Source organism: Pseudomaricurvus alkylphenolicus (assembly GCF_011683955.1).
Lineage (GTDB): Bacteria > Pseudomonadota > Gammaproteobacteria > Pseudomonadales > Cellvibrionaceae > Pseudomaricurvus > Pseudomaricurvus alkylphenolicus.
On the sequence record NZ_JAAQPI010000032.1, the window covers coordinates 1 to 46852 of the forward strand.

The 46852-nt window shown below is 49.3% G+C and carries 39 protein-coding genes; 9 read left to right on the plus strand and 30 right to left on the minus strand.

Going from position 1 to position 46852, the window contains the following annotated elements; genetic code table 11:
* The 3 genes from HBA55_RS35635 to HBA55_RS35645 all read right to left on the minus strand — a co-directional run.
* On the minus strand, nucleotides 1–211 hold a 211-nt coding region (locus HBA55_RS35635; RefSeq protein ID WP_476704297.1), incomplete at its 3' end, for an ACT domain-containing protein.
* Nucleotides 212–642: 431 nt separating this feature from the next.
* A complete protein-coding gene (locus HBA55_RS35640) occupies nucleotides 643–1236 on the minus strand; it encodes an SRPBCC family protein (RefSeq protein WP_167000687.1) in 594 nt (197 codons plus the stop codon).
* A gap of 62 nt (nucleotides 1237–1298) precedes the next feature.
* Nucleotides 1299–1757, minus strand: coding sequence for a gamma-glutamyltransferase (locus tag HBA55_RS35645; protein ID WP_167000689.1), 459 nt, complete (start codon nucleotides 1755–1757; stop codon nucleotides 1299–1301).
* On the opposite strand from HBA55_RS35645, the gene HBA55_RS35650 reads away from it, so the two are divergent.
* Nucleotides 1693–2040 carry a hypothetical protein gene (locus HBA55_RS35650; protein WP_167000685.1) on the plus strand — a complete coding sequence of 116 codons (348 nt, stop codon included), beginning with the start codon at nucleotides 1693–1695 and terminating at the stop codon, nucleotides 2038–2040. The genes HBA55_RS35645 and HBA55_RS35650 overlap by 65 nt on opposite strands.
* A gap of 122 nt (nucleotides 2041–2162) precedes the next feature.
* On the opposite strand, the gene HBA55_RS35655 is transcribed toward HBA55_RS35650, so the two are convergent.
* Together HBA55_RS35655 and HBA55_RS35660 are read right to left on the minus strand one after the other, a co-directional pair.
* Nucleotides 2163–3485 carry a metal-dependent hydrolase family protein gene (locus HBA55_RS35655; RefSeq protein ID WP_167000691.1) on the minus strand — a complete coding sequence of 441 codons (1323 nt, stop codon included), beginning with the start codon at nucleotides 3483–3485 and terminating at the stop codon, nucleotides 2163–2165.
* 22 nt (nucleotides 3486–3507) lie between these two features.
* Nucleotides 3508–5238, minus strand: coding sequence for a gamma-glutamyltransferase (locus HBA55_RS35660; protein WP_167000693.1), 1731 nt, complete (start codon nucleotides 5236–5238; stop codon nucleotides 3508–3510).
* 248 nt (nucleotides 5239–5486) lie between these two features.
* On the opposite strand from HBA55_RS35660, the gene HBA55_RS35665 reads away from it, so the two are divergent.
* Nucleotides 5487–6158 carry an IS6 family transposase gene (locus HBA55_RS35665; RefSeq protein WP_167000695.1) on the plus strand — a complete coding sequence of 224 codons (672 nt, stop codon included), beginning with the start codon at nucleotides 5487–5489 and terminating at the stop codon, nucleotides 6156–6158.
* Nucleotides 6159–6215: 57 nt separating this feature from the next.
* Here the strand turns inward: HBA55_RS35665 and HBA55_RS35670 are convergent, their stop codons facing one another.
* From HBA55_RS35670 to HBA55_RS38125, 6 genes are all read right to left on the minus strand, one after another.
* Nucleotides 6216–8033, minus strand: coding sequence for a DUF885 domain-containing protein (locus HBA55_RS35670; RefSeq protein ID WP_167000697.1), 1818 nt, complete (start codon nucleotides 8031–8033; stop codon nucleotides 6216–6218).
* 23 nt (nucleotides 8034–8056) lie between these two features.
* Complete coding sequence (locus HBA55_RS35675; RefSeq protein ID WP_167000699.1) at nucleotides 8057–9823, minus strand: DUF885 domain-containing protein; 1767 nt, start codon at nucleotides 9821–9823, stop codon at nucleotides 8057–8059.
* A gap of 98 nt (nucleotides 9824–9921) precedes the next feature.
* On the minus strand, nucleotides 9922–10821 hold the full coding sequence (locus HBA55_RS35680) for an alpha/beta fold hydrolase (RefSeq protein WP_167000703.1): 900 nt from the start codon (nucleotides 10819–10821) through the stop codon (nucleotides 9922–9924).
* 462 nt (nucleotides 10822–11283) lie between these two features.
* On the minus strand, nucleotides 11284–13101 hold the full coding sequence (locus tag HBA55_RS35685) for a gamma-glutamyltransferase (protein ID WP_167000705.1): 1818 nt from the start codon (nucleotides 13099–13101) through the stop codon (nucleotides 11284–11286).
* Between the two features lie 102 nt (nucleotides 13102–13203).
* Nucleotides 13204–15639, minus strand: coding sequence for a TonB-dependent receptor domain-containing protein (locus tag HBA55_RS35690; protein ID WP_167000707.1), 2436 nt, complete (start codon nucleotides 15637–15639; stop codon nucleotides 13204–13206).
* Nucleotides 15640–15928: 289 nt separating this feature from the next.
* Complete coding sequence (locus HBA55_RS38125; RefSeq protein WP_167000709.1) at nucleotides 15929–16930, minus strand: helix-turn-helix domain-containing protein; 1002 nt, start codon at nucleotides 16928–16930, stop codon at nucleotides 15929–15931.
* A 480-nt stretch (nucleotides 16931–17410) separates the two neighbouring features.
* On the opposite strand from HBA55_RS38125, the gene HBA55_RS35700 reads away from it, so the two are divergent.
* Complete coding sequence (locus HBA55_RS35700; protein ID WP_167000711.1) at nucleotides 17411–18286, plus strand: substrate-binding periplasmic protein; 876 nt, start codon at nucleotides 17411–17413, stop codon at nucleotides 18284–18286.
* A 25-nt stretch (nucleotides 18287–18311) separates the two neighbouring features.
* Here HBA55_RS35700 and HBA55_RS35705 read toward each other — a convergent pair whose 3' ends face one another.
* The 5 genes from HBA55_RS35705 to HBA55_RS35725 form a co-directional block, all read right to left on the minus strand.
* Nucleotides 18312–18947, minus strand: coding sequence for a TetR/AcrR family transcriptional regulator (locus HBA55_RS35705; RefSeq protein WP_167000713.1), 636 nt, complete (start codon nucleotides 18945–18947; stop codon nucleotides 18312–18314).
* A gap of 277 nt (nucleotides 18948–19224) precedes the next feature.
* Entirely contained in the window at nucleotides 19225–20373 is a 1149-nt protein-coding gene (locus HBA55_RS35710) for an acyl-CoA dehydrogenase family protein (protein ID WP_240946460.1), read from the minus strand.
* 70 nt (nucleotides 20374–20443) lie between these two features.
* Complete coding sequence (locus HBA55_RS35715) at nucleotides 20444–21646, minus strand: acyl-CoA dehydrogenase family protein (protein WP_167000715.1); 1203 nt, start codon at nucleotides 21644–21646, stop codon at nucleotides 20444–20446.
* A gap of 107 nt (nucleotides 21647–21753) precedes the next feature.
* Nucleotides 21754–22734, minus strand: a complete 981-nt coding sequence (locus tag HBA55_RS35720; RefSeq protein ID WP_167000717.1) for an AraC family transcriptional regulator ligand-binding domain-containing protein — start codon at nucleotides 22732–22734, stop codon at nucleotides 21754–21756.
* Between the two features lie 61 nt (nucleotides 22735–22795).
* On the minus strand, nucleotides 22796–23140 hold the full coding sequence (locus HBA55_RS35725) for a DUF4405 domain-containing protein (RefSeq protein ID WP_167000719.1): 345 nt from the start codon (nucleotides 23138–23140) through the stop codon (nucleotides 22796–22798).
* A gap of 220 nt (nucleotides 23141–23360) precedes the next feature.
* On the opposite strand from HBA55_RS35725, the gene HBA55_RS35730 reads away from it, so the two are divergent.
* Nucleotides 23361–24209, plus strand: a complete 849-nt coding sequence (locus tag HBA55_RS35730) for a helix-turn-helix domain-containing protein (protein WP_167000721.1) — start codon at nucleotides 23361–23363, stop codon at nucleotides 24207–24209.
* Nucleotides 24210–24213: 4 nt separating this feature from the next.
* On the opposite strand, the gene HBA55_RS35735 is transcribed toward HBA55_RS35730, so the two are convergent.
* The 6 genes from HBA55_RS35735 to HBA55_RS35760 all read right to left on the minus strand — a co-directional run bounded on the left by HBA55_RS35735 (nucleotide 24214) and on the right by HBA55_RS35760 (nucleotide 30993).
* The gene (locus HBA55_RS35735; protein WP_167000723.1) at nucleotides 24214–24927 is read right to left on the minus strand and encodes an SDR family NAD(P)-dependent oxidoreductase; all 714 of its coding nucleotides are present in this window, start codon (nucleotides 24925–24927) and stop codon (nucleotides 24214–24216) included.
* Between the two features lie 15 nt (nucleotides 24928–24942).
* The gene (locus HBA55_RS35740) at nucleotides 24943–26058 is read right to left on the minus strand and encodes an acyl-CoA dehydrogenase family protein (protein WP_167000725.1); all 1116 of its coding nucleotides are present in this window, start codon (nucleotides 26056–26058) and stop codon (nucleotides 24943–24945) included.
* A 38-nt stretch (nucleotides 26059–26096) separates the two neighbouring features.
* Nucleotides 26097–27281 carry an acyl-CoA dehydrogenase family protein gene (locus HBA55_RS35745; RefSeq protein WP_167000727.1) on the minus strand — a complete coding sequence of 395 codons (1185 nt, stop codon included), beginning with the start codon at nucleotides 27279–27281 and terminating at the stop codon, nucleotides 26097–26099.
* A 50-nt stretch (nucleotides 27282–27331) separates the two neighbouring features.
* Nucleotides 27332–28129 carry an enoyl-CoA hydratase gene (locus HBA55_RS35750; RefSeq protein WP_240946462.1) on the minus strand — a complete coding sequence of 266 codons (798 nt, stop codon included), beginning with the start codon at nucleotides 28127–28129 and terminating at the stop codon, nucleotides 27332–27334.
* Nucleotides 28130–28287: 158 nt separating this feature from the next.
* Nucleotides 28288–28947 (minus strand): TetR/AcrR family transcriptional regulator, encoded by a 660-nt coding sequence (locus tag HBA55_RS35755; protein ID WP_167000729.1) that lies wholly within the window; start codon nucleotides 28945–28947, stop codon nucleotides 28288–28290.
* A 429-nt stretch (nucleotides 28948–29376) separates the two neighbouring features.
* Nucleotides 29377–30993 (minus strand): AMP-binding protein, encoded by a 1617-nt coding sequence (locus HBA55_RS35760; RefSeq protein ID WP_167000731.1) that lies wholly within the window; start codon nucleotides 30991–30993, stop codon nucleotides 29377–29379.
* Between the two features lie 314 nt (nucleotides 30994–31307).
* Here HBA55_RS35760 and HBA55_RS35765 point away from each other — a divergent pair, with 314 nt between their 5' ends.
* Together HBA55_RS35765 and HBA55_RS35770 are read left to right on the plus strand one after the other, a co-directional pair.
* The gene (locus HBA55_RS35765) at nucleotides 31308–33020 is read left to right on the plus strand and encodes an arylsulfatase (protein ID WP_167000733.1); all 1713 of its coding nucleotides are present in this window, start codon (nucleotides 31308–31310) and stop codon (nucleotides 33018–33020) included.
* A 114-nt stretch (nucleotides 33021–33134) separates the two neighbouring features.
* Entirely contained in the window at nucleotides 33135–34109 is a 975-nt protein-coding gene (locus HBA55_RS35770) for an NADPH:quinone oxidoreductase family protein (RefSeq protein ID WP_167000735.1), read from the plus strand.
* A 104-nt stretch (nucleotides 34110–34213) separates the two neighbouring features.
* Here the strand turns inward: HBA55_RS35770 and HBA55_RS35775 are convergent, their stop codons facing one another.
* Nucleotides 34214–35422, minus strand: a complete 1209-nt coding sequence (locus HBA55_RS35775; protein ID WP_167000737.1) for an acyl-CoA dehydrogenase family protein — start codon at nucleotides 35420–35422, stop codon at nucleotides 34214–34216.
* Between the two features lie 445 nt (nucleotides 35423–35867).
* On the opposite strand from HBA55_RS35775, the gene HBA55_RS35780 reads away from it, so the two are divergent.
* On the plus strand, nucleotides 35868–36833 hold the full coding sequence (locus tag HBA55_RS35780) for a DODA-type extradiol aromatic ring-opening family dioxygenase (protein WP_167000739.1): 966 nt from the start codon (nucleotides 35868–35870) through the stop codon (nucleotides 36831–36833).
* A gap of 86 nt (nucleotides 36834–36919) precedes the next feature.
* On the opposite strand, the gene HBA55_RS35785 is transcribed toward HBA55_RS35780, so the two are convergent.
* The gene (locus tag HBA55_RS35785) at nucleotides 36920–37345 is read right to left on the minus strand and encodes a nuclear transport factor 2 family protein (protein ID WP_167000741.1); all 426 of its coding nucleotides are present in this window, start codon (nucleotides 37343–37345) and stop codon (nucleotides 36920–36922) included.
* A gap of 252 nt (nucleotides 37346–37597) precedes the next feature.
* On the opposite strand from HBA55_RS35785, the gene HBA55_RS35790 reads away from it, so the two are divergent.
* Nucleotides 37598–38044, plus strand: coding sequence for a hypothetical protein (locus HBA55_RS35790; protein ID WP_167000743.1), 447 nt, complete (start codon nucleotides 37598–37600; stop codon nucleotides 38042–38044).
* A gap of 215 nt (nucleotides 38045–38259) precedes the next feature.
* Here the strand turns inward: HBA55_RS35790 and HBA55_RS35795 are convergent, their stop codons facing one another.
* The 5 genes from HBA55_RS35795 to HBA55_RS35815 form a co-directional block, all read right to left on the minus strand.
* Nucleotides 38260–38850, minus strand: coding sequence for an NUDIX hydrolase (locus tag HBA55_RS35795; protein WP_338109506.1), 591 nt, complete (start codon nucleotides 38848–38850; stop codon nucleotides 38260–38262).
* 249 nt (nucleotides 38851–39099) lie between these two features.
* Complete coding sequence (locus HBA55_RS35800) at nucleotides 39100–41472, minus strand: TonB-dependent receptor (RefSeq protein ID WP_167000747.1); 2373 nt, start codon at nucleotides 41470–41472, stop codon at nucleotides 39100–39102.
* 103 nt (nucleotides 41473–41575) lie between these two features.
* Nucleotides 41576–42058: a flavin reductase family protein gene (locus HBA55_RS35805; protein ID WP_167000749.1), complete on the minus strand. Its 483-nt coding sequence runs from the start codon at nucleotides 42056–42058 to the stop codon at nucleotides 41576–41578.
* Nucleotides 42059–42085: 27 nt separating this feature from the next.
* Complete coding sequence (locus HBA55_RS35810) at nucleotides 42086–43081, minus strand: fumarylacetoacetate hydrolase family protein (RefSeq protein WP_167000751.1); 996 nt, start codon at nucleotides 43079–43081, stop codon at nucleotides 42086–42088.
* Between the two features lie 40 nt (nucleotides 43082–43121).
* Nucleotides 43122–44327 (minus strand): acyl-CoA dehydrogenase family protein, encoded by a 1206-nt coding sequence (locus tag HBA55_RS35815; RefSeq protein WP_167000753.1) that lies wholly within the window; start codon nucleotides 44325–44327, stop codon nucleotides 43122–43124.
* 504 nt (nucleotides 44328–44831) lie between these two features.
* Here HBA55_RS35815 and HBA55_RS35820 point away from each other — a divergent pair.
* The gene (locus HBA55_RS35820) at nucleotides 44832–45962 is read left to right on the plus strand and encodes a zinc-binding dehydrogenase (protein WP_167000755.1); all 1131 of its coding nucleotides are present in this window, start codon (nucleotides 44832–44834) and stop codon (nucleotides 45960–45962) included.
* 110 nt (nucleotides 45963–46072) lie between these two features.
* On the opposite strand, the gene HBA55_RS35825 is transcribed toward HBA55_RS35820, so the two are convergent.
* Nucleotides 46073–46750: a hypothetical protein gene (locus HBA55_RS35825; protein WP_167000757.1), complete on the minus strand. Its 678-nt coding sequence runs from the start codon at nucleotides 46748–46750 to the stop codon at nucleotides 46073–46075.
* Nucleotides 46751–46852 lie beyond the last annotated feature (102 nt).

The following is a 46852-nucleotide window of genomic DNA, read 5'->3' on the forward strand; positions in this document are numbered from 1 at the left end:
ACTCAACAATGGTGACCTTCATGTCGCGGTCATCAAACACAGTGCGGGAGAAGAAGGTGTTGGTCTGCTGGTCACTGTAGTGGGAAATCTCGGTAATAAACGCCCCCAGATCCTGCATTAAACCGGAAAACTGGCCCAGGATGCCTAAACGCTCGGGGCACTTGAAAGTCAGGATATATTGGTCATGGACGGTTTTAGCGCTTGCAGTCATAAGAGATCTACCTTTTAAAGCCGAAATGTATTAGAAGCTCGTAACTTGATAAGTTTAAGTATGCTCCCATTAAGCCACGCGACTTATCTTTAAGTCAATAGGATTATGGATGAGAAGCCACAATTGCGCTGACAATAGGCACATTTTTTGAATTTGCGAGAGAAAGGCCTTACGTTGAAGAAGTCTCCTCCCGGCAGAGCTTGGGTCTCCCAATTGGACTGGTCAGCCCGTAACCTCATTACCCATATGGGAGTTACCGAGATTCTTTTGATCGGCCAACCCCTGAATAATCCCGGTGACCCCAAAATTCCGGTGCTGACACAACAGCTGATTGACGCGATCAATGCAGTCTTGCGTGAAGAAAAAGGGTTTAGAAGGATCAAAATATGACCCCTCTGTTCCCCCTTTTCTCTTTTTTTCTCTCTACAATCTCACTTCTTTTCCGAAGACTGCTTCAATTCCAGCATCACTTTGTCCAAATACTGCTGTGCGCCTTTTTGGGCAGTGCTTATGTAATTGGCAATTTGCTGCTGCGGGTTAGCCCCCTCGGGTGCTGGAATATACAACTGCGTATAGGCGTCGAGACTATATTTAACGCCAGACTCTGTAGGGGTCAGGTAATAGCTGGCGTTAACGGTCATCCCTTTAAATGGCGGTGCCAGGTAGGTTGCAAACAGCGAGAAGCGCTTGTTCTGCTCATCCATTTCGGTAATTTTTACGATACGCTCATCCAGCACTTTTCCATCTTTTTCAAGCACCATGTGGATACCACCAAGGACAGCTGTCGGATCGACCTTGAGAGGATGTACAACAAATCCTTCAGACAAAAACCTTTTACCGTAAGCAATATCGTTTTTTATTGCCTGCCAAATTTTTTCTACCGCTTGATCAATCTCTACATCAGCATGATTTACCATACTGATCTGCACCAGTTCAGCCTCTCCAGCTGTTGATTCTGCATTAACCCCCAAAGCAGTCAGACAAAGGACCAATGCAGCAAAACCTCTCGCAAAACCACCCACCATATTTTTATCCCCTCAGAACATACAGAAAGGCCGACATATCAGCCGCCTATGTTAAGTCAAAATTACAATGCAAATGCCTGGGCGCTGCGCCTTGGGTCACCACAAGCGTGAGCCAGACCACTTTCATCAAAATAGATGCCGTCGAAGGAGCCATTTGACCAATTCCACGGGTTTTGTAACTGGTACTTGGCATCGTGCTTATTCAGGTAATCGAGCACTGACTTGTCCATATGACCTTCAACGAAAAACGCGCCCGGCACTTTTGCCCCCCAGGCACTGCCAAATCGCGGTTGATGGACGGCCTCTTCAATGTTCATGTCGAAGTCCAGCAGGCTAGTGCTCACTTGTACAATATTTTCTACCAACCCGACGCTCGGCGAACCCGACATCAATACCGGCTTGCCATTTTTAGTAAACAGGTTTGGTCCAATTCGGGCTTTAATCCGCTCGCCGGGTTTGGGAATACCACTGTGGCATAACTGGCCGGCGGGCCCGCCCCTGGCCCTGCTGGCGGCAGCCACCCAGTTCGCCCTGAGCTTTTCGCTGGCCGTGACCTTCTCCGCCTACATCCAATGGTTATTTGATACTGGGTCTAGAGCGCTCTCGAAATTTCTCAATGTTGTTGTGGGAACCAACCTCACTGCCCTGGGGTTATTGGTTGGCGTTCACAAAATAATGGGCACGACGGCCATTCTGGTGACCATTACACCCAATATGGTGATGGCCTTGCTGGGCTCAGTGGCGTTCTATTTTCGGGCACAGAGAGCAACGCGGGGGCCCGAGAACAAAACCCAAGATGGTTAGATTTCCATTGCCAATAACGGCAAACCCGAGGAAATAAGCCGCCGTTTTTAGCGCGTTCTCTCGATTCGAGTTAACGGGATCAGATGCATAAGTTTCATCTGATCCCACTTTTTAGAGCAGAACTAGTTGGCACGAACCACTTTACCGCCTTTCATGACGAAACTGACCGACTCGATGTTTTTCATCTCGTCGATGGGGTTCTTGGCGGTGGCGACGATATCGGCCTGCTTACCCACCTCAAGACTTCCGATGGTGTCTTTCAGACCCAACATTTCGGCACTGTTGATGGTGCCCATCTGTAACACATACCAGTTGTCGGGAATACGTTTGGCCATGGCATCGAACTCGCGGATGGCCTGATCCATGGGGAAAATCGGGTCGGAGCCCAGCGCCATTTTCACACCGTACTTATAGGCCATGGCGACTGAGTCGGCATGTTTTTTTGCAACCATTTTTGCCTTTTCCAGGTTGTTGGCGGTAATGCCACCCTTTTGCCCCATCTCCAATATCCAGTCGAGTACATAGAGGGTTGGCACATAGTAGGTGCCCTTTTTAGCCATCAGCTTGGCTGTCGACTTTTCCATCAAAGTACCGTGTTCGATGGAGTCAAAACCCGCTTCTACTGCGGCTCGAATACCGGCATCGCCGTGGGCATGGGCGGTAATTTTTTTGTTGTGACGATGGGCCTCTTCGGCGAAAACACGGAATTCCTCTTCACTGTAGGCCGCGATATTGGGGTCGTCGTGCTGGGACATCACACCACCGGTGGCCATGATTTTGATCCAGTCGGCGCCGTATTTGAACTCGGTACGCAGGGTGCGGCGGATATCGTCGACGCCATCCACAATATTGATGGCAATCGGCAGGTGAGAGTCTGCGGCAAAAGAATTGGCATCGCCGTGCCCGCCCGTGGGTGACAGGGCGTGAGGAGCCACCAACATACGCGGACCATCGAACTCACCCCGATTGATGGCGTTTTTCAGGGAAATGGATGCGTAAGCTTTTTCCAGGTCACCGGGAATACGGATAGTGGTAAAACCTTGGTTCAACAAGCTCTGCAAATTGCGCAGCCCCATCAGGGTCTGATCCGCCGAAGAGTTCATAATGCCCTGAGCGTCAAGATTGGACTTGGTACTATCGATAAAAATATGCGTATGCATATCCATCAAACCCGGCATACAGACCTGATTCGACAGATCAATCTGCTCCGCATTCACTGGTGCCTTTACCTCTGCCCCCATGGCTTCAATAACACCGTTGCGCACAAGGATATTCTGGTTGCTCAGGGTCTTTTTCTTAACCACGTCCAGGAGCTTGCCACACTGGATATATTGTAATTGCTCACCGGTGGTGGCCGGTGCAGGCGCTGCGGCCAAGGCTGAAGTGGCGAGTAATGCCAGCGCTGAACCCAGCAGTTTTTTCTTCAATGTCGTCTTATTATCCATCTATATCATCGTTGTCAGAAAGTTACACCGCCATAGCCAGCGCCGAACGGCGCGGGTCGCCACAGGCAAAGGCGGTATCACCGTTAAAGGCAATGCCTTCAAAAGAGCCATGGGCCCAGTGACGGGGGTTTACTTCTTTCAAGTTCACACCCGGCTTGGCTTTTAGCTGTTGCAGCATTTTTTCGCCCATATCCGCTTCAATCAGGCGTCCGCCCGTGCCCCAGTTGCCGCCAAAGCGTGGCCGGTTAACGGACTCTTCAATGCTCATACCGCAGTCCAGCACATTGGTGATGTTCTGGATCAGGTTCTCGTACAGGGATACACTGGGTGAACCACAGGCCATCACCGGGCGGCCCTGCTTGAACAGCATCATCGGCACAATGCGGGCATTGATGCGCTCGCCGGGCTTGGGCACACCGGAGCTGTAATGAATACCGGAGCCACAAATACTGGTGCCATCGATAAACAGACTGTTGGACCAGGGTAGCGCCATACAGGAGTGCAACACAGTCGCCACATTGCCTTCGGCATCGGTTACGGTCAGGTGGTTACTGCCGGGAGGCGCCGCGGCGTAACCGGGCTCCAGTGAATTGATGCCCGCCAATTTGAGAACATCACCGGTACTCCGTGGTGGGTTCTTCAGTACTTTTTCATAACGCTGTGCCGACAGCTCCAAATCCAGCGCCTGCTGCCAGGGCACTTTTTTGCCCGTGTGATTGGCGATCAGGGTTTCTGCCCAGACTTCGTCCAGGGCCTTGAACATCAGATAGGCTGTTTCCGGTGACTCTGATGCTGGGCCCAATTTGCCGATATCCGCGTGAGACAAAATCTGCAACACCTCGGTGACATTGGTGGCACCAAAGTCTGGTGGCGGCGAGGCTACCACGTCGTAGTCGCGGTATTTGCCCTTCGCAGGCTCCTGCCACATCACTTCATAGCGGGCAAAGTCTTCGGGGGTGATGTCACCGCCAGCCTGTTGCACAATCCGCGAGAATTTCTCCGCAAAACCACCATGATAAAAGTAATCGTTACCCTCTTCGGCCAAACGACGCAGCAAGTCCGCGTAGCGTTTTTGGTAGAGTTTCTCACCCTGGCCAACAATGGCGTTGCCGGGCATAAAGATTTCCCGCCCCTGGGGGTTAATACCGATATGCTCCATTTCGGCAAAGATTTCACCCCACAGGAAGGGGTGCACCTCAAAACCCTGGTCAGCATAATAAATAGAAGGTGCCATCAAACGCTTACGCGAGAGCTTACCCCAGCGTTCCTGCACTGCCTGCCAGCCGCCCCAGAAACCGGGAATAGCCACTCCCTGGGCATTGCCCATCATTCCGAGTATATCTTTCACGGCAAAGTCTTTGTGCTGCAGGGGACGGTTGTTGGAACCGTTCATATAGTAGGTTTTACCGGTCGCCTTTTCGAAATAGAGCATGGAAAAGACACCGGTAATAGTGGTCATATGGGGCTCGACCACTGTTTGCATCAAGGCCGCGGCACAGGCACCGTCCACGGCATTACCACCATCTTTAATGGCATCAATGGCCGCCTTGGTGGCCAGGGGGTGGGTGGTGACCGCTACACCCTGGCTGCCGGAGACGCCGGTTTTGGTCCCCATAAAGTCTGCCTGGCTAATCAGCGCCCGGCGCTGGGCGTCATGTGCCGCCTGCCATTGCGACTCCGGGCCTGAAGTTTTGGCCATCAGTGGCGCAGCCGCACCCAGTGCGGCAGCGCCGAGAAAAGTACGTCTATGCATCGTCAAACTCGCTCTATACAAACTACGGGATTATTATGCTGCTTGTTTATCCTATCCTATCGATTGCGCGGCATCCGCATGTGGCCGATCGGCACTCTTTTGTGGCCGATTGGCACTTTTTAATCCATATAGCTTACCCCAAGAGCATAGTGGGGTCAGATGAAACTTTTAGCGCTTATTCTGGTTGCGTCGCACCTGATGTCCAGATTCGCGTACAATTCGCCGTTTAGACTCTGGATGGTGTCTTCGTGATCAGTTTCAAGGGCTATTGTTACCCGAAATCCGTTATTCTGCAGTGCGTCCGTTGGTACGTTGCCTATTGTTTAAGCTATCGTGATATCGAGGAAATAATGAAGGAGCGCGGAATTGACGTAGATCACAGCACTCTCAATCGCTGGGTTCTCAAGTTCTCTCCTCTACTCGAGAAAGAGTTCCAGAAAAGGAAACGCCGTCCCGGTGGCAGGGTCCGACTTGACGAAACCTACCTGCTAGTGAAAGGCCAATGGAAATATCTGTATCGAGCTGTGGATAAAGAAGGTAACACCATCGACTTTCTGCTTTCAGCTAAACGGGATAAGAAGGCCGCCAAGCGGTTTTTGAAAAAGATGATCAAACGAAATGGTAAGCCAAGCCTGATCAACATCGACAAAAGTGGCGCCAATCATGCTGCGATCAATCACTATAACATTGATAATAATACCCGAATCACGATTCGACAATGCAAGTACCTTAACAACGTGATTGAGCAGGATCATCGATTCGTAAAGAGGAAAATGAAACAGGTCATGGGCTTTGAAACATTTAGCAGTGCCGCCAGAACCATTGCTGGACTGGAGTTGTGGCGAATGCTCAAAAAGGGTCAAAAGAGATGGGGAGGCTCCCAATCTCCCTGCGCACTATTCTATGCTTTGGCAATGTAGGCCATAGGTGCCACTGAACCACTCCTTATTCTCAACGATAGATGCGACGCAACCCAATTATTGGCCCATGGACCACGCCACGTGTTTCTCCAGCACCGGCATTGGCAGTGCACCGCTACCCACTACTGCAGCGTGAAACTTTTTAATTTCGAATTTATCACCGTACTTGGCTTCCATATCACTACGAAGTCCTTTGATAAACTCAAAGCCAAGTTTGTAAGCCAGGGCCTGCGCCGGCATGTCTGTGGAGTAGCGCATCATCTCGGTGCTGGACTCGGTTTTGGTGGAGAAGGTGTTTGCCAGGGTAAACTCCAGCGCTTTCTCAGCCGACCAGCCGAAATAATTCATGCCGGTATCAACCACCAGACGATTGGAAATAAAACTGTCAAACAGCAGGTAACCATAACGGTCCATTGAATCCAGGAAGCCCATTTCCAGTGCCAGGCTTGCCGCATAATTGGCCCAGCCCTCGTTAAAGGCTGTAACCATGCTGCCGCTCTTGCGATAGGCAGAGAGGTTCTCATTTTCTGACTGCAGGGCCAAATGGAAATGATGACCGGGAATCAATTCGTGAAAGATCAACGGCGCTGTCCACACCATTGGGCGCTCTGAGAGATTCGAACCGTTAAAGCGATAAAGCCCCGTAGATTCGAGCTTGTTGGGCATCTGGTAGTAACCAAAGGTCATGCCCGCTTCGGCTGCCGGGTCCAAACGCTTGGAGCCATATGGCGCTTTGGGCATGAGCGAAAAATAATCGTCAATATGCGGTTCAATTTTGGTGATGTAACCGTCATAGCGCGCTTTTACTTCCTCTGGCGTTTTAGCGAAGAAACGCGGGTCTTTGCGCATCTGATCGTGAAATTCCTGGGCGCTACCTTTAAAGCCCAGTTCATCACGGATTGCCTGCATTTCTTTTTGTATCTTGGTGAGACTGTCGAGGCCGAGCTGGTGAATCTCTTCCGGGCTTAAGTCCAAAGTGGTCTCTCGCTTAATGGCATGGGCGTAGGCCTCTTTACCACCGGGGTATTGCCCCAGCCCCACCGACTCAGGTGCACGAGCCAGATAGTCATCACTCAGATACTCTAGTAGTGCATCTATGGCCGGATTCACCTGCTTGGCAAGTATGGCGTCACGACCAGAGAACAGTGCAGACTTCTGCTCCGCCGTCAGCGTGGCAACGCGGGCATCTGCCACGGCAGTTAAGGCCGGTAAATTTGTCTTCAGGCTTTGATAAACACTTCGTGCGCCGGGAATAGCAGGCTTAGGCAGTAATATTCCTCGCTCATCCTGGCCCTTTAACTTGGTCAATTGATCACCGGTAAAACGCCCTATATCAGCAATCAAAGCCAGATAGGTCTCTACATCACTCTGGCTATTCAGCGACGCACCGGCCAATGCCCCTGGCAACAATGTACTGACCACAAAACCGGATTGGTAAGGGGTTACCGAGAACTGATGCCAATAATGCTTGGGGTCAGCGACCAGCAACTGCATTTGCTGTTCAAAAATATCGGCCGTCAGCTGGTCTTCATGGTTTAGTGCCGTGCGATCTATTTCCGCCAAACGCGCCAGGTAATCACGAGCCCCTTGAGCCTGTTTTTCGCTAGCCGCTATCGACAACTCAGGCAATTGGGTAACTTGTTTTCCCGCGAGCATCAACACATAAGGATTGGCGGCTGCTGAGGCTGCGAGAAATTCCTGTGTCAAGGCTTCTAAGCTGGCACCAGCGCTTTGCTTATCGGCTACCGCTGGCGCCGCCACCTGTTCAGCAGCAGATTTTTCAACGGCCGATGTTTTTTGATTGGCTTTTTCAGTTTCGCTGCACGCTGCCAGGGCCACCGCCGCTGACAGTAATAATACTTTGGTTGTTTTCATCAGTGTTTTCCTACTTTTGATTATCAAGCTTTTTTCTGTTCAGCAATCCAGCTGTCAACAATACTTTCCAGCACTGTCAACGGCACGGCACCACTCTTCAACACCAGGGTGTGAAACTTGCGCAGTGAAAAATGTTTACCCAGGGCCTGTTCGGCTTTGCCGCGCAGTTCGCGAATTTTAAGCTCGCCGTTCTTGTAGGCCAGCGCCTGACCCGGGTAGGTGATGTAGCGATCCACCTCGGAGGTGATGTTGTGCAGACTTAAGGCCGAATTGTCCGCCATAAAATCGATGGCCTGTTGACGGCTCCAGCCTTTGGCGTGCATGCCGCTGTCTACCACCAGACGCAGGGCGCGCCACATCTCGTAACTCAGGCGACCAAAGCGGTCATAGGGGGTATCGTAAATGCCCATCTCTTCACCCAGGTATTCCGAGTAGAGTCCCCATCCTTCACCGTAAGCGTGGAAGTAATAGCTGCGACGGAATTTCGGCAGGCTGTCCAACTCGCCGGCAATAGAAATTTGCTGGTGATGGCCGGGTACGCCTTCATGCAGCGTCAGTGCGGCCAGGGTGTACAGCGGGCGACTCTTCAGGTTGTAGGTATTGAGGAAATAAACTCCTGCGCGGGTGCCGTCGGCCGCGCCTCCCTGGTAGTAACCGGCAGCGGTTTTCGGCGCAATGTGCGCAGGCACCGGCTGAATACCGTAGGGGTTGCGCGGCAGGTAGGAGAAATACTCCGGTAACTTGCCATCAATGCGCTTGGCCAGGGTGGCCGCTTTAGCCAGGAATTCCTCTTCGGTTTTAGGGTAGAACTGTGGGTCTGTGCGCAGATGCGCAAAAAACGCTTTCAGGTCACCTTCAAAGCCCACCTCTTTCATGATCGCTTCCATTTCCGCGCGGATGCGTTTTACCTCCGACAGGCCCAAGGTGTGCACAGCATCAGCATCGGTATCCATGGTGGTGTAGTAACGGACAAAATGATCGTAGAGCTCTCGCCCTTTGGGTATTGCCGACAAGCCAATGGTGTTACGGCAGGCGGGCTTATAGGTTTTCGTAAAGAAGGTGTTGTATCGCTGATAGGCCGGGTTTACCACGTCGCTGACCAACTGCTTGCCCTTGGCTTGCAGCTCGCTGATGACCTCGTCGCCGTAGCTGGCGGGAATGCGGTTGAATGGCGCGTAAAACAGGCTCTGCTCGGGTGTGGCCGCAATAAATCCAGAGATACTCGCCTCGTAGCCGTTCAGGGTTTCACAAGGCTGTACATAACCGACTTCGATGCCTTTTTGCATCAAGGCCATGTTCTGGTCAGCGTAGGTACCAAATGCCTCCAGGCGTTTCAGGTATGCGCGGTAATCATCTTCACTGTTAAACGTGGTCATACCACCGACTATTTGCGCAAAACTTGTCTGCCATCCCATCACCGTGTTGAAGGTGATAGAGCGCCAGTCATAATCCAGGGTTTTGCGCTCGTTATGGACCATCCACTCGAACACCTCGTAGTTAACGCGGTTGGCGTCGGAGAGTTCTTTAACAGGGATTTTTTTCAGCTCCGCGATAGCCAAATCAAGGTTAGCCGTACGCTCGGCAAAACCTTTTTCACTGAGGTCATCCAGGCGATCACTGTAGGAGGTATCACCCAAATAGCTAGCCATCATCGGCGAGCTCTTCAAGTGTTTATCCCAATAGCCATCCATCAAGGTTTCAAGCTGAATGTCTGCTTTGCCGGCAAGTACCGGTGCGCTAGTGACAACCAGTGCGGCGGCTATCATTTTTTTAAGGGTACGTATTTTCATCGCGTTATCTCTTAACGTTATTATTGCTCACTACATTCTTCTGACCAAATCCAGGACCGGTAAACAGCGCCTCACTAGCCGCTTTTGAATCCAACGGATCACTGTGCAGAAACAAGCGCTGGTGCACTCTCACTCACAAACTGCACCAGCAAGGGGTTGATCTGTAGTGGCTTTTCTCCCAATAAAAAGTGACTTACACCCTGCATCTGCACCAGAGAGGAATTGGGAGCAATGGCACTGATCTTTTGCTCGATACCGTCAGACCAAGCGGGGCTGGGGGCATATATCGCCAACAGAGGAATATCAATTTTGTCGTTGTAGGCCGTCTCTGGCGCCGTCATTTGTTCCATAAAACTCAGCACTACATGCCGGGGAGCACCTTTCATCGAAACACTCACTCGCTCGCGCAAAGCATCGGGGGTGTGTTCGTTGGTCATGGTGTCAACAAAGGTGCCCCACAGACTATCGTAGAGGGGTGAGTCCATCAGCCAATGTAAAGCCCCCATGATCCAGGAGGGCTCGTCGTAATAGACAATACCGTCAACGGCAACCATACCCTGCATCTTTTCCGGCCAGGCGCGGTAGAACTCCCTGAGTGTCGGCACCCCCATACTGTGCCCCATAAACACGGCTTTTTCGGTGTTGGTTGCCTCCATCACCGCATTCACCGACTGGGCAAAGAGTTTCATGGTGTAGTCGATTTCAGGCTTATCGCTCAGGCCATGGCCGGCGAGGTCCAACAAGATAACCTTGCCGACTGACGCCAGCGCTTCTACCTGTTGATCCCAAAAGGTCATATCACAGGCACCACCGTGAACCAGCACAGTGGTTCGGTCTCCGCTGCCGAGGGTTTTGTAGTGCAGCTGAATGTTTCCTGCCGGGGTTTGCAGATTGGTGTACTGGCTTTGGGCCTGGGTTAATAAATCACTGGCCAGGGACGGCAGTGGCAGCAGGGCCAGGACAATGAACAGTAACGCAGTGAGTTTTACGTTTTTCATAGCGACCTTTTCAGAAATTTTTTTTTAGAACAGTTGTTATAAAAGAACCTTGCAGCCTTCAGATTTTGGTAATTAATAACCCCATCTTTCTGCCAGCAATGTGCACCCTTTCTCCACCCGTAATTGGGGCTAGCCTATGGTAACTCCAAAATTTCGCCCCCAATTGGCCTATTGACACTATTACGTGCTCGATGGTGACTTTTTATTTCCCTTAGCTAGCTATCGAACGGTTGGGCTGGCCCTACTCCTTCTCAGCAGCGCCCCAATTTAAGCAGAATGATTTAATTTAGACAGATTAACCACTTCTATTCACTGCCTCAAGTTAAAAAGCGTTAAATCTCCGACAGGCATAAACTAAACCCCTGGCGAACAAAAGCCGATGAAACCCGGGTTTCATCGGCTTTTGAGGATACAGCTAAACCACCTTATAACATTAGGCGACTATCGTGATCGGTTGCTGACTCAATAAGCAACTGCCTGGCCGTTGGTATAGGGGTGAGAAGCGGCACGCAGTTCACCGGTTTTCGGGTCGCGGGCAATCCCGACCCACAAGCCCTGGGCCATACGGCGCTCGGCAGGGGTAATCTGCTTGACCGGCAAGCCGGTTTTATCCAGCAACGCTTGATCAAACTCACCTTCCATTACCCGTGCAGTATTTTTAGGAATACCCGTTGCCGGGTCGAGGCGCATTTCCGGCATGAAGAACGACGGCGCGTCCAGGGCTTCTTTCGGCGACATACCAAAGTCCATGACGTTAATCAGTGACTGGGCAGTTTGCTGATGCAAGCCCATGGACATGGAGCTGAACGCCATGACCGGCTCGCCATCTTTCAACAACAGACCGTGCTCAACGGGGTCTGGCAGGCGCGAACCCGGCTCAACCGAGGCAATGATAGCCTTCTGGTTAATTGCCGGATCACCGATGGAAATACCGTCCACCATAATGCCCGTCGCACCCCACACCACTGAGTTGATGGAGTGAACAACAGCGGTCATATTGCCCCATTGGTCGATAGCCACCACGGTATCGGAATGCTTGGGGGAGGCGTCATCCCACATGGCCAGCTTGGCGCCGGCTTCCATGCGCTGCCAGAATTGCTCGCCGTGCTTGGCGGTAATACGAGACTCGGGGGAAAAGTCCATCCCGGGGTACATTTGATCCAACACCTGTGGCGTTCCCGCTTGAATATGGGGGACCATCATATTGGCGGTCAACTCAGCCATACGACGGAAGGACTCGGCATTCTTGGACCAGTGCCCCAGCTCACGAATGTTGGCCGCTTCTGCCAGGTGCAGGGCTTCAATCATACTGGCACCGCCGTATGAAGGCAGGCCGTTGGCGTTAATCGTATAGCCGTTGTGCTCGGCGATCAGCGGCTTGCCCCACATCACCTGGTAATTGGCCAGGTCTTCCAGGGTCATATGGCCACCGTCTTTTTGTACAGCGGTCACGAGCTTCTGGGCCCATGGCCCAGTATACATATAGTCAGCGCCTTGCTTGGCGACCTCACGCAGGGTTTTAGCCAGAGCCGGTTGTTTGAAGGTATCCCCCTCTTGCAGCCAGCTGCCGTCCGCCTTGGTGAAAACCGCCTTGGTTTCCGGCAGGCGCGATAAGGATTTTTTCCGGGGTTTCAGGTATTTATTCAGTGCAGGACTCCAGGTGATGCCCTCTTCCGCGAGTTCGATACTGGGGTCGAACAAACGCTCAAACGGCAACTTACCGTAGCGCTCGTTCGTGGCTTCAACACCTTTCATGAATCCACCCACCAGCGCTGTTCGACCGCTGGGCACACCGTCAAAGAGTGCGTCACCACTGAAACCTATACTGCCCGGAATCGACATGGCATCGGTTTCACCTTTGACCGTATTCCAGTTGGCATTCATATAAGACACTTCGCCCGTTGCCGCGTCATAATGCACCACGGACATAATGCCGAAGTAACTGATGACCGCACCGGCGCCCAGAGCCACCTGGGTCAGTGCTGTTGTCATAGCGGCATCGGCGGAAGTGCCACCCTGTTTCAAGGCCTCCAGCCCCGCGCGCTGGGCCAAACCATGAAAACTGCCGGCCACGGCGCCCTGGTAGCCCACCGCTTCGGGGTTACCCGGGAAGGTGTCCCACTCAACCTGCTTAAACTTGGCCAGATCTTCGGCGGGCCACTGGCTGGGAGCCAGGGAAATCGCCTGGGTGTCAGGAGTTTGCGTTTCCGAAGTCAGACTACAGCCGCCCAGCGCCAGACTGGAAATTACAGAGAGACTGATCATTTTTTTACTCAGCATTAGATTTACCTATTGTTAAGTACAAATCACGGGAAAATGCTCCCCCTTTTTAAATAAAAAAAGCTCCCTTGCTATAAAGAAAGGGAGCGAAGGGAGAGACGTTTAAAGCTCGTAACGCAGGTTAATACCCACCGTGCGTGGACGGTTGATGTAGGACAGATTGGTGGTGCCACCCACCCCGACCATCAGATTCGACTGTTCGGCGATTTCATTGGTCAAGTTGGACACATAGGCTGTGACGGCCCACTGTCCGGCTTGCAGACCGACACGCAGGTTGGCCAGACCATAGCCATCCAACTCGGCGTCACGATCGTTGATGGCTTCCATAAACCGGTTATCGGTATACTGATAGCCCAGGTGGGCAACCAGCGCCATATCCCTGTCCGCTAATGGGTAGTAAACGTCGGCGGCCAACGAATAAGCGTATTTGGGCACGTTGGGCAATTCGTTGCCCTCGGCGACGATATTCTCCGGGCGCCCCAACAGTTCGCGAATAAAAGCTGCATCGGGTGTCTCCCAATTTTGGGCGTCGTCAAACTCGGCCACGGTGTAGTTAGCAGCACCACTCAACGTTAACCAATCGTTGACCCGATAGAGGGCATCGACCTCAAAACCATGGGTGGTCGCGTCGCCGGCGTTCTGGAACAAGGCACCAGCACTGGTGCTTACCAAGGTTTGAATATCACTGTAGTCATTGACATAAACCGACCCGTTGAGCACCAAATCACCGCCCAACAATACACTCTTGATGCCCAGCTCATAGGCCCACACTTCATCCTGGCCATAGCCGATTTGATCGGTACTGACTTCCGGCGCCTGGGCTACCACAAAGGAGGAGTTCAGGCCGCCGTTGCGAATGCCCTTGGTGGCCGAGGCATAGGCCAATATATCTTCGTCCAGCTGATATTCCACCGCGAACTTGGGCAGGATCTCGCCGTCGACTTCATTGGTGACTTCCTTAATGTCGGCAAGGCCAAAGAAACCGAAGTAGGTGCCACCATCGAGCACCATTGTAGCTACGCAGGGATTAATACCAAACACCGGTGCGGCTGGGAAGTTGCCCAGGGCATCGGCAACACAGAGGGCGATCGCGGGATCGCCAAGTAGTTTGGGATCAGCAACCGGGCTGACTTGCTCCTCATCCAGCCAGCGAGCACCGGCGATCATGGTCAGCTTGTCATTAATCTCGTAATTCGCCTCCAGGAACACCGCCTTTTGCTCGCGGTTTGCTGGCGACGCTTTCTCGGAACCAAAGAAAAGATCATCACCGGTCAGGGAAATCGCGGCAATTTCCTGAGATCTGGCCACTGCCGTCTGACTGTACTCTGCATCTTTATAGAACAGTCCACCGGTAAAGTTCAGCGGGCCGTCAAAATTCGTGAGGATGCGAATTTCTTGGGTAAAGTTATCTTCCTCAGTAAAGTTCTCTGTCACCACGGTGCCGTTGATACCGTACAGCGCTGGCAGAGAGCTCTCTGACTGAGCAAAGTCGTAGCCGAGATTTTGACGTTCGCGTTGATAGAGTCCGGTCACACTGGTGACCGAGAACTTACCGAAGTCGTAGCTGACATTAAGGCTGTAAAGTTCATACTCATCGGTACCAAAACTGTCGGTAGGCAGTGCGGAAATAGTGTAATCATCACCGGTATCATCTACCAGCCAGTCACCGCCAATTTCGTCATCCGCAAAGTGAGCGGCAAAACGAATGCTCAACTCTTCCGATGGTTGGGCCAGCACCACCAGACGGCCACCTTCACTTTTATAGCTATTAACGTCGTCGCTGCCGGTCAGGGCATTGTCGATAAAACCTTCATCGTCGCGCTGGAAACCAGTCAGTTTAATACCCAGTACATCCGGAATAATGGTCAGGTCCAGTACGCCATTAACGGTGTGGTTATTGCCACCGCCATCAACACTGGACACATCTGCACTGAATTTGCCACCAATACCCTCTTGCAATGAGGGGTCAGCACTGAAATAACGCACGGTTCCGCCCACCGAACCTTCACCAAAATAAGTGGGCTGCGGCCCTTTCAACACCTCCACGCGATTAAAATCAAACAGATTGAAGTCGCGCTGGCTTGAGTTAGGGCTGGAGACGGGAATATCATCCACAAATTGGGTGATCAGCGTTTGAGTGCCGAGAATATCCAGGGTAGAGCCACTGACCAGCTTGGAAATACCTCGAATAGACATTTCGTTGCGATTGGGTCCGCGGTCGCTAAAGTCCAACCCCGGCGTGCGGCGGGCGATGTCCTCAAAATCGATCATACCGGCCCGTTCCATGGCATCTCCGCCAAAAGCGCTGATGCTCTGGCCGATGTCCTGAGCACTTTCTTCTTTAAAACGGGCTGTTACGATGATTTCCTCTAGCAGGAAGTTATCTTCACTGTCATTGGCCATGGCTGGAGTCATGGCGGCACCGGACAACACAACGGCGCCGGCGGTGGCTCGAACAGCTGTGCGGATATGGGCTGCCAGTGGCTGTCGGCAGAGACGACCACCGGTACAGGAAAAGGCGTTTACGTCTTGACTCACAATAGATTCTCCTCAAGGGATTATTATAGTTGTTACCCAGGCTCTGAACGAAAGTACATACCCGGGAAACGGGATCGAGGCCTGTCAAACGGACTACAACTGACCCTTCGAGCTATGGTAAGGCGCCTTTACAGGCCGCGGGTGGGCAACTGGCACTCAAAGGTGGGCATTCGGAACTTTCTAAGTCAAACGGATCAAAAGCAAGAAAAGGAGGCGGTATTAATAACGCAATCGCCTAAAGATACAGACTACTATTTCTGTTATTGATATGTGTTAGCACCGGCAGGCCCTAGTATTCCTTCGGGGTAACACCAAAATGGCGCTTGAACACCTTGCTGAAGCTGCCCCGGTCCAGATAGCCCACCCGTTCAGCCACCTGGGCCACCGGCATTCCCTGGCGAAGCAGGCTACCGGCCTGGGACATGCGCTGCAACAGCAGGTACTCATTCACAGTGGCGCCATAGAGCGCTTTGAAGCCCTCGGTGAGTTTACGGCGGTTTAACCCCGCCCAGCGACTCAGCTCTTCCAGGGTCAAGGCACTGGCATACTCGGACTCCAGGCGCTGTTTCACGGCATTTAGCTGGGTGATTTCCTGCTCCCGAAAGCGCAAGTCGGGGGATTGATTGCCACTGGCCAGCGCCTGCAGCGCGACAAATAACAATTCCTTGGCCTTGGCCTGGGCCAATAGCACACAGAAGGGGTCTTCTGTCGGCAGATCCAGCAGTTCCCTGGCAACCCGGTAAATAGCCGCATTGACGTCAATGGCCACCACGTGGGAGGCCGCCTTCTGCGCCTCCCCCGCCGCCAATAACGGGCTCAGGGCCTCACAGGTTTGGCTGCCAAGCAAGTTTAACAGCCACTCGGTCTTGAACGTCAGCGACAGGCTAGCCAGCTGCGCTTGTCCTGAGACATTCATGGAATACTTGAGCCCCCGGCCGAAGTTCAGGAACGAACAATCGGCATTGCCACTATGGCGATCGTAGTCGGTGAAGGACTCCACCAGATCGCCCTGCAGACGAACCCGGAAAATACACCAGTCGCAAGCATCGTACTCCAGGTGGGTGGCCTGAGCCTTGGGGTTACCGCCCCCCCTGTTCACCGCCAGGTAGCAGTCTTTTTCCAGCAGGTACCAGTCGGTGGTGAACGCTCCCTTGTACTCCATTCGCAGGATGCGGGAAGCCTGCTCGGTCTGCGCCAGCGCCCACAAGGGATCGAAGGACTGGCCTAAATCTATGGTCTCACCTTGCAGAATTGCCCCGGGCAATCCTGAAGTTTCAAGATCGTAGGACACACAGGTTATGCTACCTTCCCGGTGGAATTCCAGTCCTGGAAGTAAGTTGTCTTTATTAGGTTGACCCGGCGGGTTCGTAGGACCTGAACCTGACATTTTAAAACGCTCTGCAATATATACCCCGCATTAACTATACCCGAACCAGAAGATGCCATCCACACGACTAACCACGACATGTATTTAGGACTATCAGTGGTGATGCACTTCAGATTTGAATCCGCGTCATCAATAAGTGAGACGGGAGTAACTAAACCATACGCAAGAGTATGATCGCAACCCGGTGCCAGTGTATCCTTTTGCGTTATGGCATCGTCCAGACGTCTTTCCAGTCCGAACGAAGCCGGATGCTCTCTCCGACAATTACCGTGACTTTTGTCGGCTTTAGACACTCAGTCACTGCAATACAATAGGCGTAAACGAGAAGAGCACGAACTTTTTGATGTGACGATTTTCAATAGCGGACTACCGGAGGCTCACGCCATGGCCGAAAGCTGTATTGAAGAGATCTTTGTTGAAAGAGCAAGGTGTGCATCGAAACCGACTACTGCGTGGCCGGTGCAGTGGTGCCTGGTCCTGGCAATCATTCTGAGCTTTGCGCAGTTGACTGCTGCGAGTCCAGAACAACGGTGTACCCGCCTGAAAATAAGCGCCGCCAGCTGGCCGCCGGTATTTCAACCCGCCACGGACAATCGCCCCGCCTCCGGCGTCGGTTGGAAGCTGCTGCAACAGATCCAGCGCTCGCTGGCAGTGGACGTTGAGCTGCTCAGGGCTGAACCCTTCGCCCGAGAGCTTCATCTTCTGCGATCGGGACAGAGAGACGCGCTGATCAGCCTCTACCCGATAGGCAGCCGCCGCTCGGCCTTTGACTATACCCTCCCCTATTTCACCGAGCCACTCTATGTCTATACCCGCGAGCACGATCAACTGAGAATTGCAACGCTAAGCGATCTGGATGGACTCACCGGCTCGCGCATACGCGGCTCCAGCCTGGGCCAGCGGCTGGATGATTACTTCGCTCGTCATCAATCCCTGATTCCAATCAACCACAACCGCCAGTACGTTACCTTGCTGCTGGCCGGGCGTACGGATTTTTTCATCAACTCGCCGACAACCTCCATGGAGTTGATCGCCGAACAGCAGGCAACGCACCTGATCCGGCGCAGTCGTAACGCCATCGCTTGGGCAGAGGTCGCCATGGCCTTCTCTTTGCGCTCCCCGTGTCGTCGCCTGATACCGGACATCAATCGTTTGATCAGCCGTCATTTTCAGCCTTTGGAGTCTTCCTCCGTAGTACAGATCTCATGGATGCCCATAGGGATAGGAATCCAAGAGAAATCCACAGCGTCAGTCGAGTGACGATTCCAGACCGTCGTCAGCATATCTACACCACTGGCGCTTGCAAACCCGCCGCATTGTAGTCCAGGTACGTCTCGCCGAGCCTGTCCAGGCCGCAGCTGACATCCCCCATATAGGAATTTTCGAGGTTTTTGTAGTCGGCCATCCCCTGAATAATGCTGGTAACGCAGAAGTTCCAGCGCTGCTTGAGTTGCCTTGGCGGTACATGGGGCAAAGCGGTCATCAGGAGTTTGGAAAAGCGCTTCATGGCCCGATCGGCAAAGCGATGCAGGATATCCCGAATTTCCGCCCCGCCTTCCATTTCCATACGGGCGATAAAACGCACCGCGTGATAGCCCCACTCCTCCTCTTTCAACAATTTGAGATAGGGAGCGAGAAAGGCATCGACAATTTCGCGAACACTGGGGTTCTTCTGGGCCTCAATGGCCAGAAACGACTCCTCGCGAGCCAGTTCAAACCATTCCTGGAAAAACGCCACTACCGCTTCCACCAGGCCAATCTTGCTGCCAAAGTGGTAATGCAGGGCGGAGTTGTTCTTTGCTCCGGCCGCACGATTGATCATGCGCAGGGAGACGGCGTCGATGCCCTGCTCGGCGAAGAGTTTAAGGGCAGCGAGGATCAGGCGCTGTTTGCTGAGCTCCGAGGGGCTGAGGGCCGCCATAGTTCCGATCCTGTCAAGTCAGACAATTAAATCACTCGATTCATTCAAGTGACTTAATATGAACAATAACCAGAAACTGATCAAGAAGCAAGAAGGGGCAAGGAAAAGCCTGCGCAGGTGCTCCCTCCAACCACCTTAGTAATCGGCCTAATATTGAGTTATGTTTTCTACGCGGAGGGCTGGAAGGCCGGTGGTAATTGGCCGGGATGCGACAGAACCTTTCTCTCCCCCTACAGACTTAAACCCAACTCAAGTCGATTTCCCAGCAGCTCTAGCTTTAATTTAACAACAACGGCGCCAGGCGTTTGCGGTGGTGGGCAGAATCACCAAACTGCTGCTGACTCCACTGCGCACGTCGGATATACAACTGCGCATCACATTCATAGGTAAAACCCATGCCGCCGTGAAACTGCACTGCACGGTCGCCCGCCATCAACAAGGCATCATTGGCGGATGCCTTGGCCATGCGGCAGGCGATTTCCAGATCGCGTTCAATTTCCCCTTTGCCTTCTTCAAACAGCGTTGCTGCGTGATAAACCTGAGAACGTGCGCCTTCCAGCTTAATAAGAATATCAACACTGGGGTGTTTTAATGCCTGGAAAGAACCAATCGGCTTGCCAAATTGCTTGCGCGTGTTGAGATAATCAACAACAAGATTTAAACAGGAAGACGTGGTACCCACAGCTTCCGCGGCCGTCAGCAACGCGCCAATCAATTTAATATCGGCAAGTATTGCCTCGACATTATCCGCCGCAAGAACGGCATCGGCCGAAACAGTAACACCGGTAAAATCAACTTTAGCTGAGCGCTTGGTTTCATCAATTAAGGCATGGGCTTTTATCGCACCCTCAGATAACTGATTACGCTCTACTAGCACAAAGCGGGCACTGCCCTGATATTGGGTGAGGATGATAAACAGCTCCGCAGTCGCGGCATCATCGACAAACCACTTTTCACCCGTTAATACCAAATCATCAGAAAGCTGGTGAGTGGTATTGTCTGCACCCCAATCTTCGTTATCCAATAACGCAAGGGTCGCTATCTGGCCCTCTACCATTTTCGGCAACCAGCGCTGCTGTTGCTCGGGGCTCGCCGCGCGCAACAGTAGCTGGGCTGCCAAGGTACAGCTGATAAACGGTGTAGCCGAAAGATTACGGCCCATGCTTTCTACAATGGGAACTACCGCTTCGATGCCCAATTCTGAACCACCAAAAGCCTCGGCTATGGCAATTCCGGTCCAGCCCAACTCTACCAGCTGTTGCCAAACATTGTCTTCATAACCCTGAGCGGATTCCAATAGCTTTCTCACCTGCTCAATAGACGATGTATCCTGACAAAAGCTACGGGCGCTTTCCAAAATCATCTTTTGTTCTTCACTAAAGCGCATGCTATAGGATTTATTTTCTTCGTATCTTACAAAACCCATATTAATTCTCCTGACTCTTGTCTCTGCTGACTTGTCTCTGCTGACTTTTCGCTACTACTCTTTTCTATAGCTACTTGGGCAAGCCGAGCGCATGCTCTGCGATGATGTTTGTTTGAACCTGGCTGGTACCGCCGCCAATGGTGGCCGAGAAGTTATTAAAGTAGCCGTGCTGCCAAATAGCACCATCCAAGGCATCATTATCGTGAATATAAAGACCACCCTTCGCGCCCTGTAAACTCACCGCGTACTGACGCATACGTCGGCAAAGTTCAGTGGCTTCCAGTTTTCCAGACAACATCAGTGACAAGGGGTAATCCGTACAAAGGTCCGGTAGCTTTCCGCGAGTATTATTCAACTGCAGATTTTTTTCCTCCAGGATAAACTGCACCAGTTGATCCTGAACAACAGGGTCTTCCAATAACGGCTTACCATCGCGCTGAATCGAGCGGCAGGTTTCGATAAGGTCGTCGCTGGAGATAGAGGTAAGACAATAGCTGGTCGCCTGACCTCCCTCAACACTACGCTCATACTCCAAGGTTCGCATGGCCAGTTTCCAGCCCTCGCCTTCCTCACCCATTAAGCATTCTGCCGGGATACGGGCATCATCAAAGAAGGTTTGCGCAAAACCGTACTCACCGGTGATTTTCTGAATCGGTGAGGTGGTAATGCCAGGCGCCTGCATGGGGGAGAGAAAGAATGACAAGCCAGCGTATTTGCTCTTGGCCTCAGGATTGGTACGGGCCAACAGAATCATATATTTACCGTAGGGACCGTGAGTCGTCCAGATCTTGCTGCCGTTAATCACATACTCATCGCCATCGCGTACAGCACGGGTTTGTGCGTTACCGAGATCGGAGCCGTGATCCGGCTCTGAGAAACCCTGACACCAGATATCCTCGGCGGTAAGAATGCCTTTAATGTATTTCTGTTTCTCGGCCTCGGTGCCCATTTCCAAAATCAGAGGACCTGCCCAACCTAAACCAATGGTGTTAAAAATAATCGGCGCTTTATGATTTGCCAGCTCTTCATCAACGATATCTTGATAAACCTTAGGCATGCCGCGGCCGCCGTACTCTTGTGGCCAGGACATACCCAAATAACCGGCTTCGTAGACTTTACGCTGCCAGGCCACTAAGAATGCCAGCTGCTCATCAGTACCCACTTCCATAAAGGTTAATGGCAACAGGAAACCGGGGTCTTCAGGAATATTATCTTCTAGCCAGGCACTAACTTCTTGTCGAAACGCCGCTAAGGTATCTGGATCGGTATTCATCTTTAGCCTCTATTGATTATCTTTGAGTGCATAAGATGATAGTCAGTCGTCGATGAGTGCGCTTCTGAATTGGTGCCACGGACTTTTCATTTGGCGCCAGAATAGACTTAGGAGACAAAATCTCTAGGAGAACAGCCATGCCAACCCTTAAAGGCCGTAGAGAAAGAAGAGATATTGGCGTAGCCGAGCATGAAGGCGATTTCAGTCACTGGTATTTGTTTATCGGTCAATAGACGCACGGCCATTGCCGAACGCAATTCCTGCACGACATTGGCAAACACCTCATTGCGCTCGGATAACCGACGTTGCAAAGTCCGACGTGATATCGCCAGCTCGTTAGCAATGGTGTCAATGGTCATCTTACCGGATGGCAGTGCTCTGACAATGGAGCGCCTCAGTCGTCGCATAAAACCATCGCTACTGCCCTTCTCAATAATACTCAGCAGATTGTTTTCAGCGACTGGGGACTTTTCATCCCACACTTTGATAATCGGCCACACCAGTGCCTCCGCAGGATAAAACAGACCACAGAAAGGCTGGTCAAACACCAATTGCCCCCCAAACACCTGTCGATGGACTGTCGTATCTTCAGGCTCTGGATAGTTAAAATAAACCGTGGGAACGGGTACCGGGCGATAACATACCGAATTAAGCAGACACTGGCTTGCACTTAACATCATATCGGCGATATACCGGCCACTTACCGCCATCGACACTGTGGGGCGCCACTCGGTGCAAAGCATATCCCCATCCCTGACCACCACAGTTTCTCCAATGCCAGCCGTGGTTAATGGCGCGCTGGGTATCATATGCAGCCACTGACGAAAATGACTGCAAATAGCAGAGAGATACTTTAACAGGCTTGCCTGGTTAAGAAAGTTGGCTCGACCGGCCCACAAACCAATATCCTCGCTGCCCGCTAACTTGGCTACCTGCTTTGTCAGATGATAAAGCGAATCAACCGGCATAAATGCATCTGGCTTTTCCAGCCAAATGGGATCTATATCTGCGCTGGCGATAAGCTGGTCACGGTCAACCCCCAGATCATCTGAGAGCTGTAAAAACAGCTGTGCAATTTCTGTAGACACAGTTTCCTCCGATACGGTTATTTCAGGGGCTATTATTCCGGAATCAGTGCTCCTTAAAGCTCTACAACCCCTTCTCCTCGGCCTCTCTCGCAAGCTCATCTAAAGGCTTGGCAATAGTCTCCGGAATAGCGTTATTCAAAGCCACTCCGTAGAGCAAAATGAGCACACACACTAAAAATGTACCCGCAGTAGCTACAGGCTTTGACCTGATGTATTGCAATAGCGCCCGATAGTTATAACTAAGGTGGCCCACAACGGAAACAATCATAAGCAAACCAAAGAGCTTATGAACAGGGTGCATCTGCATGGTAAATGAGGGCTTCTCTATGACAAACATCATCAAGCCAGATGTTGACATGGCTACAAATGAAACAAACAACGAAACTGCAAATATCTTTCTAGTCATATTCGACCCCTGGGGATTCCTGTCACTCAAGCGAGTCATGTTAAAACTATAGATCAGTTGATGGAGATAAAATACAATTGCTTGACCAACCAATCAATAACTTGATATAGTCTAACACATGCTCAAGTAACTCCGTAAGGAGCAGGAGGACTTGAAGACGTAAATAGGACTGGCGATAATCACCGCTTATCTTTAACAGCAGCCTAAGCGAATTTGGTGTATGCCCAGCTCCTCCGATCAAAACCCAAAAGACGATCTTCCCTTTGCGCGACTGCTAAGATTCTGGCGCGACACTTATCAACTCAGCCAGGAACAGCTAGCTGAAGCTCTGGGCTCATCAACACGGCATATCAACCGCCTTGAGAACGGCCATGTGCATCCCAGCAAGGATATCGTAGGTAAAATCGCCAAACAGTTTTCGCTTCGAGAGCGGGATAGTAACTATCTGTTACTGTCTGCGGGTTACCGCCCGGCTTCCAGCAAGTTGGATTTTAATTCGCCGACATTAAAGTGGTTACGTAAAGCAGTGACCCTATCTTTGAAGGCTCTGAATCCTTACCCAAGCATTCTGCTCGATGGCGCTTTCAATATTGTTATGGTCAATAAGGCCTGGGTAGGCTTGTTTCAATCGACAGTAGAACCCGCCGAGTTACAAAACATTAAAAACTATATTGATTTTTTCTATGCCCATATAGTCACGAGCATTGATGATGAAGAGTGCTCAGATGCGCAATCACTGATGGCTATGTGGTTGCAACAAGAAGTTATTCTCGATAACGATGATGAAAACAGGCAACGGCTCAATAACCTGTTATCACAGCCACAAATCCCGAAAAATTGGAAGCAACGCGCAGCAGCTCTCGACCCTATGAGCAGTTTCCGCATCAAGCTTAACGTCAATGGCAATGACGTACACTTTTATCACGTTGTTCAAACGATTGGCGCTATTGGTCCGGCCGCCTATGTTTCCGAACCGCGCCTAAGCATTCACACCTATTACCCTGTCGACGACCAAGATGTGTCGAGTTTAACCGCGGGTGATTTGCAACACCCGCTGCTACACGATTAACGGGTTATCGCAGTAACACACCGCCATCCACAGGAATACTGACGCCCGTAATATAGGCTGCCAGCGGTGACGCTAAAAACACGGCTACCCCACCGATATCTTGCGGTTGCCCCCAACGATTCATGGGCACGTTCGACAAGAGCTTTTTCTCAACCCGGGGATCCTCCTGAAATGAACCGGTCATTCGGGTTTGTATATAGCCCGGAGAAATAGCATTAACCCTTACGCCTTTTCGTGCCCATTGATCAGCCAGGGCACGAGTTAATCCCAGAAGGCCGGCTTTACTGGCTGTATACGCCGGTGTGTCCCGCAGGGATAAATAGGCAGACAAGGAAGCGATATTAATAACAGAGCCGCCCCTCGCAATCAGTGTTTCAGCATAAAGCTGACACAACTCCATTACCCCATTCAAGTTCATTTCAATGGTCTTGCGAAAGACCTCGCCCTCATACTCATTGGACTGCACAATACCCGCATTGTTAACCAGCACATCTATTTCGGCGATATTCCGATATAAACCATGCTGGCCTTCAAGAGTTGATAAATCCGCTTGGTGATAAGTAAATTGACCTAAGTCGCCATCGTAATCACTGGCTGTTGGTCGCGTACCGGTGATATGCACTGAAGCACCCGCCGCCAGAAAGCTGCGAGCAATCCCCAAACCAATCCCTTGGGATGCTCCCGTCACCAGTGCCACTTTGCCTGTTAGATCAATCATAGTTATTCCCTCTCTTTAAAACCCGCGCAACGTTGCAAAACGATCACGGTGATAGGCAGATGATCCATACAAGTATTCCGTCACTCGTGCTCGCTTAATAAAGAGCCCTGCATCATGTTCATCCGTCATACCAATTCCCCCATGAAGCTGAATGGTTTCATTGGTAATATGCTGTAAAGTGTCACCCATCAGAGCTTTTGCTTGCGAAGCAAGCACTGCCACTTCAGGGCTATCTTCATCCACTGCCTGTAACGCCTTTTCAACAACACTGCGCGCCAGCTCAATTTCGATATACATCTTTGCCGCACGATGCTGAAGTGCCTGGTAGCTGCCAATAATTTGACCGAATTGCTCGCGAATCTTTAAGTACTCCAGCGTCATCTCAAATGCGGCTGTGGCTGTACCTAACATTTCGGCGGCCAAACCAATGCAAGCCCGATCTAGCACTTTATCCAGTAACGCACAGCTTTCATCGCCTAACTCCAGAAGTGCATCGGCTGGCACTGAGATATTGTCAAACGCTATATTGGCGTGATCACGGCTATCAATCAGCTGCAAAGGTTTGATTTCAATATTTTCTGCGCTGACAAGAAACAACCCCAATCGATTGCTATCTTCTGTACGCGCGCTAATAAGTAAAGCGTCAGCACTACCCGCCTCAGCGACGTGAATTTTCTCGCCACTCAGCAACCAACCATCAGCATGTTGCTTAGCGACGGCACTCACAGCTTGAGGATTGTGGTGATGATTTTCTTCCAGCGCCAAGGCGACTTTTAATTCGCCCAACGCGATCGCCCGTAGCTTCGCTTGACTGTAATCCGTTTGCTGGCAGAGTGTTAATGCAGAAACAGCAATCAATCCTGTCGATAAGAGTGGTGAGGCACACAGATGATGACCGGCTTGTTCAATAATTAAACCCAGTTCAGTTATGCCTAATCCGCTTCCTCCCAAGTCTTCAGGTACCATAATACCAGGCCAGCCTAAGGCGGCCATTTCTTGCCAGGATTCATGACCGCTGACACAACTTTGCTTATCTCGCTGGGCACGAAAATGTGTAATCGACGCATTATCCACCAACCATTCCCGAGCACTGTCTTGGAATATTTGACGACTTTCTTTATCCAGATTCATTAACTTTCTCCAACTTTCTCCGCTACTGCCTCACAATGCTATCGAGGGTCCGGTAAACCTAAAATCCGCTTGGCGATAATGTTCAGGTTTATTTCTGAGGTTCCACCTTCAATGGAATTCGCTTTTCCTCGCAACCACCCCTTAACTTCTGTGATTTCCTCTTGAGTAAAATCGTCACCCTCCCAAGCCAAACCTGCCGCCCCCATGGCCTCAATCGCTAACTCTCCGCGTTTATGATTGATATCTGCCATAGCGACCTTCATCACGGAGGTAGGTGCTCCTAAACCAGAACCATCAACATCTCGCTCCATACGTTCAATCAAAAGCCCTAAGGCTTCATTCTGCATGGTCTGTAGAGCTATGCGTGAACGTAAATCCGGATCGATCTTGCCTGTTTCGCTATCCGCATATTGCAGGGCCAAATCGTGTAGCTGTATATCGAAAGATTTGTTAAGGAACTTGCCGACGCTTTGGCGCTCGTACTGAAGTAGTCGCTTGGCAATACTCCAACCCGCATTCACTTCTCCTACCAGGTTTTCAGCCGGCACTTTTACATCATCAAAAAATGTCTGGCAGAAAAGCGAAGTACCGGAGATTAATTTGATGGGTTGCCGCTCTACCCCATCACTTTCAAGATCAAATAACAGGAAGGAAATTCCCTGATGCTTGGGTGCATCAAAATCGGTTCGCACAAGACAAAAAATCCAATCCGACTGATCCGCTTCTGATGTCCATATTTTGCTACCATTGACAACAAAATGATCTTCTTTGATCTCCGCCTTGGTTCTCAAACCGGCCAGATCACTTCCAGCGCCGGGTTCCGAATATCCCTGACACCAGCGAATCTTTCCCTTAGCTATATCCGGTAGAAAGCGCCGTTTTTGTTCTTCGGTTCCAAGTTCCAATAAAACAGGTCCCAGCATCCATACACCAAAACTCATTAAAGGAATCCGCGCATTGATACGTTCCAGTTCCTGTTCAAGCACTTGGGCCTGCTCAATACCCAGCCCTGCGCCACCATACTCTTGTGGCCACATGGGTACCGTCCAGCCCTTATCGATCATACGGTCCAGCCACAATTTGGTGTCTGGATTGACAAACTTGGCATTACGCCCACCCCAGGGGGTCTCTTCATCAGGCATCGGTGTGCGCATAGAAGCCGGACAATTCCGCTCCAGCCATGCTCTAACCTCTACACGAAACGAATTCAGCTCAGTCGTCATTGATAGAACCTCTTTACTTCAATTTTTTTGAAAATTAACGGGCAGCGTCGCTACTTGCTGGCACGACGCTGGAGATTGGCCAGGCGCTCTTCCATAACGGAAAGATCACACGCCGTGTTATAGGCAAGAGACCGCTCACTTTCCATCTGCAGGCCTTCACCCAAAGACATTTCCCAACCTTCATTCATCATGGCCTTGATTCGATATAAGGCATCCGGATTGGCTGTAGATATCTGCCGAGCCATATCCAATGCCGCATCCAGCAATTGATCATCAGCAAATACCTTGTTGACCAAGCCCCATTCACAGGCCTGTTGAGCGCTAAAGTAATTACCCGACCAACTCAGTTCACGAGCGCGATTAATACCTATGAGACGTGGTAATTTTTGCGACAAGCCCCAGCCAGGTAGCAGGCCAACACGTGCGTGGGTATCGGCAAACTTCACCGATTCAGCGGCATAAAGAAAATCACAGTAGAGCGCCAATTCAAACCCACCGGTAACAGCGAAACCATTGATAGCGCCAATAATAGGCTTGGGGCATTGGGAAACTGCCCGGGGAATAGTGCCGTTAACCCCCAGGGTATCGCTACTCATCATGGAAGCGTCGGTGGTAAGCTCTTTAAGATCAACTCCGACACTGAATGCCTTGCCCTTACCGGTAACAACCGCCACTGAAACAGCCTCGGTTTCCGCGACATAAGCCAAGGCTTCTACCAGCCCCGAAATAAGCTGACTAGTGAGTGCGTTTAACTGCTCCGGACGATTCAGGGTAATCAGGGCGACACCAGCCTCCACCCCAAGAGTGACCTGATCTGTGGATAACTTAACGGGATTAAAACTCATCATCTTCCTCTCATTACCATTTCACACATTAACTGTGCTCCAGTGTATTAAGAGAAGGGTCAATAAGGTATGACCTGTTAGGTCATAAGATGATAGAGAGGGACAAGAATTAAGACTTAGGGGCTCCTATAGTTAGAGGAGCCCTAAGGCAGCAGGCAGGATTAGCTATTTTCTAGCGCTTCAATTTCAACTTTAATACCCGCAACAACGCTCTTTGCAGCTGTAGCGCACATCTCCTTGAGACCAGATTTTGTCGCCTCAACAGCGGATCTTATAAATATTCCATCAGCAATGGCCATTAAGAGCCGAGCGTACCTTCTTGCAATCGCTCGAACATGCTTTTCCGGCAATTGCGTAAACATAGCTACCAAGTCTTTTTCTATTTCCTGGGTCCAACCGGATCGTAAAGACCTCAAAGCATCACGAACTTCCGCATTCTCAGTCTTATCCTCTACCACAGCCACATGTATCAGCTTTACAAAGGTCGGGCTTTCCTTCAATACATATAGAGACTTAGCCATCCTCTCTTCCACCTCATCAAGATCATGAGGCTCCGTACCATATAAACTGTCACGATCTTCTCCTATCTGTTTCCACTGCTCGCTACTATTAATCAGTACAGCTGAAAAGATTGCATCTTTAGAATCAAATATCCAATAAATAGATCCGGACAATACGCCAGCTTTCTTTGCAATTTTAGAGATAGAGGTTGCGGCATACCCATTCTGGGCAAACAGCTCTTCTGCTGCAGAGAGGATCTTATCTCGAGTAACCCTGTCATTTTTCTTGGATTTAGTATCTGATTTTGCCGCGCTACCCATATCTTCCTCTGTTAGCGACCACGCTATCTATGGCCTAAATACTGTTTAAATTTTCATCAGTTAAAGCTTGCTAATAACGTTACTAACTTCAGGTAACTGTTTAACTGCAAGCATCAATATTAACCCAGTATATCAAACCTTCCCCCTTCTCGGGAAACCGACTTTCAAGATAGCTCAAAGCCTATTTATCGTGACATCAGGCGTGTTAAATCAACAAGCAACAGAAACATCATAACCCATTGATTTATAAAGATATTACCCGGAGGCCGGCACCGTGAACCGTTATGTTCGTCGGCGGGTCAGAGATGTGCCGCTGTTTGGCTATGACTCACCACAACAACCTGATTGATCAAGCAAGCACCTATACAATAGTTGCTTGCTTGATCCGCGAGACGCCATATACCAAGGGCGCCAGCTACATGTCGGGGTTCACTGGCTATCACTGGTGATTGGCGGCAATCGATCACGCAAGACGTTCTTGGCAATCTTTTCCAGCGTGGAGCGCGGTAGCTCATCGACCACGTGCACACTCCGTACAACCTTGAAGTCCGGCAGGTTTTCGCGACAGTGCGCTATCAGCGTCTCCTCGAGTTGTGCGTGGGTCAGTCCTGCAGCGCCAGGACCGGGAATAATGAAAACCACCGGAACTTCGTCCAGCATATAGTGTTCCTGTCCCACCACGGCACATTCATCGACAACTCCCGACAGCATAATCACACTCTCGATTTCCGAGGCCGCAACATTCTCTACGCCGACTTTCAGCATGTCCTTGTCGCGATCAGAAAAGTACAGCCAGCCGTCTTTGTCAGACCGGACCAGGTCGCCTGTATCAAACCAGCCGTGCTCGTCGAAAGCGGACTCGTTGGCGTCTGGATTGCGGTAGTACTCCTTGAACAGGCTGACGCCCCTGACACCGCGGATGAAGAGATGCCCGGTCTCACCCAGCTCACAGAGAGATCCATCGGCGCGGCGCAGCTGAATATCGTAGTCCGGCGCCGCGCGACCTATGGTCATTTCGGGGCCGAGGTGATCCATATCCACCGTAATGCCGTGGGTGACCGTTTCAGTCATGCCCCACAAACCCAGTGTCTTTACACCGAATACTTCTTCTATCTGACCTATCCGTGCACCCAGATTCCAGAAACGCATTTTGTGTTCGGGCACCGGTTGATCCATGATCGCCTTGATGGCGAAGGGGATCATGGAAGCCCAGGTTACCTGGTGATTGGTGGCAACCTGCCAGAAACGCGATGCCGAAAACTTGGGCTGTACGACTATCGTTCCCCCCGACCAATGGGTAGACAGCATGGAGTAAGACTGGGCATTGGTGTGAAACAGCGGCAAGAACGCCATGGCAATGTCGTCACTCCTCAGCCGATAGTGCTGGGCGCCGGTCTTACCGCCCCAGATGCCATTGGCGTGTGTCCACAACACGGCCTTCGGTCTGGATGTGGTGCCGGAAGTGAACTGCACGCCGAGATTGAGACTGGCATCCACCGGGCGCAGTGAGATGGGTTCTTCTGCAAACAGATCGGCAAACGCCACCGCATCGAGCTCGGACTGCAAGTCAACACTGTCCTCACAGCGGACGCCAGCGTCGTTGTCAGCAAGACCAAGGAAGCGAATCTGCGGGCAGGACTCACGAATCATTCGCGCATATTTTGGCTGGGTCAACGCGCAGACAGCCTCGGTGACCTCAGCGAAGTAGCTCATATCCCGGGCGACAGAGCGCGTGTTGGTGGATACGGCTACCGCACCCAGGATCGCGCAGGCATACCAAAACAGGATGAACTCGGGTGAGTTGTCCATGTGCAAGAGGACGAATTCTCCCTCTTTTACTCCCCTGCTCTGTAGCCCCGCAGCCAGTCGTCGGGCTGCATCGAATAGCTCGGCATAGGTGAAGCTTTGTGTATCGCCTTCGAACGGGCACCAGACCACACAGGTTTTATCCGGCGTCTTTTCTACCCACTGTTGCAACATCCAGGGGATGTCCATGCCTGCCGCTGCCTCGCGGTAGCTGTGATCGATCTGGTCTTTGAGTTTCATAAGATATAACCCTTGTCTTCTTTGCCTGATAGTCTTGCCAGCAAAAAATGCCGGTCGCTCTATACGAAGCCATCCAGTACCACTCGCGCTATCGAAGCAGCCTTCGTGTTTCTGTATTGGCGAAAAAAAAGGCGCTGACGTCAGAGGTCAGCCAGCGCCTGAAATCGGTCGTAGGGATCCAACAATACCAGAGCTTGATTGAGTAACCAAGTAATTATACAATAACTATCGTCAAACCGCATATTAGCAATGAAGCTACGCACTCAGGGATCAGGGATCAGGGACTTTTGCCGTAGTAAACTAGATTAGCAACTATGAAGAAGGTACAAGCAATAATCGTTGCCTTAACCCTAGTAACAGTAGGGTGCGGGCAAAGAACAGAGAATGGACAACCCCCAGCGACACCTTACCCAAATTCAGCCAGTAACCCCCTTTCCAGCTCTCCAAATATTCTGTTGATTGTCGCAGACGACCTTGGCTATACCGACCTGGGAAGCTACGGAAGTGAAATCAGTACTCCCAATCTTGATCGTATCGCCCAGGAGGGGACAAAATTCTCACAGTTTCATGTTGCTGCAGCATGCTCCCCAACTCGAGCAATGCTACTGACAGGTGTTGATAATCACATTGTTGGATTAGGGGCGTTCAACCCTGAAACTATCGGAAAGAATCAGAGGGGCATTGCAGGCTACGAAGCCCATTTGAACTTTCGTGCAGCTTCCATGGCCGAGATATTTATCGAAAACGGCTACCACACATACATCACGGGAAAGTGGCATCTAGGATATGAAGCTAACAGCACTCCCGTAGTGCACGGGTTCCAGCGCTCATTCGTACAGCTAGACGGAGGAGCAGGTCACTTTAATGAATTACCGGCAATACCGCTTAGGCGCCAGGCCAGCTTCAGGGAAGACGGGGTTCCTGTTAATCTGCCAGATGGATTCTATTCCAGTGATTTTTATGTCCACCAGATGATTAACTATATCAATGAGGATAGATCTACTGGAAAACCTTTCCTGGCCTACCTTGCATTTACAGCCCCCCACTGGCCACTTCAGGCCAAAGCTGAAACCATAAGAAAGTATCAGGACAAATACCTGGACGGATTTGAAAGACTTGCCCAACAACGGCAAAAGAAGCTTGTCGAACTAGACATCCTTGAGAATAGCGTCACTCCTGTTCCATATAACCAGGATATATTCCGCCGCTGGTCCACACTGAGTCATCAAGAAAAGGCATATGAAGCCAAAAGAATGGCAATTTATGCAACCATGATCGATGACCTGGACTCTGCAACAGGAGTATTAATTCAGTATTTAAAAGACATTGGAGAGTTCGATAACACCCTTATAGTATTTCTATCCGATAATGGCGCTGAAGGCCACCAAGCCCAAGAGACTGAATCTCTAATTGAGCTAGCTACCGTTTTGGGCATCCCTTGTTGCGACAACAGCCACGAAAACATCGGGAATGCAGATTCATTTATAGGCCTGGGCCCTGAGTGGGCTCAAGCAAGTGTAGGGCCTCATCGAATATACAAGGGGTACCCAACCCAAGGAGGCATTATAGCGCCAGCCTTTATTCGCCCCCCTACGCAAGAGGGGCCTGAATGGTATAAGGGTTTTACATCCGTTAAGGATATCCTGCCAACGATGCTTGAATTTGCCGGCATAGATAACCACAACAACACCTTCAAAGGCAGAAGCGTTTTTCCAATAGAAGGTAAATCCATCATGCCGCTGCTTCAGGGCAAAGCAGACACAGTACACGCAAACAACATCAATATGGGTTGGCACCTATTTACGAAGCATGCGGTTAGAGCAGGTGATTGGAAACTATTACGTTTACCCAAGCCCTACGGGGACAATGAGTGGGAGCTTTACCACCTGCCTTCCGATCCGGCAGAAACGAAGAACCTAGCTAAACAGGAACCGGAACGGCTGAAAACACTCATTCAGCACTGGGAGAAGTATCAACAACAATCCAACGTAATCATCCCTGAATTACCATGGTATGTTAGATATTAGAGCTGCTACTACCCCTGAGGGAAGCAGCTCTAATAAGTTAAACAAACATAAAGATAAGCTAGCGCTCTGCCATATACCCATAAGACATGAATAGTGAGAGTTTAAGGAATTACGATGAAAGCGATTGTTTGTGAAAAATTTGCCCCGGTAGAAGAACTTCAATACAAAGAAGTTGCCACTCCAGAAATTCAGCCCGGCCATGTCATTATTGATATTGAAGCCATTGGTGTTAACTACCCGGATGGTTTGTTAGTACAAGGTCTGTATCAAATGAAGCCACCCTTCCCCTTCACGCCAGGTATGGAAATTGCCGGCACCATCAGTGAAGTCGGTGAAGGCGTGACGCACCTGAAAGTAGGCCAGCGAGTGATGGGCATGAACACACTTAATGGCTACGCCGAGAAAATGCTTCTTCCTGCTCAATCAGCCATACCTTATCCGGAAAGTATTCCTGCAGAAGAAGCAGCAGGATTAATCACCGCTCACGCCACCGCCCACCACGCCTTAAAACAGCGCGCTAACATTCAGCCTAGTGAAACCCTGCTGGTAACCGGCGCAGCCGGTGGTACCGGATTGGCTGCGGTTCAAATTGGTAAAGCCATGGGCGCTAAAGTGATCGCACTTTGCTCTACCCAGGAAAAACTGGATATTGCCAAAGCCAACGGCGCCGACATCTTGATCAACTACACCGAAGTTGATTTAAAAGCCACCATTAAAGAAGTTACTGAAGGAAAAGGCGTTGATGTAGTTTACGATGTGGTTGGCGGAGAAACCTTTGACATCTGTTCACGCTCCATGGCCTGGAATGGTCGCTTACTGGTCATCGGTTTTGCCTCAGGTACTATTCCTAGCCTGCCTGTCAACCTGACACTGGTTAAAGGCTATTCCCTGGTCGGTGTGTTCTGGGCAACCTTCAGCATGAAACAACCTGAAACCTTTATGGCCAACATGCAAGAACTGTTGACCTGGTACACCGAAGGTAGAGTTAAGGTACATGTCGATGAAGTCTTCCCACTGAAAGAAACTGTCAACGCGCTAAACAAAGTAATGAATCGTCAGGTAATCGGCAAAGTTGTCCTTAAGCCGTAACGACAAAAATATTGCACTGTATAACCATGGTATGTTAGATATTAAAGCTGCTACCCTTAAGGGAAGCAGCTCTAATATTTTAGACTAACACCCGTCTGAAGTAATTAGAACAATCCCATATCGGGCTCTAGAGCCATCAGATGTCGGCCAAACGTCTGCTTGGCAACATCCATATCTGAATACGCATGGCTAGCAGCCATATTTACATCACGCCACAGCTTTTGCATAAGGTTGTCATCAAACCAGGCACTACCTCCGCTAGCGGCGTAAAGGCGATTAACTGCTTCAACCGCTTGATTCGTAACATAAGTTTGACTCACTCTCCAGCTCGTACTGGTGGATTCATCTGGGAGTTTACGTTCATTACAGTGATTTGCGATTTCTTGCCAGTCTTGTTTCAGCCGGGTTTCTGCAGCCCGGACCTGCAGCACGGATTCGGCGAGTCGCATATAGGCCGGTGCATTGTCGGACATATTGGCGCCAGTGTAAGCACGTACGCGTTTTGATGTCTTCTCCTTGTATAGGTTGATAAAAGATTTAGCCATACCAAGAGAAGCTATTGAAAAACCTAACCCGAAGTAATTAAAGAAGTGAGCATAGAAGATATTTCCAGGATGTGAGCCAAAGCCTTTGGATTGACCTGCATTCAAAGCGACAGTAGTGTCGATACGGTGCTCAGGAACAAAGACCTCCTTCAATCTGAGTGTTTTACTACCCGTGCCTTTTAAGCCTGCAGTATGCCAGTCGTCTATGATCTCGTAGTCTGCCTTTGGCACGACTGCCATATGTGGTACTAGCATATTATTTAATTCAGGTACCTTGCGCTTAAAGCCGAGCATCGCCCAGTCCGCATGATCGCATCCACTAGACCAACCCCATGTCCCATCGAGTATAACGCCTCCCTCTTTTTCCTTACACTCCAGAATGGGAGCGACGGCGGAAGAAATGAGAGCATTTTCATCCTGCCCCCAAACGTCCTGTTGGACTTCTTCACTCATCAAGGCGAGCCCGTGGGCGTGTTGAGCATATAGACCTGCAATCCAGGCTGTAGAGGAGCAATTTTCCGCAATTTCCATGAGTATGGGAGCGTATTCAGGAACTTCAAGTTCTAATCCCTTGAACGCCTTAGGCTGCAGTGCACGCGTAAATCCTGTTGATTTAAGCAAAGCAATATTCTCAGGATCAACACAGCGGTTTTTTTCGGTTTTTTCAACATTCTTAAGAAACGTGGGTAAAACCTCTTGAATATTTCGCTTGAGCAATTCGCCAGCAGTTTGGTTTTCTAGGTCAAAAGAACAGGTCTTGTCAGGCATTTTGGATCTCCGATTGCACTTACTTTGTTTTTGACGGCCTTAGTTAGCTGCGTACGACCCAAACATTATTCTAACTTGGTCAACCAATCAACAAGGAGATTGGTGCCGACTTGATCTGATTCAGGAGGGGTTTACTTTGAAAATCGCTACTCAGGCGACAACGAACTTTCCGTATGCTTTGGACAAACTGACCGAACAGCAAGGGCTTTCAAGCAAGTAACCACTAACACAAAAATCATCAACCACATCGTGATTTAGCGAAATTGGCAACAAGTGCATCCGTAATTGAATACAGCTTGTTTGATCGAGATCAAATAATCTATTTGGTCGACCAATCAAGGATCAACCAGTTGATCAAGATCAAGTGTGTTAATTGATCGACCATCAAAGGAGTTGATACAGTAAAGAAAACACAGACAGCTCCGAACGGAGCAGGAGAACTTAGATGCAGTACATGATGGTTAGCGCCTCTCATTCCCCCATGTTGGACATGACTCCAGCAGACAGGGAGCGAACAAAGAACGTCAAGCTGGCGCTTGAGTCAACACGCAAGCGAATCGAAGATTTTGATCCTCAACTGGTCGTCCTATTTGGCGTAGACCACTACGGTGGGCACCAGATGGCGTGCATGCCAAGCTTTACTATTGGCGTAGAAGCCACGTCGCTTGCAGATGTTGGAGGCACACCTGGCCCGCTGAATGTTCCCCGTGATGTTGCAGTTTCTGCGGTGGAAGCCGTTAGAGATTCAGGCGTAGATGTTGCAGTTTCATACGCTATGGAAGTTGATCACGGGTTTTCTCAAGTTGCGATGACGACTCTGGGATCTCTCACCCGATACCCAATCTTGCCTGTATTCGTTTCCTGCATACAACCTCCCTTTGTACCCTACAAGCGAGCGAGGGCTCTTGGCGAAGCCATAGGGAAATTCACAAGTGATTTGGACGCTTACCAAAGAGTTCTGTTTTTAGGTTCCGGTGGGCTTACTCATGATCCAGCGTACCTCTACCCACCTATTGATGTCGTAAGCGATGAGTGGAAACCCTACATCCTGCACGGAAAGTCTCAATCGGAAGTACCACAGCAGAAATGGATCGACTACGAAATTGAAGCGCATGAACATGGACTTCCAATGCTATTGGACGAAAGCATTACAGAAAGTGACTTGGGCCTCGTTGACCATTGGGATAAAAAATTTCTTGAAACCTATTGCAGCGGTGACATGTCGGCATTTGACAGCTGGGATCCTAAAGAGGTCATGGCGGAAGCTGGCATTGGTGCAGTCGAAACTCTTAGTTGGGTCGCCGCGAGATCGGCAATCTGCAGCGTATCCGATTGCGTTCCTCGTGAATCTTTTTACCAACTAACCAGGGAGGTGGGGGTTGGTTTCGGAATAGTGGAAGCCAGAAGTTAGTGTGGTGAATCGACAGAGGTTACCTTTAGCGGGGTAAGAAACGCATGAGGTAACCAATGTTCATTCTACCAAGAAAAGTAATAAATTTACTGGTTTTCTTCCCAGTTAGGAACTTCACCAAAAACTTGATTGATAATTCTCGACTTATACTTCCAAACACCATCAACTTTTACATACTCATCATTGTAATCCATGATGATAAGAGGATTAGCAGGATGCGGCCCCTCTCCGTCAGCTGCAAATAATGTCAAATGGCATGTTCCAACTATTCTGCTTTCACTCTCTTCGTGAATAGCAACGGGAGAAAAAATGTGACGTGATAAACGATGCCCTCTGGCAGTGCGCATATCATAAAACGCTTTTATTTCTTCACGTCCCTTAGCGCCTCTATCTTCAAATCCGTAGTAACCGTCCTCGGTAAACAGTTCAGGAACGCCAACACCATTACGGTGATCAATCAGCCAAGAGAACTTAGCATTCAACTTGAGAATTTCTTCGTAATTACTAGCCATTACATTATGCTCCTCGTCATCTTCAAGCCAAAACATTAACTTGAAAAGGTATGTTTATAGAGATCAACGCACTCTCCGATCAATAATAAACTTACTTGACCGACCATTCAAGAGGTGTAGAATAGGGACATGCTCCCTTTAGCGGATTGATGGTTTAATAGGGGTATGCAATAAGGGTAAAACTATCTCTCAAAGCGAATAGCTACAGATATCGATCTTAGCTACAGCTGACTGTTAATAAGAGGCCATTAGATGGATAATATAAATGACACTTTTTTCACTGTGCGAGTACTTTTAAGTATTGCCCTATTTGGCTGCACTATTATACCAATGCTTGCTGATTTTAATAAAACTCATGCTACCAACCCGCTGTGGACAGGGCACGCCCGTTACCACGTAGTTTGGCAGTGTATTTCTTACGGCTGGCTAGGTATATTTGCCCTCTATCTACTCTGGTTTTATGAGTCTGAGTCTGTCTTACCCCTGTATATCACCGCAATCATCTGCGCATCAATCTATGGCGGATTCTTCATGGCATTAATGTTTAAAAGCCTTTACGGAGGCAAAACTTACGATGAGAATGGCTACCTCCCCATAGCATTTAACATTGGTGGTAAAACCTTATATATAAATCAAAACATTACTGCATTTTCTGTAATGGTTGCTGTTTTATCCGTTGCTGTATATATGCTTTTCTAAGCAAGAAGGTCATGGGAGTTATCGATATTCTTTTAAGATGATTCCCATTGCTCATGCCTAAACGTCGAATTGGTGCAACTGGCACCAGCTCTCTCTCCGCACCAACCGCTTGGGAGAAGGGGTTTCTACCCCTCCTCACTTTTATTCGATTTTCAGCCAAGCATCTCCCCAGGAACAACACCCCCCCCTCTGGTGCCTTTTGGGGAAGGTACGGGCTAAACTATCTTTTTAACCGTGTGCTTTCCATCATCATAGTGAGATGAGTATACTGAATAATTTTTGCTACGATGCTCAAAGGGGAAGTTATCCATTGCGTCTGCAACCTGGGGAAAAGCCGCTTTTTCGATAGGAATAGGGTCATCAAGGTCGAAGAACTTAACCTCCATCGCTTCTTGTGTTGTGTGGCATTCAGGCGAAGTTAACTCCCCCCGATAGACCAAATACACTTCGTTAATAGCCGGTAGAGAACCCACTATGTACAGCTTTAAAGACTGCACGTCTATTCTCGCCCCAGTTTCCTCATAAAGTTCTCTTGCCGCAGCTTCTTCAGGGGTTTCTCCACACTCCATAAAGCCTGCAGGAACAGACCAGAGCCCTTTAGCTGGCTCTATTCCTCTTTTTATCAGCAAGAGCTTGTCCTGCCAGGTTGCTATACAGGCCACCAGTATCTTAGGGTTCTGATAAGCAATATAACCACAACGCTTACACACATACCGTTCATGTGTATCCCCATCAGGGCACTCTACATCCATAGGGCTTGCGCATTGGAAACAGTATTTGGTTGAAGCAATGGGCATAGTACTCATAGTAGTTCCATGGATGACATCTGATTAAAGGCTGTACGAGAATGAAATTTATAGCCGATATTATCTAAGTGTAGACGGGAAGAGATCGATTCTCTAGAAGGGATAGCAACTAACTGTAACTCTGCAGAGACATAGTTGTTTAGACATCCTTGTCATAAACATAGCTAAAGTTATGAACCCGCCAAACTCATAATTAGCAGTATGGGCCTAGAGGGTCATAACTTAATAAACGTAGATTACCCTCTCGATTTAGAAGCGGTAATCCGCGTTAAGCGTGATGGTTCGAGGAGCATCTGCAATACCCCAGTAGGCGCCATCTCGCAAGGCAGTGCCGCCACCGAAAGAAGTTGTTCTCTTATCGGTAATATTACGGCCCACCAGGTTTACACTCCAATTGTCATCGGCGGATTCATAGCCAATCGACAAATCAGCCTTGGTAAATGAGTCTTGCGCAGCGTAGTCATCATTCTGGACTGCCACGAAGAATTCATCACTATAGAAAACATCACCACGAACCCGAATGGTACCCATACCGTCAAGAGGATACGAATAGATGAAGTAGGCACTACCACTCCACTCTGGCGCATTAGGTAATTTATCACCCTTCGCATTTCGAGAATTTGTAGCAATATCACAATCAGCCTCAAGACTCAGGCCTGGGGAACATGGCGCACCGACGAAACCATCGTATATCGCATCAACAAATGACAGGGCACCTCCAAGCTCCAAATTGGAGGTCGCGGCAAAACGCACGTCAGCTTCCAGACCCTCAGAGGTCGCTGCACCAGCATTGTTTACAACAAAGCTATTGGTCGCCGAATCCAAGACACTGACTTGCTGATCAGTATACTCCGTTGTAAACAGAGCCACATTCAGCTGCATGCGGTGATCGAAGAAGTAAGTCTTCAATCCCAGCTCGTAACCTTCAGCTTCCTCAGAATCAAAGCTGATGTTATTTGCAGTTGTTGTTACAGCGTTAAAACCGCCAGCTTTAGTAGCCTTAGTATAAGATAAGTACACCGCCGTATCAGGGGTCATGTCCCACTGCATTGACAGACTAGGATCTACACCTTCTTCGTGTATTTTCGTGTCTTCAAGCTCATCATAAGTAAATGGTGACATACCGAATAGTCCCGCAGCAAAGGCATTTTCACCTGGGTTGCTGGTGTCAAAAAAGCCAACCTGGAAACTGTGATCATCAAGCGACTTGTTTTCATATGAATAACGCAGACCCGCGTTCACACGAAATACATCACTTACATTCCACGTCACCTGACCAAAGGCTGCGTATGCCTCAACACTTTGCTGAAACTCTCGATTGGTTTGAAGATCAAATGTTGTAGGCACAAATCCACCTCCGCTCAGACTTAGTGCATAAATCTGGTTAACATCAGGCACGGCGATTTCCTGATCAACAAAGTAAAAACCGACTACATAGTCGAATGTTTCACCGCCAGGGGAAACCAGTCTTAACTCTTGAGTGAATTGCTCAAAATTTTCTTCCTCATATTGAGTGAAGATATCAAATGGCGCTGGAGAGAAAGAGTAGTTGGAGTGACTTTCAAACTCAGAGTAGGTACTAATGGATGTAACCATACCCATTGGCAGATCCCAATCCAGCTGCAAGGTCAATGCATCGCTATCAACAGTGCGCTCGTCCTCTTTGTCTGTAACGACCACCCCTGTGCCATCGGCATTGACTTCCACATGACGGGCAGATGCGGCAACACCATTATCAATAGTATCGAATCCTGGCTGGCGAGTTGTGAAATCATCAATGATTAGAAAAGGGGTACCTGCTATGGTTGCGCCAGGTTGGATTCCAGTCGTACCAAAACTGGTACCGGTTACTTTCTTCTCAGCGTGCTCATACTTCGCAAAAACACTGAAATCATCGTTCACATCCCATACAGCACTTAAACGAATGGTATCGATTTCGGATTCATTTTGATCCTTTCTGCCCTTCAAAGCAGTACTGCCATCGGAACTTTGACGAGGTAGCGTATCTAACCAACCACCCACTTTATTGGTAGAGGCTACAAGGCGGGCTTTAAAAGAGTCAGTAATCGGACCAGAGACAACCGCCTCTACGCCCAGACCGTCATTTTCAAACTCATAGTTACCACGAATAACGGCTTCGAATTTATCAGTTGGGCGACGAGTAGAAATTACAACGGCACCCGCGACACTGTTTTTACCCTGCAAAACACCTTGAGGGCCACGCAGGACTTCAACTCTCTCCAGATCCAAGAATGGACTATTCGCCTGCTTTCCACGACTAACATACAAGCCATCAATATACATACCCACCGATTGCTCAAAGCCTAAGTTTGCACCACCGGTAGTAACACCACGAACATTTACAACACTAAAATTCGGGGACGTCTGCAGGGACACGCTAGGAATCGAATCCACAAGCCCAGACATGTCAAAGATACCTTGATCCTCAAGAGAATCACCTGTGACAGCAGCTATGGAAATAGGTACATCAGTTAAACCTTCAGCACGTTTTTGTGCCGTAACAATTATCTCCTCCAGGACTGGCTGTGCGAAACCTACAGTAGATGTCATTAATCCTAAGGCACCTAACAATGCAGTTTTACTAGCTACAGAGTTCAACATAATCTCTCTCCAATGTAATAGTTTTTAACATATCTTGATAATTATTCTGCTCGGAAAAACACCGAGCAGATCACTCTTACACGAATACTACCTCCAAAATGATCTAGTCGATCTTGATCTCCGCGTATTTTCCTCGACAGAAAAGTAACGGTTGCTTATCTTCCGTTACAAATCTCTCAACCTCTCCCACAATGATTAAGTGATCACCACCCTCGTACTCATGACGCGTTACACACTCAAAGCGCGATACACACCCTGGCAGCATAGGTATGCCATGATCATTATTATCATATTCGACTTCCGAGAAATCTCCAGCCCCGGATCCAGCAAACTTATTGGAAATATCGATCTGATCTTCAGCTAACACATGAACGACGAATTTCCCTGTTTCTCTGAATGCAGGTAATGAGGATCGCTCATAGCCGATAGACCAGAGAATCAACGGGGGATCCAAAGATACAGAGTTAAAGCTGGAAGCCGTCATAGCGATAGGGTTACCTTCACTATCGGTCGTGGTGATAACTGTCACGCCCGTAGGAAAGGAACCTAATGCATTTCTAAATTCAGTAATATCAATAGAAGCCATTTCAGTTATACCTCTTCAGTAAGAAGACTAATCTTCTACAACAACTGGGTTGACTAAGGTACCTAAGCCTTCAATCTCAATGCTCACCTTTGCACCATTAGACTCGTTGAGATCCCAGTGACCTATCGACGCAAAGCTGCCATTTTCAGCTGGCTTCGCTGCAGTCCCGCAATGGATAATATCCCCCGTTTCCAGGGTGCAATAACGTGAGGCATGCGCAATCACCTTCTCAACAGAGAAGGTCAAATTAGCCGTTGAGTCCACGAAGGTAAGCTCTTCGTTTTGATATGAACGAACACGAAGATTATTCGGATCGCTAATCTCATCGGCGGTAACCAACCAAGGACCCATAGGTGCAAACGTATCGCAACCTTTAGAACGCGCGTGATAGGTCAGATACAGTCTGCGTGCATGATCAGCATCGCGAATCTCTCGCCAACCCATTGACTTTTCGTAACGAGCTTCAAAACCAGAACCTTCTGGAGCAATAATCTCAATACTATCTTCCGCTTTTAATCCATGAGAGGTCACATCATTGAGAACGCTGTAACCAAAAACATGATCTAAAGCATCTTCTTCTTTAATGTTTTTGCCACCCTTACCAATGATCACCGCCAATTCTGGCTCTGGATTGGTGATGCCAAATTCCTTTCTGAGAACAATGGGTTGGTTTTGGCCAGTTAAAGCGGTTGCCACTGAAAAGAAAAAGGCCGGGGTTGCAGAAGGCCTATGAGAGAGCGCCTGAAATATCTGATTGTTTATCGCGACCCCCATAATCTTTCCTGGACGTGGGATAGGGGCCAGCATGGTTAGAAGAGCAGGATCTTTCTTGTAATCCTGAGAAAAGTCTTCCGCCATCAGCGAATCTAAAGAGATATCACCACTGACAACTTCTTCCATAAAATCGGCTAATGTAGCAGGGGCTTTCGCTCCCAATACAAGCCTCAGGTCGGCAATTTGGCCATCCGCTGTTTCAAAGCCGTAAGACTTCTGCCCTTCCGAAACAAAACTACAAAATTTCATAACTAACCTATTAGATTCAATAAATTTCAGACTGAACTAATTAGAACAAGTCCATGTCAGGCTCAATATCCATCAAATGACGACCATATGTTTGTTTGGCAACATCAAGGTCTGAGTAGGCATGGGAACCCGCCATGTTTACATCACGCCACAGCTTTTGCATACGATTGTTATCGAACCATGCACTACCACCACTGCCCGTGTACAAACGATTCACAGCTTCGATAGCTTGGTTAGTCACATAGGTTTGGCTTGCACGCCAGCTGGTGCTCATTGACTCATCAGGTAGTCTTAGCTCATTACAATGCTGAGCCACCTCACTCCAATCTTGCGCCAGTCGCGTTTCAGCAGCTCGCACCTGAAGCACAGACTCAGCCAGTCGCATATAGGCTGGAGCGCTATCAGCAGCTTTTGCACCGGTATACGCACGCACACGCTTAGACTGCTTCTCTTTGTAAAGATTGATGAAAGCTTTCGCGGTACCCAGAGCTGTTACAGAGAAACCTAATGCAAAGTAGCTAGCGAAGGGGGAGTGGAAGATCTTACCGGGATGAGAGCCAAAACCTTTTGATTGGCCTGTAGCCAGTTCAATGGAACCATCAATACGGTGCTCTGGCACAAAAACATTTTTAAGTTTCAGAGTCTTACTACCGGTACCCTTCAGGCCAGCCGTGTGCCAGTCATCAATGATTTCATAGTCAGTTCTAGGTACGCATGCCATGTGTGGGATCATCATATTATCCAGCTCTGGAACCGCACGCTTGAAGCCAAGCAGAGCCCAGTCGGCATGGTCACAACCACTTGACCAGCCCCAGGTACCGTCCAGTATAACGCCGCCATCTACGGGCTTAGCTTCAAGAATTGGCGCAACTGAAGAAGAAACTAAAACGCTGGTATCTTTACCCCAGATCTCTTGCTGAAGCTCTTCACTCATTATAGCAATCATATGAGAATGCTGGGCTAATAGACCTGCAACCCAAGCCGTTGATGAACAATTTTCCGCAATCTCCATCAAAATAGGGCCATAACTTGGCGCTTCAATTTCTAAACCACCAAAGGCTTTAGGCTGAAGTGCACGCGTAAACCCAGCTGCTTTCAGCAGCTCAATGTTTTCCTCAGCAACAGAACGATTTGCATCGGTCTTTTCAGCGTTTTTGGCAATGATAGGCAAAATCTCACGAACTCTTTGCTTCAGTGCCTCTCCAGCCTTTTGAGCTTCTTGGTTAGACGGTGCTAAGTCAGACATAGTAAATCTCCTGTTGATATAGGGGCTAAGATAGTCATTGCGTGGCTTATACACCACACTAACTTGGTCGACCATCCAATAGTTATACACTACTCCAACTTGGTCGGCCACTCAAGGATTTTGTGTGCTATACCCATCAGATTTCAGCACCAAAAGCACAAATCAGACGTTGAATCGCCTTGTAACCCGCGTATTTACCAGGGGTTTAGGTCCTGACATTGAATTTGACTAATAATTGACCAAGATCAATTGCGTATAGCTATGATGAAAGCGAAGACCACAAACAGGGGCTAAGAATTGAAGGCGATTAATCTTCTTGACCTAATAAATAGGTTTACTATGAATTCAAGCCACGATCATCATTCAAGTTCTGAACTTGTTGACAATTACGGAACGATCGGCACATTATGATTTAATACATGGTTTTTGATATACACGCCCCATTGAATTTGAAACACTGCCTTCATAACGCAATAACGTCAATATTCAACAACGGAATAACCTATGACTACTGGGCTACAACTATTCTCCACAACGGGATCTAATCAAACACTAAAATTATCTTTAGAAAAAGTAGATATCCCTGCACCTAAATCTGAAGAGATTGTTATTCGTATCGAAGCATCTCCCATTAATCCAACAGACCTGGCAAGTATGTTCGGCCCTGCGGACTTAACAACCTTGAGAAATGAGCAAGGGGAAAATAGCACTGAATTACTCGCAGACATCCCTTCCAAATTAATGAGAATGGTTAAGTCTCGTATAGACAGCCCACTTGCAACAGGCTCCGAAGGTGCTGGAGTTGTCATTGAAGCAGGCGATTCACCTGAAGCTCAAGCGTTAATTGGGAAGGTTGTCAGTGTGGCCACTGGCGGTCACCACGGTCAATATTGCTGCGTACATTACTCTCTGGTTAACCCAATGCCAGAAGGTATCACTCCAGAACAAGCGGCTTCAGCATTTGTTAACCCTATGACAGCTTTAGGCCTTGTAGAGACAATGCATAATGGAGGTCATAAAGCACTCGTAAACACGGCAGCGGCTTCTAACTTGGGTATCATGCTAAACCGTATCTGTCAGGCAGATGGTATTGATATCGTCAATATTGTTCGTAAGCCAGAACAAGTAGAGATCCTCAAAGAGATTGGCGCTAAATATATCGTTAACTCTTCTTCAGAAACCTTCAGAAAGGACTTATTCAAAGCACTCGCTGAAACCGGAGCCACCATCGCGTTCGATGCTATTGGTGGCGGTAAATTAGGCTATGAGATTCTGGCGTGCATGGAGCAGGTTGCGGCATCCCAAATGACCTCATACAACCATTATGGTTCTTCCGTTAAAAAACAACTCTATACCTATGGCCGACTGGATCTAAGACCAACGGTAATTAACGCGGGTATAGGCTTTGCCTGGAATCTAGGCGGCTGGCTATTGTTCCACTTCCTGGCAGACACGGATAGCGAAACCATCCAACGAATGTACAAACGAGTAGCCGATGAAATCACGACAACGTTTGCCAGTCACTATGCAAAGAAAATATCTTTAGAGGATGCTATTAGCGTAAACGCTGTTGCCGAATATGGTCGTATGGCAACGGGTGAGAAATACCTGATACTGCCTCACCAAGAAGCTTAATGATTAACAGGGTCTAAAGACCAACCTGTGTAACATTGGTCGTATGTACCTTAATAGGCATAGCGGTTATTACTTGATGCTACGCCTTACAGGTGGTAGTTCTATATTCGTCAAGGTCCTGGGGGGCCTCTACTATCAAATAGTTTAATCGCACGTAATGTTGTTGGTGAAAGACGTTCTGACTGGTTATCCACAATATCGAAATAGCTTTTCGTAAACTGATCAGCCAGTAATTCGGCGGCCTCCCCGAATCCTTCAACAGAAAAACAAAGCACAGCACTCATGTAGCCTACATGTTCCCTGGCCTCCATTTTAATTTGAAAAACCTCTGATAAATGCTCAACAATTAAAGCCGAGCTAACTATTGAGTTAACTCTTTTCGCCTTTAGCGATCTAAAAATAAGCACTGGGTTCTTAAAGAATTGGATATTAAGCTTTTCAAATTCTGGTGGCCAATCAGCATGACTGAGACTCTGCGCACCAATTTTTAGTTGGTCCCAGGGAATATTCGGAGAGCGGTGCGGGCTTGATGCTTCTAAATACAAACCAAACGGCACTGTAACTAAAGGTTGGCTACACACTAAGGATTCAAGAACAACACCAGGATTGATCAATACGACGACACCAGCATCAATTGATTTATTGCGCAGCATGCTTACCACTCTGGCAGGAGGCGCATAGCTAAATACTGTTTCTTTGTCAAGTGCTTCCATCGTCGTTTTAACAATGTCAATAACAATTCCTGTTGATTCTCCCGTATCATCCCCCTGTGTCAGGATAGATGTCACCCCCTAAATTGTTGAAAACTTGAACAGGGGGCTGATGAGGAATGAGTGAAACACTATTCACCAGAAAGGAAAGAAGCGGTACTTAAGAAGCTGTTGCCACCA

What these genes read in the sequence shown, in the direction of transcription:
- HBA55_RS35765 (WP_167000733.1), top strand. Translation starts at nt 31,308, where the DNA reads ATGAAGAAGGTACAAGCAATAATCGTTGCCTTAACCCTAGTAACAGTA.
- HBA55_RS35750 (WP_240946462.1), bottom strand. Translation starts at nt 28,129, where the DNA reads ATGATGAGTTTTAATCCCGTTAAGTTATCCACAGATCAGGTCACTCTT.
- HBA55_RS35820 (WP_167000755.1), top strand. Translation starts at nt 44,832, where the DNA reads ATGACTACTGGGCTACAACTATTCTCCACAACGGGATCTAATCAAACA.
- HBA55_RS35775 (WP_167000737.1), bottom strand. Translation starts at nt 35,422, where the DNA reads ATGCCTGACAAGACCTGTTCTTTTGACCTAGAAAACCAAACTGCTGGC.
- HBA55_RS35740 (WP_167000725.1), bottom strand. Translation starts at nt 26,058, where the DNA reads ATGAATCTGGATAAAGAAAGTCGTCAAATATTCCAAGACAGTGCTCGG.
- HBA55_RS35660 (WP_167000693.1), bottom strand. Translation starts at nt 5,238, where the DNA reads ATGCATAGACGTACTTTTCTCGGCGCTGCCGCACTGGGTGCGGCTGCG.
- HBA55_RS35730 (WP_167000721.1), top strand. Translation starts at nt 23,361, where the DNA reads ATGCCCAGCTCCTCCGATCAAAACCCAAAAGACGATCTTCCCTTTGCG.
- HBA55_RS35675 (WP_167000699.1), bottom strand. Translation starts at nt 9,823, where the DNA reads ATGAAAATACGTACCCTTAAAAAAATGATAGCCGCCGCACTGGTTGTC.
- HBA55_RS35725 (WP_167000719.1), bottom strand. Translation starts at nt 23,140, where the DNA reads ATGACTAGAAAGATATTTGCAGTTTCGTTGTTTGTTTCATTTGTAGCC.
- HBA55_RS35815 (WP_167000753.1), bottom strand. Translation starts at nt 44,327, where the DNA reads ATGTCTGACTTAGCACCGTCTAACCAAGAAGCTCAAAAGGCTGGAGAG.
- HBA55_RS35810 (WP_167000751.1), bottom strand. Translation starts at nt 43,081, where the DNA reads ATGAAATTTTGTAGTTTTGTTTCGGAAGGGCAGAAGTCTTACGGCTTT.
- HBA55_RS35745 (WP_167000727.1), bottom strand. Translation starts at nt 27,281, where the DNA reads ATGACGACTGAGCTGAATTCGTTTCGTGTAGAGGTTAGAGCATGGCTG.
- HBA55_RS35760 (WP_167000731.1), bottom strand. Translation starts at nt 30,993, where the DNA reads ATGAAACTCAAAGACCAGATCGATCACAGCTACCGCGAGGCAGCGGCA.
- HBA55_RS35715 (WP_167000715.1), bottom strand. Translation starts at nt 21,646, where the DNA reads ATGAATACCGATCCAGATACCTTAGCGGCGTTTCGACAAGAAGTTAGT.
- HBA55_RS35705 (WP_167000713.1), bottom strand. Translation starts at nt 18,947, where the DNA reads ATGGCGGCCCTCAGCCCCTCGGAGCTCAGCAAACAGCGCCTGATCCTC.
- HBA55_RS35640 (WP_167000687.1), bottom strand. Translation starts at nt 1,236, where the DNA reads ATGGTGGGTGGTTTTGCGAGAGGTTTTGCTGCATTGGTCCTTTGTCTG.
- HBA55_RS35790 (WP_167000743.1), top strand. Translation starts at nt 37,598, where the DNA reads ATGGATAATATAAATGACACTTTTTTCACTGTGCGAGTACTTTTAAGT.
- HBA55_RS35755 (WP_167000729.1), bottom strand. Translation starts at nt 28,947, where the DNA reads ATGGGTAGCGCGGCAAAATCAGATACTAAATCCAAGAAAAATGACAGG.
- HBA55_RS35670 (WP_167000697.1), bottom strand. Translation starts at nt 8,033, where the DNA reads ATGAAAACAACCAAAGTATTATTACTGTCAGCGGCGGTGGCCCTGGCA.
- HBA55_RS35680 (WP_167000703.1), bottom strand. Translation starts at nt 10,821, where the DNA reads ATGAAAAACGTAAAACTCACTGCGTTACTGTTCATTGTCCTGGCCCTG.
- HBA55_RS35655 (WP_167000691.1), bottom strand. Translation starts at nt 3,485, where the DNA reads ATGGATAATAAGACGACATTGAAGAAAAAACTGCTGGGTTCAGCGCTG.
- HBA55_RS35780 (WP_167000739.1), top strand. Translation starts at nt 35,868, where the DNA reads ATGCAGTACATGATGGTTAGCGCCTCTCATTCCCCCATGTTGGACATG.
- HBA55_RS35800 (WP_167000747.1), bottom strand. Translation starts at nt 41,472, where the DNA reads ATGTTGAACTCTGTAGCTAGTAAAACTGCATTGTTAGGTGCCTTAGGA.
- HBA55_RS35700 (WP_167000711.1), top strand. Translation starts at nt 17,411, where the DNA reads ATGGCCGAAAGCTGTATTGAAGAGATCTTTGTTGAAAGAGCAAGGTGT.
- HBA55_RS35785 (WP_167000741.1), bottom strand. Translation starts at nt 37,345, where the DNA reads ATGGCTAGTAATTACGAAGAAATTCTCAAGTTGAATGCTAAGTTCTCT.
- HBA55_RS35770 (WP_167000735.1), top strand. Translation starts at nt 33,135, where the DNA reads ATGAAAGCGATTGTTTGTGAAAAATTTGCCCCGGTAGAAGAACTTCAA.
- HBA55_RS35685 (WP_167000705.1), bottom strand. Translation starts at nt 13,101, where the DNA reads ATGCTGAGTAAAAAAATGATCAGTCTCTCTGTAATTTCCAGTCTGGCG.
- HBA55_RS35710 (WP_240946460.1), bottom strand. Translation starts at nt 20,373, where the DNA reads ATGGGTTTTGTAAGATACGAAGAAAATAAATCCTATAGCATGCGCTTT.
- HBA55_RS35805 (WP_167000749.1), bottom strand. Translation starts at nt 42,058, where the DNA reads ATGGCTTCTATTGATATTACTGAATTTAGAAATGCATTAGGTTCCTTT.
- HBA55_RS35795 (WP_338109506.1), bottom strand. Translation starts at nt 38,850, where the DNA reads ATGAGTACTATGCCCATTGCTTCAACCAAATACTGTTTCCAATGCGCA.
- HBA55_RS35735 (WP_167000723.1), bottom strand. Translation starts at nt 24,927, where the DNA reads ATGATTGATCTAACAGGCAAAGTGGCACTGGTGACGGGAGCATCCCAA.